The sequence below is a fragment of the Arthrobacter sp. MMS18-M83 genome, from assembly GCF_026683955.1.
GTDB lineage: Bacteria > Actinomycetota > Actinomycetes > Actinomycetales > Micrococcaceae > Arthrobacter.
The window spans coordinates 3,327,954-3,384,991 of record NZ_CP113343.1; the positions used below are offsets into that span (position 1 = coordinate 3,327,954).

Annotated in this window: 52 protein-coding genes, 5 pseudogenes and 1 riboswitch (2 of these 58 cut by a window edge); of the genes and pseudogenes, 32 read left to right on the forward strand and 25 right to left on the reverse strand. The window is 60.3% G+C overall.

Translation table 11 applies throughout. The annotated features are described in order from the left end of the window. The 5 genes from OW521_RS15790 to OW521_RS15810 all read right to left on the reverse strand — a co-directional run. Positions 1 to 132 carry the beginning of a magnesium transporter MgtE N-terminal domain-containing protein gene (locus tag OW521_RS15790; protein ID WP_268020566.1) on the reverse strand. The gene continues 1,170 nt to the left of window position 1, outside the view, so the window shows 132 of its 1,302 coding nt (coding positions 1–132); the start codon lies at positions 130 to 132; its stop codon lies beyond the left edge, outside the window. 64 nt (positions 133 to 196) lie between these two features. Further along, positions 197 to 1,852, reverse strand: a complete 1,656-nt coding sequence (locus OW521_RS15795; RefSeq protein ID WP_268020567.1) for an NRAMP family divalent metal transporter — start codon at positions 1,850 to 1,852, stop codon at positions 197 to 199. 250 nt (positions 1,853 to 2,102) lie between these two features. Then, a riboswitch (M-box (ykoK) riboswitch) is annotated at positions 2,103 to 2,273 on the reverse strand. 97 nt (positions 2,274 to 2,370) lie between these two features. Then, positions 2,371 to 2,886, reverse strand: a complete 516-nt coding sequence (locus OW521_RS15800; protein ID WP_268020568.1) for a DUF2127 domain-containing protein — start codon at positions 2,884 to 2,886, stop codon at positions 2,371 to 2,373. Positions 2,887 to 2,974: 88 nt separating this feature from the next. After that, a complete protein-coding gene (locus tag OW521_RS15805; protein ID WP_268020569.1) occupies positions 2,975 to 3,442 on the reverse strand; it encodes a peptidase in 468 nt (155 codons plus the stop codon). Continuing rightward, entirely contained in the window at positions 3,439 to 3,804 is a 366-nt protein-coding gene (locus OW521_RS15810; protein WP_268020570.1) for an ArsR/SmtB family transcription factor, read from the reverse strand. Before OW521_RS15810 ends, OW521_RS15805 begins: the two co-directional genes overlap by 4 nt. 67 nt (positions 3,805 to 3,871) lie before the next feature. Between OW521_RS15810 and OW521_RS15815 the strand changes: the two genes are divergently transcribed. From OW521_RS15815 to galU, 3 genes are all read left to right on the forward strand, one after another. Continuing rightward, entirely contained in the window at positions 3,872 to 5,254 is a 1,383-nt protein-coding gene (locus OW521_RS15815; protein ID WP_268020571.1) for an LCP family protein, read from the forward strand. Positions 5,255 to 5,303: 49 nt separating this feature from the next. Continuing rightward, positions 5,304 to 5,780, forward strand: coding sequence for a carboxymuconolactone decarboxylase family protein (locus OW521_RS15820; RefSeq protein ID WP_268020572.1), 477 nt, complete (start codon positions 5,304 to 5,306; stop codon positions 5,778 to 5,780). Between the two features lie 75 nt (positions 5,781 to 5,855). Continuing rightward, positions 5,856 to 6,746, forward strand: coding sequence for a UTP--glucose-1-phosphate uridylyltransferase GalU (galU, locus tag OW521_RS15825; protein WP_268020573.1), 891 nt, complete (start codon positions 5,856 to 5,858; stop codon positions 6,744 to 6,746). Here the strand turns inward: galU and OW521_RS15830 are convergent. The 5 genes from OW521_RS15830 to OW521_RS15850 all read right to left on the reverse strand — a co-directional run bounded on the left by OW521_RS15830 (position 6,743) and on the right by OW521_RS15850 (position 13,658). After that, positions 6,743 to 7,345 (reverse strand): arsenate reductase/protein-tyrosine-phosphatase family protein, encoded by a 603-nt coding sequence (locus OW521_RS15830; RefSeq protein ID WP_268020574.1) that lies wholly within the window; start codon positions 7,343 to 7,345, stop codon positions 6,743 to 6,745. The two genes, galU and OW521_RS15830, sit on opposite strands and share 4 nt — an antisense overlap. 301 nt (positions 7,346 to 7,646) lie before the next feature. After that, a complete protein-coding gene (locus OW521_RS15835; RefSeq protein WP_268020575.1) occupies positions 7,647 to 8,255 on the reverse strand; it encodes an LPXTG cell wall anchor domain-containing protein in 609 nt (202 codons plus the stop codon). A 185-nt stretch (positions 8,256 to 8,440) separates the two neighbouring features. Further along, positions 8,441 to 10,324, reverse strand: coding sequence for a DUF4012 domain-containing protein (locus OW521_RS15840; RefSeq protein WP_268020576.1), 1,884 nt, complete (start codon positions 10,322 to 10,324; stop codon positions 8,441 to 8,443). A 111-nt stretch (positions 10,325 to 10,435) separates the two neighbouring features. After that, on the reverse strand, positions 10,436 to 11,857 hold the full coding sequence (locus OW521_RS15845) for a sugar transferase (RefSeq protein WP_268020577.1): 1,422 nt from the start codon (positions 11,855 to 11,857) through the stop codon (positions 10,436 to 10,438). Between the two features lie 334 nt (positions 11,858 to 12,191). Next, entirely contained in the window at positions 12,192 to 13,658 is a 1,467-nt protein-coding gene (locus tag OW521_RS15850; RefSeq protein ID WP_268020578.1) for a polysaccharide biosynthesis tyrosine autokinase, read from the reverse strand. Positions 13,659 to 14,534: 876 nt separating this feature from the next. On the opposite strand from OW521_RS15850, the gene OW521_RS15855 reads away from it, so the two are divergent. The 8 genes from OW521_RS15855 (at position 14,535) to OW521_RS15890 (ending at position 21,711) form a co-directional block, all read left to right on the forward strand. Next, positions 14,535 to 15,722 (forward strand): glycosyltransferase family 4 protein, encoded by a 1,188-nt coding sequence (locus tag OW521_RS15855; RefSeq protein ID WP_268020579.1) that lies wholly within the window; start codon positions 14,535 to 14,537, stop codon positions 15,720 to 15,722. A 460-nt stretch (positions 15,723 to 16,182) separates the two neighbouring features. Next, positions 16,183 to 17,214, forward strand: a complete 1,032-nt coding sequence (locus tag OW521_RS15860) for a glycosyltransferase (protein WP_268025918.1) — start codon at positions 16,183 to 16,185, stop codon at positions 17,212 to 17,214. Between the two features lie 83 nt (positions 17,215 to 17,297). Then, complete coding sequence (locus OW521_RS15865) at positions 17,298 to 17,546, forward strand: glycosyltransferase family 2 protein (RefSeq protein ID WP_268020580.1); 249 nt, start codon at positions 17,298 to 17,300, stop codon at positions 17,544 to 17,546. A gap of 61 nt (positions 17,547 to 17,607) precedes the next feature. Beyond that, a protein-coding gene (locus OW521_RS15870) for an IS3 family transposase (RefSeq protein WP_268020581.1) occupies positions 17,608 to 18,755 on the forward strand; the annotation gives its coding sequence in 2 pieces (ribosomal slippage) (positions 17,608 to 17,881 and positions 17,881 to 18,755; 1,149 coding nt in all). A gap of 373 nt (positions 18,756 to 19,128) precedes the next feature. Next, the gene (locus OW521_RS15875) at positions 19,129 to 19,557 is read left to right on the forward strand and encodes a glycosyltransferase family 2 protein (RefSeq protein ID WP_268020582.1); all 429 of its coding nucleotides are present in this window, start codon (positions 19,129 to 19,131) and stop codon (positions 19,555 to 19,557) included. Between the two features lie 85 nt (positions 19,558 to 19,642). Beyond that, the gene (locus tag OW521_RS24195) at positions 19,643 to 20,125 is read left to right on the forward strand and encodes an acyltransferase (protein WP_326494039.1); all 483 of its coding nucleotides are present in this window, start codon (positions 19,643 to 19,645) and stop codon (positions 20,123 to 20,125) included. Between the two features lie 21 nt (positions 20,126 to 20,146). Beyond that, positions 20,147 to 20,842: a hypothetical protein gene (locus OW521_RS15885; protein WP_268020583.1), complete on the forward strand. Its 696-nt coding sequence runs from the start codon at positions 20,147 to 20,149 to the stop codon at positions 20,840 to 20,842. 53 nt (positions 20,843 to 20,895) lie between these two features. Further along, positions 20,896 to 21,711: a hypothetical protein gene (locus OW521_RS15890; protein WP_268020584.1), complete on the forward strand. Its 816-nt coding sequence runs from the start codon at positions 20,896 to 20,898 to the stop codon at positions 21,709 to 21,711. A 277-nt stretch (positions 21,712 to 21,988) separates the two neighbouring features. On the opposite strand, the gene OW521_RS15895 is transcribed toward OW521_RS15890, so the two are convergent. Next, entirely contained in the window at positions 21,989 to 22,168 is a 180-nt protein-coding gene (locus OW521_RS15895; RefSeq protein WP_268026122.1) for a hypothetical protein, read from the reverse strand. 5 nt (positions 22,169 to 22,173) lie between these two features. Here OW521_RS15895 and OW521_RS15900 point away from each other — a divergent pair. Further along, positions 22,174 to 22,353: pseudogene (locus OW521_RS15900) on the forward strand (transposase); the annotation flags it as partial. Here OW521_RS15900 and OW521_RS15905 read toward each other — a convergent pair. The 3 genes and pseudogenes from OW521_RS15905 to OW521_RS15915 all read right to left on the reverse strand — a co-directional run bounded on the left by OW521_RS15905 (position 22,297) and on the right by OW521_RS15915 (position 26,075). Beyond that, positions 22,297 to 23,618, reverse strand: a pseudogene (locus OW521_RS15905) (ISL3 family transposase). The pseudogenes OW521_RS15900 and OW521_RS15905 sit on opposite strands and share 57 nt — an antisense overlap. A 248-nt stretch (positions 23,619 to 23,866) precedes the next feature. Then, the gene (locus OW521_RS15910) at positions 23,867 to 24,931 is read right to left on the reverse strand and encodes an NAD-dependent epimerase/dehydratase family protein (RefSeq protein ID WP_268020586.1); all 1,065 of its coding nucleotides are present in this window, start codon (positions 24,929 to 24,931) and stop codon (positions 23,867 to 23,869) included. Between the two features lie 679 nt (positions 24,932 to 25,610). Next, complete coding sequence (locus tag OW521_RS15915) at positions 25,611 to 26,075, reverse strand: Lrp/AsnC family transcriptional regulator (RefSeq protein ID WP_234748882.1); 465 nt, start codon at positions 26,073 to 26,075, stop codon at positions 25,611 to 25,613. A gap of 171 nt (positions 26,076 to 26,246) precedes the next feature. Between OW521_RS15915 and OW521_RS15920 the strand changes: the two genes are divergently transcribed. From OW521_RS15920 to OW521_RS15955, 8 genes are all read left to right on the forward strand, one after another. Beyond that, positions 26,247 to 27,479, forward strand: coding sequence for a thiamine pyrophosphate-dependent enzyme (locus OW521_RS15920; RefSeq protein ID WP_268020587.1), 1,233 nt, complete (start codon positions 26,247 to 26,249; stop codon positions 27,477 to 27,479). Next, positions 27,476 to 28,603 carry an alpha-ketoacid dehydrogenase subunit beta gene (locus OW521_RS15925; RefSeq protein ID WP_268020588.1) on the forward strand — a complete coding sequence of 376 codons (1,128 nt, stop codon included), beginning with the start codon at positions 27,476 to 27,478 and terminating at the stop codon, positions 28,601 to 28,603. The genes OW521_RS15920 and OW521_RS15925 overlap by 4 nt, the downstream gene beginning before the upstream one ends. A gap of 2 nt (positions 28,604 to 28,605) precedes the next feature. Beyond that, on the forward strand, positions 28,606 to 30,057 hold the full coding sequence (locus OW521_RS15930) for a dihydrolipoamide acetyltransferase family protein (RefSeq protein ID WP_268020589.1): 1,452 nt from the start codon (positions 28,606 to 28,608) through the stop codon (positions 30,055 to 30,057). A gap of 907 nt (positions 30,058 to 30,964) precedes the next feature. Then, on the forward strand, positions 30,965 to 31,168 hold the full coding sequence (locus tag OW521_RS15935; RefSeq protein ID WP_268020590.1) for a hypothetical protein: 204 nt from the start codon (positions 30,965 to 30,967) through the stop codon (positions 31,166 to 31,168). Positions 31,169 to 31,325: 157 nt separating this feature from the next. After that, positions 31,326 to 31,688 carry a reverse transcriptase domain-containing protein gene (locus tag OW521_RS15940; protein ID WP_268020591.1) on the forward strand — a complete coding sequence of 121 codons (363 nt, stop codon included), beginning with the start codon at positions 31,326 to 31,328 and terminating at the stop codon, positions 31,686 to 31,688. Positions 31,689 to 31,927: 239 nt separating this feature from the next. Continuing rightward, a complete protein-coding gene (locus OW521_RS15945; RefSeq protein WP_268020592.1) occupies positions 31,928 to 32,527 on the forward strand; it encodes a group II intron maturase-specific domain-containing protein in 600 nt (199 codons plus the stop codon). Between the two features lie 325 nt (positions 32,528 to 32,852). After that, positions 32,853 to 33,923: an acyltransferase family protein gene (locus tag OW521_RS15950; protein WP_268020593.1), complete on the forward strand. Its 1,071-nt coding sequence runs from the start codon at positions 32,853 to 32,855 to the stop codon at positions 33,921 to 33,923. A gap of 31 nt (positions 33,924 to 33,954) precedes the next feature. Then, positions 33,955 to 35,343 (forward strand): hypothetical protein, encoded by a 1,389-nt coding sequence (locus tag OW521_RS15955; protein WP_268020594.1) that lies wholly within the window; start codon positions 33,955 to 33,957, stop codon positions 35,341 to 35,343. 182 nt (positions 35,344 to 35,525) lie between these two features. On the opposite strand, the pseudogene OW521_RS15960 reads toward OW521_RS15955, so the two are convergent. The 7 genes and pseudogenes from OW521_RS15960 to OW521_RS15990 all read right to left on the reverse strand — a co-directional run. Next, a pseudogene (locus OW521_RS15960) lies at positions 35,526 to 36,847 on the reverse strand (ISL3 family transposase). 448 nt (positions 36,848 to 37,295) lie between these two features. After that, positions 37,296 to 38,732: an IS1380 family transposase gene (locus OW521_RS15965; protein WP_268020240.1), complete on the reverse strand. Its 1,437-nt coding sequence runs from the start codon at positions 38,730 to 38,732 to the stop codon at positions 37,296 to 37,298. A gap of 315 nt (positions 38,733 to 39,047) precedes the next feature. Continuing rightward, positions 39,048 to 39,653 carry a YdcF family protein gene (locus OW521_RS15970; protein ID WP_268020595.1) on the reverse strand — a complete coding sequence of 202 codons (606 nt, stop codon included), beginning with the start codon at positions 39,651 to 39,653 and terminating at the stop codon, positions 39,048 to 39,050. Between the two features lie 98 nt (positions 39,654 to 39,751). Further along, positions 39,752 to 40,183: a hypothetical protein gene (locus OW521_RS15975; RefSeq protein ID WP_268020596.1), complete on the reverse strand. Its 432-nt coding sequence runs from the start codon at positions 40,181 to 40,183 to the stop codon at positions 39,752 to 39,754. A 3-nt stretch (positions 40,184 to 40,186) separates the two neighbouring features. Next, positions 40,187 to 40,648 (reverse strand): FAD-dependent oxidoreductase, encoded by a 462-nt coding sequence (locus OW521_RS15980; RefSeq protein ID WP_268020597.1) that lies wholly within the window; start codon positions 40,646 to 40,648, stop codon positions 40,187 to 40,189. Between the two features lie 20 nt (positions 40,649 to 40,668). Then, a pseudogene (locus OW521_RS15985) lies at positions 40,669 to 41,706 on the reverse strand (sugar nucleotide-binding protein); the annotation flags it as partial. Beyond that, a pseudogene (locus OW521_RS15990) lies at positions 41,702 to 41,884 on the reverse strand (dTDP-glucose 4,6-dehydratase); the annotation flags it as partial. The pseudogenes OW521_RS15985 and OW521_RS15990, both read right to left, overlap by 5 nt. Before the next feature lie 77 nt (positions 41,885 to 41,961). Between OW521_RS15990 and rfbA the strand changes: the two are divergent. Continuing rightward, the gene (gene rfbA, locus OW521_RS15995; RefSeq protein ID WP_268020598.1) at positions 41,962 to 42,858 is read left to right on the forward strand and encodes a glucose-1-phosphate thymidylyltransferase RfbA; all 897 of its coding nucleotides are present in this window, start codon (positions 41,962 to 41,964) and stop codon (positions 42,856 to 42,858) included. Between the two features lie 211 nt (positions 42,859 to 43,069). Here the strand turns inward: rfbA and OW521_RS16000 are convergent, their stop codons facing one another. Together OW521_RS16000 and OW521_RS16005 are read right to left on the reverse strand one after the other, a co-directional pair. Continuing rightward, positions 43,070 to 44,590: an FAD-dependent oxidoreductase gene (locus OW521_RS16000; protein WP_268020599.1), complete on the reverse strand. Its 1,521-nt coding sequence runs from the start codon at positions 44,588 to 44,590 to the stop codon at positions 43,070 to 43,072. Between the two features lie 179 nt (positions 44,591 to 44,769). After that, entirely contained in the window at positions 44,770 to 45,861 is a 1,092-nt protein-coding gene (locus OW521_RS16005; protein ID WP_268020600.1) for an EAL domain-containing protein, read from the reverse strand. A 219-nt stretch (positions 45,862 to 46,080) separates the two neighbouring features. Between OW521_RS16005 and OW521_RS16010 the strand changes: the two genes are divergently transcribed. Continuing rightward, positions 46,081 to 46,896 (forward strand): MBL fold metallo-hydrolase, encoded by an 816-nt coding sequence (locus tag OW521_RS16010; protein ID WP_268020602.1) that lies wholly within the window; start codon positions 46,081 to 46,083, stop codon positions 46,894 to 46,896. Here OW521_RS16010 and OW521_RS16015 read toward each other — a convergent pair. Together OW521_RS16015 and OW521_RS16020 are read right to left on the reverse strand one after the other, a co-directional pair. Continuing rightward, complete coding sequence (locus tag OW521_RS16015; RefSeq protein ID WP_268020603.1) at positions 46,893 to 47,510, reverse strand: cation transporter; 618 nt, start codon at positions 47,508 to 47,510, stop codon at positions 46,893 to 46,895. The two genes, OW521_RS16010 and OW521_RS16015, sit on opposite strands and share 4 nt — an antisense overlap. Before the next feature lie 25 nt (positions 47,511 to 47,535). Beyond that, a complete protein-coding gene (locus tag OW521_RS16020) occupies positions 47,536 to 48,348 on the reverse strand; it encodes a DeoR/GlpR family DNA-binding transcription regulator (protein ID WP_268020604.1) in 813 nt (270 codons plus the stop codon). A gap of 140 nt (positions 48,349 to 48,488) precedes the next feature. On the opposite strand from OW521_RS16020, the gene OW521_RS16025 reads away from it, so the two are divergent. From OW521_RS16025 to OW521_RS16070, 10 genes are all read left to right on the forward strand, one after another. Further along, on the forward strand, positions 48,489 to 48,839 hold the full coding sequence (locus tag OW521_RS16025; protein ID WP_265977712.1) for an ArsR/SmtB family transcription factor: 351 nt from the start codon (positions 48,489 to 48,491) through the stop codon (positions 48,837 to 48,839). After that, positions 48,836 to 49,576, forward strand: a complete 741-nt coding sequence (locus OW521_RS16030) for an aquaporin (protein ID WP_268020605.1) — start codon at positions 48,836 to 48,838, stop codon at positions 49,574 to 49,576. Before OW521_RS16025 ends, OW521_RS16030 begins: the two co-directional genes overlap by 4 nt. Beyond that, positions 49,573 to 49,995, forward strand: coding sequence for an arsenate reductase ArsC (locus OW521_RS16035; RefSeq protein ID WP_268020606.1), 423 nt, complete (start codon positions 49,573 to 49,575; stop codon positions 49,993 to 49,995). Before OW521_RS16030 ends, OW521_RS16035 begins: the two co-directional genes overlap by 4 nt. 404 nt (positions 49,996 to 50,399) lie before the next feature. Beyond that, the gene (locus OW521_RS16040; protein ID WP_268020607.1) at positions 50,400 to 50,933 is read left to right on the forward strand and encodes a DinB family protein; all 534 of its coding nucleotides are present in this window, start codon (positions 50,400 to 50,402) and stop codon (positions 50,931 to 50,933) included. A 54-nt stretch (positions 50,934 to 50,987) separates the two neighbouring features. Further along, positions 50,988 to 51,635 (forward strand): bifunctional 4-hydroxy-2-oxoglutarate aldolase/2-dehydro-3-deoxy-phosphogluconate aldolase, encoded by a 648-nt coding sequence (locus OW521_RS16045; RefSeq protein WP_268020608.1) that lies wholly within the window; start codon positions 50,988 to 50,990, stop codon positions 51,633 to 51,635. A 129-nt stretch (positions 51,636 to 51,764) separates the two neighbouring features. Then, positions 51,765 to 53,060: an MFS transporter gene (locus OW521_RS16050; protein ID WP_268020609.1), complete on the forward strand. Its 1,296-nt coding sequence runs from the start codon at positions 51,765 to 51,767 to the stop codon at positions 53,058 to 53,060. Between the two features lie 104 nt (positions 53,061 to 53,164). Further along, positions 53,165 to 53,758: an AAA family ATPase gene (locus tag OW521_RS16055; RefSeq protein ID WP_268020610.1), complete on the forward strand. Its 594-nt coding sequence runs from the start codon at positions 53,165 to 53,167 to the stop codon at positions 53,756 to 53,758. A gap of 140 nt (positions 53,759 to 53,898) precedes the next feature. After that, positions 53,899 to 55,185 carry a MinD/ParA family ATP-binding protein gene (locus OW521_RS16060; protein WP_268020611.1) on the forward strand — a complete coding sequence of 429 codons (1,287 nt, stop codon included), beginning with the start codon at positions 53,899 to 53,901 and terminating at the stop codon, positions 55,183 to 55,185. 370 nt (positions 55,186 to 55,555) lie between these two features. Further along, positions 55,556 to 56,437, forward strand: coding sequence for a hypothetical protein (locus OW521_RS16065; RefSeq protein ID WP_268020612.1), 882 nt, complete (start codon positions 55,556 to 55,558; stop codon positions 56,435 to 56,437). Between the two features lie 496 nt (positions 56,438 to 56,933). Further along, on the forward strand, positions 56,934 to 57,038 hold the start of the coding sequence (locus OW521_RS16070; protein WP_326493967.1) for a hypothetical protein. 567 nt of this gene lie beyond the right edge of the window; 105 of the gene's 672 nt are visible here — the first part of the coding sequence; it begins with the start codon at positions 56,934 to 56,936; the stop codon falls past the right edge of the window.

The following is a 57,038-nucleotide window of genomic DNA, read 5'->3' on the forward strand; positions in this document are numbered from 1 at the left end:
GCCGTCGCGGAGCCGGACGATGACGTCGGCCAGGACGCCGATCTGGTTGCCCTTGGGGTCGAGGACGGGCTGGCGCACAAGTGTTGAAAGAAGGAAGTGTGGTGCGCCGGTGAGGTCTTGGGTGTTGCTCATCGCTTGGAGCCTTTCGGGTGAAGGGGGCTTGATGGGCCTGTTGTGGAATCTACGCCACCGGGGTTCAGCCGCCAATAGCGAGCTGGACCACGCGTACGATGACCAGGATCATCGCGATCAGGAGGTAGACGCGCAGAACTGTGAGCCCTGCCCTGCGCGCGGTGGAGAGTTTCGGTGCTTCCAGGAGTGTCAGCGGGGGCATTCTCCATTCGCGGCGCTCGGCGTGGCTGACGGCTTCCCGGGCGGGGCCGGGCCGGAAGGCGCGGTAGATCACATAGCCGATGCAGCCGAGCAGGCAGGCGCCGGCACCGATGAAGATGATCGCGACGATGGTTTCCCCGGTCATGTCCGGGAACAGGACGCTTGAGGTCAGGACCAGGGACAGGATCACGAGGATGCCGATGATGAACACGGTGAAGATGTTCAGGAACTTGCCGTTGACCCAAGGTCCGAGCACTTGCTTGTCGTTGCACAGCAGCAGCAGGAACACGGTGGCGGACGGCAGCAGGACGCCGGCAAGGACCTGAACCCCGACGGTCATCAGGCCAAGGGGCGCTCCGGGGATCAGAACGACGATGGCCGAGATCAGCAGGATGCCGGCAAAGACGGCGTAGAAGCCCTTGGCGTCGGTGAACTTGCGGTGCAGGGAGTGCTTCAGGCCAAGAACGTCACCGAGTGCGTAGGACGTGGACAGGCCAACTGCTGCGGCGCCGATGATCGAAGCGTCAATCAGGGCGACGGCGAACAGCACGCCTGCGGTCTTTCCGACGTACTTCTCCAGTCCGTCGGCAACGCCTCCGGCGTCGGTGAAGTTTCCGAATTCGGGCTGGCCGCCGAACGTCGCGGCCGTGAATCCCATGATCGCCGCCGCGCCCACAATGACGATGGCGATGCCGATCCAGAGGTCGGCCTTTTCGTAGTTGATGAAGCGCGGGGTGATGCGCTTGTCGATCAGGTAGGACTGCTGGAAGAACAGCTGCCAGGGCGCAATGGTGGTGCCGACGATTCCGATGATGAGCATTGTCACTGTTGACAGATCCGAACCAGCAGGAACACTGGGGACCACGAAGTCGTGGGCTATCTGGCCCATGTCCGGGTGCACCATCACGATGATCGGAACCAGCAACAGGGATCCTGCCACGAGGGTCATGCAGACACGTTCGAAACGCTTGAGGGATCCCGTGGAGGCCGCCCCGATGATGATCGCGGCTGCCACAAGGACTCCGATGACCTTCGGGATGCCGAGGTAGTCAAGGCCGAGGCTGATGCCGATGAACTCGGTCACGATCGTGAGGGCGTTCAGGATGAACAGGTCGATCACGCTGAACGCACCCCAGAACTTGCCGAACCTTTCCAGGATGAGCCGTGCGTGGCCCACACCGGTGACGACGCCGAGCCTGAGCACCATTTCCTGGTTGACGTAGAGCACGGGAACCAGCAACAGGAGGGTCCAGAGCAGCGACGTGCCGTAGTTCTGGCCGGCCTGCGTGTACGTGCCGAACGCTCCGGCGTCGTTGTCACCGACCATCACAATCAGGCCGGGCCCGACGACGGCCAGGAGAGTCTTCAGCTTGGCTTTCCAGCCGCTGCTGGGAGCCTCCTGATCCATCTTGATGGTGCCGAAGGCACCCTTGATGTCGCCGACGTGTGCGCTGTCGAGCGATGCGGTTGCTTTGTGTGCCGCAGGGATTGTGGGCTGCGTGGGGATGTTCGTGGGCATGGGGTGTCCTTCCCGGGACATGAAGACATTCACCCGTGACATGCCGAAAGGCGCCGCCGTCATGGCAGCCGGGTAGAGTCGCGGGCGACTAGTTGGGGGAACAGGCGCAGGCTAAACCTGCGTGAGAAGCTGGATTCAGGGCCGCGTCGAGGCGGCACCACTGGATCGACTATGATCACCACTCATTTGGTGACCACCTCCAATCGGCGCTCTGCACAGCCAGGGAGGAGGCCGGGCATCCCACCCGGCGGTTGCCCCTCCTCGTAAGACCTTTGGCACTTCACGGCGTGAACCCGGAATTCCGGGAGCCAATCGGGGCAACCCCTTAATCCGGGGGAGCCTGTCCTGACCCGGGGCGTCTCTCGACGTTGGGGGTCGCTGGCATGTATCCGCGAAGGAGCCTCAGCTAACGAATGGCACCTTACGTTCCGATGATAGGGCACGGACTTACACCTGACAAACCGGCTTTTCACAATTGTTCACGCGGCAAAAGCACGCCCGATCACCACACGCGTGCCTCAGCCGGCTGAGTGGGATGTGGGGGAGGACTGTTGGTTTCGCGCCCGGTGGAGGCGGTACTCGCGAGCGGTGATCCAGACGATGAAGATGTCGAAGGCCGTCAGGAGGACAAGGCCCCAGGAGAAGGCCACTACAATCCGATAGCCCTGGTAGACGATGAAGACCAGAAGGAATGCGATCATCCACGGGTAGGCCCAGAGCTTGTCCTTGAGGACGGCCCAGACCAGGACGATTTTGACCACTCCGTGGAGCAGCAGGTAGATCGCGCCGAACAGCGACGCCGATACTGAGAGGTTGGAGCTGAAGTGGACCAGGCTATTCGCCACGAAGTCGTGCGGGTCCTGGGCTAGCTCGTGCTGGGTGAGGAACCGGACCAGATCTCCGATCTGCTCGGGTGTAATCACTAGGAGGAGTATGCCGCCCACCAGCTCAAGAACACCGTCCAGGCCCTTCAGGATGAGGCTGACGCGAAATGTTCTGTCGAGCAGTGTTGTTCCGGGTTGATTCGTTCTCATGACACACTTCCCTTCGGTACCTCAAGATACATTCAAAGGCGCAGTGGATGCGCCGGCGGAAAGAACTTCGGTAAAGCGTCCGATGAATTCAGATATCGCTGAGCCCGACGCCTGAGTCATCGAGGCAGGGCGAACGTTTTCCGGCCGGGGCGCCGATGGATCTGCGGCAGACGCAAGGGTGTCCCGGGACCGCCGGCATCGACAACCAGACGAACCGTTCCATTTTGTTGTAATTGCCGAAGTGCAGCACCGCCCCGTCCAGCTTCGGTGCGAGGTCACGGCTGACACTGACGGCTAGTTCCTGTGTGTCGTTTCGGCCGGTGGTGGATTCGTGGCCGGGCAGTTCGGTGACAAGGCACTTGAGGTATTTTTTGGGCTCCGTCCGGGAAAAGTAGAGCCCTTGTTTGCGGCAGCCGCCAGAGCCCTGATAACAGTGCAGGGTCCCGCCGAAGATCTTGATCATCATCGCCGCTTCCGTGGTCACGGTGAAGCTGCCGTGGTCCGGGATCTGAACCATGACGCTGGTGAGGCCCACCATTGCGGGCTGCCGGCTCACACCTCGTCCATGATGTCGGCGTGGTGGTGGCGGGGTGTTCCGTCAAGGGAGTGTTCGGCTTGGAAGATGGCATCGGTGACGAGTTGGCGGACGTGCTGGTTCGCGAGGCGGTAGTACACACGGGTTCCGGCTTGTCTCGTGGTAACAACGCGCCCGAGGCGCAATTTGGCCAGATGCTGGGAAACCGCTGCCTGGGATTTGTGGACAAGTTCCGCCAGTTGGGTGACCGGTAATTCGCCGTCGCGCAACGCAAGAATAATACGGACCCGGGTGGCATCGGCGAGTATCGTAAAGACTTCGACCGCAAGTTCCACGTACTGGCTGTCTGGCTCACGCCCGCATAAAGCGTTATCTGCATCCATGCTTATATTGTTTCATACGAATACAACGAGGTATGCAAGGTGCCGTTCGTTAGCTGAGGAGATCTTCATGAATGATGGGCACCACCGCCGCGGCAGACGACGCAAGGGGGAGGCATTTGCCGCCAAGGAGGCAACTCCCAGCGCCCCCCGGCACATGCGCCGCAAATCTCGGCGCAAATCCATCATCCTGGTCTCCGCTGCCGCCGTGGTGGCACTGGCCGCCACGACTGCCCTCACCTACGTGGGCGGGACGGCGTTTTCAGTCAACAACAACCTCCACAGGTCCGATGTCCTCAGGGATATGAAGGCGTTGCCCCAAGCGGTGCCGAAGTTGAGCCAGGACACGAACATCTTGGTTATGGGTCTGGATACAAGAGTTGACGAGAAGGGCAAGCCCCTTCCCCCGGAGACGTATGACGCCTTGCATGCGGGGGATGAGAACATCGGCGGTTACAACTCCAACGTTCTGATGCTCATCCATATCCCTGCAGACGGTTCCAAGGCGGCGGGTATCTCGATTCCCCGGGATGACTACGTCCAGGTCAGCGGCATACCGGGAAGCGGCCCGTTCAAAGCCAAAATCAAAGAGGCGTACGGTTACGGGTTCGCGGCGGAGAAGACCTCCTTGATTAATGCAGGCAAGCCCGACGACGACGCCACTTATCAGGCAGCGCGCGACGCCGGGCGCAAGGCCGAGATCGCGACCGTCACCCAGTTCCTGGGCGGCGTGCACGTGGACCACTTCATCGAAGTCACCATGGCCGCGTTCTACCAGACGGCCCAGGCAATCGCCCCGATCACCGTGTGCGTCAACCGGGCCACTCAGGACACCTTCTCCGGTGCCGACTTCAAAGCCGGCATGCAGCAGATCGACGCCAAACAGGCCATGGCCTTCGTCCGGCAGCGCCGGGACACCACCGACCCGAACTACCAGTTCTCGGACCTGGACCGGGCGCGCCGCCAACAAGCATTCATAGCTGCTGTCTCCCATCAGCTCAAAGACGCCGGAACTTTCACCGACCTCGGGAAAATGCAGGGTGTCCTGGATGCCGTGAGCAAAAACGTCGTGGTGGACTCCGAGCTGAACCTGATCCAGCTGGCCCAGCAGGCAACCTCCCTGACGGGCGGCAACATTTCCTTCAGCACGCTGCCGATCACCGGTTTCGGCTGGTCCCCTGAAGGCGCCTCCATCAACACGGTGGACCTCAACGAAGTGCAGGCCACCGTCAAAGAGCTTCTCAGTCCGGCCCCGCCGGCCCCTGCAACTACACCGACGACGACGGCGACAGCCGCTCCCGCACCCGTCTCACCCGGGACGGCTACACCCGCAGCTCCACCCGCTCCGGGAGGCGCAAGCCAACCACAAGCCACCCCGTCGGCACCTGCAAGCAACATCTACGCGGATTCCACCGGGGCCCTCCAAGGCGGTGCCACCCCCTGCGTCAAATAGGGGCACGGGTCTCCGGTGGCCTGGAAGTTCTCTCCGATAGGCTCTGTTGATGAGTGAAAATACTCAGCGGCTTGCGGGCTATCTGGACAAGACGCTGCCCGGACTTTATCAAGCGCTGTCCGGCTACGCGGAGCAGGTCACTTCGGAAGCTGACCGGACTGGGATCCCTCGCCGCACGTTGGAGTTGGTGAACTACCGGGCTTCGCAGATCAACGGATGCGCGTTCTGCCTGGACCTGCACCATCGCCGTGCTATTGGCTATGGCGAGACGGAGCAGCGGCTTGCCCTGCTGTCTGTGTATGGCGAGGTGGACCTCTTTAGCGAGGCCGAGAAGGTGGCGCTAGAACTGGCCGAACAGATCACGCGCATGAGCACAGCCCGTCCCACGGCCGAGTTGTTTTCCCGTGCACGTCAGGTCTATACCGAGGAGCAGATCGGTGTGCTGTGCATGGCGTGCATCGGCATCAACGCCTTCAATCGCCTATCCATCCTGAGCGAGCACCCGGTGCGGAAGGCGCGGAACTAGGACTTCCTGACCAGACACGCCGAAAACTTGTATCCGGGATTCGCCCTTTAGAAAATCAATTCGTACGATTTGCCTATGACTATGGGGAAATCAGTTCGTAAAGCAGTTATTCCGGCCGCTGGATTGGGCACGCGCTTCTTGCCTGCCACCAAAGCGATGCCGAAGGAAATGTTGCCGGTAGTAGATGAGCCAGCCATCCAGTACGTGGTTGAGGAGGCTGTGAAGGCTGGCCTGAGCGACTTGCTGATGATCACAGGCCGCAACAAGCGCGCCCTTGAGGACCATTTCGATCGTGCACCTGATCTCGAACGCACTTTGGAACTCAAGGGAGACCGGGTCCGCCTGGACGCCGTGCAGCACGCTTCCGGACTTGGTCCCATCCATTACGTACGCCAGGGCGAACCGAGGGGCTTGGGCCACGCAGTGTTGTGCGCCCGGCAGCATGTGGGTGACGAACCCTTTGCCGTGCTTTTGGGGGACGACCTGATTGACGAGCGCGATCAGCTCCTGTCCACCATGATCGACGTCCAAGCGAAGACCGGCGGCTCGGTCATTGCTCTCATCGAAGTGGAACCTTCACAGATCAGTGCCTATGGCTGTGCTGACATCACGCCCATTGCAGGGGAGGCCTATGTCCGGGTCAACAGCCTTGTGGAGAAGCCTTCGGTTGAAGAAGCGCCGTCAAACTTGGCCGTCATTGGACGCTACGTTCTTCACCCGGCTGTCTTCGATGTCCTGGAAGAAACCGGGCCCGGGCGCGGCGGCGAGATCCAGCTGACCGACGCACTTCAGACCCTCGCCAAAGGAGACGGTGAGGGCGCTGGTGTTTTCGGGGTGGTCTTCCGCGGACGCCGCTACGATACCGGGGACAAGCTCAGCTACTTGAAGGCCGTCATCACCTTGGCGTCCGAGCGGGCCGAGTTCGGTGAAGATCTGAAATCCTGGATGAAGGAATTCCTCGGCTAGGAGGCCTGCATGCTTAGCCGGGCGTAGCGGAGAATCCTGCGGATGGCCGGGGCCAGCTGGTCTTCCATCCGCAGGTAGGCGTCGGCCCCTTGTTTGTAGGGGTCCGCGACGTCGTTGTTTGAGGCCTCTGCCGCCAAAACGAGGTGGCGGACAGACGATGCCCGTGCGGGCAGTTCTCGCCACTGTTGGGTGTAGTCCGAGCCCGACGGCGATGCGTCGCCGCGTTCCTCGAGGGCCGTCACCATTCGCGCGAATTCCCGGATGGTGAAAGTGCGTTTGAGTAGGGAGGCATCCAGCTGCAGAACTTCCCCGCGGTGGTGTGATGCCATGGTGAGCACCAGATCTGATTCCTTCAGAATTTTCGACGTGAGCTGGCGTGCGGCAAAGTTATCGGGTGAGCCGCCGTAGGTGCGGATGATGTCCGCAGACAAAGGTTGGATGGGGCTGCCCACCATGGCCCTCGTGCCGGCGCTACGTACCTCGAAGGCCCCGGGGAGAACTTGGTCCAGGCCCGCTTGAAGCAACCGTTCGGCGACGGGGGAGCGGCAAATGTTGCCGGTGCAAACGGTCAGGATCCGAACGGGTTGGAGCGATTCCAAAGGTAGAGCTCTTTCACTAGCTGGCTGAACTTAGCTTGGACTTGGACGCCTTTGATCTACGAGTGTCTCAGCATGGCAAAAGCGGCCACGCTGAAGGAAACCACGGCCAAGAGGAATAGCAATATTATCGGCCAGATTGGCCTTGAAATGGCCGGAAATCTCGGAATAGCCGGCAAATCGATTCGGAAACTCAGTCTCCCGCGCCTCCGCCAATGTCTCCCCATGTTCATAAGTTACCGTACGCGCAAACAAAGAGGGGTCGTTTCCGAATTACCGGAAACAACCCCTCTTCGTTTTGCATCTAGGCTGCGGCTACTGCTTCGCCCTTTGCGCGACGGCGAACCACCACTACGGAGGCCGTGCCGGCTACAAGTGCACCAGCGCCAACCAAGCCCCACAGAATGAGGCTGGAGTCCACACCGGTGTTGGCCAGGCCTGCACCGGTGTTGGCCAGGCCGGCCCCGCCAGTGTTTGCCAGACCCGCAGTGCTTGCTGAGGAAGCAACTACGGTTGCCGTGACCGTGTGGCCGGAAGTTGCGCCAACGGCAGTCAGCACGTAGGTACCAGCCGAGTTCAGTTGGACGGTGACGGAATAGGCGCCGGCGCTGTTAGCGACGGCGGTCAAGGTAAGCGGTGCTAGCGGAAGTGCACCAGCAACTGCCATGGTGACAGATCCGGTGCCGGGAGCGGCTGCGCCCTGAGCCGTGGTGGTCTGGTTGACCGTAATGTTGACCGTTTCGCCGGCTGCGAAGCCGTTACCGGAGAATACAACGGTTCCGCCGACCCCGACAGTTGCGTTGGAAACGGTGCCCTGCTGAGCCGGAGCCGGGTAATCGACAGCCATTGCTGGAGCCGAAGCGGCAAGAGCGATTGTGCCCGCAAGCGCGAGCACTGCAAGTGATTTCTTCAATTTTTGTCCCCCTGAGACCTTGATACCTGTTTGAGTTCTGATACGTAATTCATTGTGATGACCTGATTTCATCCACCACGATCACGTGAACTGAAATCTGAGACCTACCCCAGAGAGAAGCTACCATCATAAGGCTGCTTACTGCAAAGTAAATCCAAAGCTGTTACAAAGGTTTTACCTGCCGTCTATCCCGCGCCCCCGCAGTTTACCGACTCTATGGGAAGGACTACCTTGTCCAAGGATTGAATTGTTGGAGTCACCACCACCGCCGGTTGGCTTTGCTGCACGATCTTTCCGAAGGTGAATTCGACCGTGGTGCTCTGTCCCGGGGCCAGCTTCATTGTGAGGGTGCCGACAGGTCTGTTGTCATGCTGCTGTGCGCCGAAGGGGACTTTGTTCCCGTCTTGGGTGGCTGTTTCTACTTGGGCCTGAGCCGGCCCATAAACAATGACGTTGCTTTGGGCCTCGCCAGGAGGAATCCCATAGATGCCGCCGCCTGTCACGTAGCTCGGCAACGAGCTGGCTGCGTCGGCCGGGGCAGTGTTTGTGCTGGTGATCCGTACTTTTATCGTCCCGTAACCGTTAGCGGGGCATTGCCTTATGAGCTGAACGGTCCGTTTGACGTAATAATCCATCTTCGCGCCGGTGCCGTCATTGAAGTAGGCGCCAAACTGCGCGGCAGGCACGCTGGGCCCGGATATGGAACCGCTGAGCGGGTACTTGTTGAGCACAGATTGTTCGCTACCTTCGGCAGACCAGAGGAGGATCCTGTGTTCTTCGACCCCCTTCCCGACGCCCGTAAGTAGACCCTTGGCGTCGCCCTTGCCTGATGAGAGGGCGCCAAAGACCTCCTTGGCTACACCCGCGAAGTAGACGTCCTGCAGTTGAGCATTGTTGAACTGGGCGTAGACGTCGGAAAGCAGCGTCTTAACAATGTTATTTCCGGACAGTTGGTTTGGAAGCTTGCCGCCAGTCAGTGCCAGTAATTGCGGGTCCTGAAGACTGACCGGGCCTGTGGCGTCCAAGATGTAGCCGAGCGCGACTGGATCGATCGAGATGGCCCCGTCCAGTCGCTCGTTCTTCTTCTGCTCCCACATCTTCAATGCTGTGGTCGCTGCTGTCGGGAAGTCGGGGGTGAAATTGACATCCTGCATGAACGTTCCCATACGAGTGCTGTAGATGCTCTCCTGCTGAGGGTCAACCGGCACTGGAGGATTGAATTCGCCGAGATCGTGGCCGCTGGTCTGGGAAGACAAACTGATTCTTCCTTTATCCGCCGTGAGAACGGCCAGTGCGCCGGGAATGCCGCCAGTGGCCCGGCTCTCTGCGTTGTTTTGGATAAGGAGCAGGTAGTGCCGCGGTTTCTCAGATCCCAGCATCCCGGGGGCCAACCCGGCAGCGTTGGAGGCTGTGTCCAGGGTGCTCACTATAGTGCTGAGTTGATCCCTAGCCTGCGTCAGCGGTTTTGCGACCTGGGGGAGGAGGCTGCCTGCGTCGATCCCGTTGAGGCGGTCCACAGAGGCGCGCACCGCGTTTGCTGCCGACGCCATTACAGGGGCTGCTTTCCGGATAGGTTCGAGGTCCGTGCCGTGGTTGCTCGGCACGAGTTTGTTCCAGTCGAGGGAGTCGTAGACCTTTACCAAGGGTGCAGCGCCGAGCGTGGCTACGTCGTCGGCCGAGCGGGTAATTTCAACGGTAGCGGAGAAATTCGCGCCCAGCCAGGGAATTGTGGTGGCCAGTGACCAAATTGGATCGGCCGCCGCGTCGCGCGCAGCGGCAGTATGCCGCTTGAGCTCGTCAACGGCGGAGGACGCCTCGGCTTGCCGATTATTGAGAATGCTCTCCTTGAGTTTGGGCACCAGGTGTGTTGACGCCTCAAGTTCGGTTTTAATAGTGGATGCCTTCGCACTTAGCCATGCAGCGCAAGCCCCTGCGAGCACCAGGAAGGCGGCAACGCAAATACTAGTGGTGAGCAGCCGACGGCGGACCCTCTTCCCGGCGTCACCCGGTGCGTTTCGGTTTCCGCCTTGCCTGCTCCCGTTTTCCTTGGAATCTTGGATATTAGCCATTGCTACCGGTGCCAAGATAGTCGCTATAGATGACTGAATTTTGCATAGTGTTGCCTTCCTCGGCACAGAGATAGAGAGCCTTCGGCCGCCGAAAGCTGAACCGGATTCCGCTCAGACCGCGCCGGTACTTGCAAATACTGCTTTGAATGTCTTGAAGAGTATTACCACGTCATTCATGAGCGACCAATTTTCGACATAGTAGAGGTCGAGCCTGATGCTCTGTTCCCAGGTGAGGTTTGACCGTCCACTCACCTGCCAGAGACCGCTCATTCCTGGGCTAACGTAAAGCCTGCGGTGCGCGTCGTCGTCGTAGAGTGCGACCTCCCCCTCGCGTTGGGGGCGAGGCCCTACTAGACTCATACTGCCGCCCAATACGTTCAATAATTGGGGGAGTTCGTCGAGTGAGTATTTACGGAGAAACTGTCCAACACGCGTTATCCGTGGGTCGTTCTGTACCTTAAAGAGCGGCCTGTCGCCAGATCCCTGTTGCTCGAGGAGTACTTGCAGCTCCGCATCGGCGTTTATTTTCATGGACCTGAATTTCAGCATCCTGAAAGTTGTTCCTCGCAGGCCGACGCGTTCCTGAGAATAGAATGTTGGACCGTAGCTGGTCGACTTAACCAAGGCCGCCAGCAGCACGAATAACGGAGAAAGCATGAGCAGGACGACACTGGCGATTAATATGTCGAACGTGCGCTTAGCAACTTTCCTACCACCCGTGAGCTTCGGGGTGGACACATGGATCAGCGGAAGGCCAGCGACGGGCTGCGTGTGAATGCGCGGCCCGGCAATATCAGTAAGTGCTGGCGCCAAGATCATGCCGATGTCCCGGGCCGCAAGCTCCCAACCCAACCGGCGGAGGTCCGCCGGACTCAGAGGAGCCCCAGAGGAGATAGCCACTGCATCAACCCCCGTTGCTTCAATGACTTGCAAGATGGCCTCGACGCTGGCGTCCCCCGCGCTAACTGGGATATCAAGTTCGTTTGCCTGGCCTGTGGTTGCAACGCTGCCCGGAAGATGGACTGCGGCCGGTAAATATCCTGCGGCGGGCTGGCTACGAAGTGATCGAACCAGATGGACAGCAGAGTGGGGGCTGCCAATGATCAGGACTCTGGATGTGCTGCGACCATTCTTTCGGTCCAGACTTAGGTGCTGGCGCAGCAGCCAACGCGCTACGAGTAGGCCGATGACGCCGGCAGGAAACGCGAGCCCCACGAATCCGCGAGCAACGTCGATGCGTACTGCATAAGAGATAACGGCGACGAATCCGAATAACCATCCCGACGCTGCAAACACGCGTTTGTACTCTTCGGGCCCTGCTCCAAGGATTCTAGGCTCGCGTGTACCCCAGAAGCCCAACATCAGCCACCAAGCGACAGCCAATGCGACTGCAAGCGCGACGTACAGGTTGTCGTTTATTACGATGTCGGCGAAACCGAATCGAACCCCGAAAGCGCCAGCGACTGACCAGACGACCACTCCTGCATCAGTTATTTGAAGTTTGCGCAAGTATTTGCGCTCCCACGAGTCCATTTGACCTAGCTCCCCCACTTCTAACCCTGTTCCCATCGACGATAACGGACTGATTTATTTAAATAATGAGCGAGTCACGGCAGATGCCTTGCTGTTCCCCATTGCAACTGTACTGGCCACGCTCGCACTGCCTCGTCGGATCGGGATGTATTTCGCGAGGAATATCGGTGAAAAATGGACCGAATAGGCAACATGGCCTACGCAAAGTAGCCTTCGGTCCTACGGTCCCTATCCACAAGTGCAGTCGGACATGAGTTGTGCTCTTCTAACAGACCTGTCAGGCGCCACCTCGTCCATAACTTCAGCGATGAAGCGCTCGAACCGACAGAGCCCTTCATCTGGAGGCAGGCCGTTCGTTGAATATTGAGTCAAAGTCACCATCGGTTGAAGTACTGGACCTACGAATCCGAGGGGGGTTGCCGGAAGTCTTTCTGGACTTCTTCGACACAGTGTCGTGGCTGTAGTAGCTGTAGGAGTACGCGTCTGGACCCTTCGGGGGTAACAAATTCAGGACAACTCCCAGCAGATCAGCTTGCACCATCTCTAGGGCTGCGATCGACTTTTGCAAATCGGGAGACTTCACCTTGGTAGATCCTATGACCAGGACGACTCCCCCAACTTGCTGTGCCAAGACTGCGGCATCGGTTACGGGAAGTAGTGGCGGTGCATCAATAATTACTGCGTCGAATGCATGTTCGAGTCGGGTTATGAGGGTTTTCATAGCATCCGAGCCCAGCAATTCGCTCGGGTTCGGCGGAATTTGACCGGAAGTCAATACGTAGAGATTGTCCTCCCCCCAGGGTTGCAGCAGATCGTCGACATCAGCTTGTCCGATAAGAGCCGTGGTCAAACCTGCGTTCCTCTCTAAGCCCAGGTACTCGTCCACACGAGGTCGTCTGAGATCGGCATCAATCAGAACGACGGACTGACCACTCTGTGCGATTGCGATCGCGAGGTTCGTAGCGGTGGTCGTTTTTCCCTCTCCGGGGAGGGACGAGGTGAAGAGAACTGCCTTGGAAGCGTGGCTCACATGGGCGAACTGTAGATTCGTCCGTATCTGGCGGAATGACTCCGCTCTGGGGCTTTGAGCAGCAGCCTGGGTGAGAAGCGGCTTTTTCGTGGCGTCGCCATCGTATGAAATGCCCCCGAGAATGGCGGCTTGGGTAATTCGGCGCAGATCATTTTCGCCGCGAACTTTTGTGTCGAGGGTCGCCCTAAGAACCGCAACGCCTGCCCCCAGCGCGAGTCCACAGACGGCTCCCAGCACAAGATACAAGCGAGTGTCTGGCGCGGAAGGCTCAGTTGGAGCGGCTGCTGGCGTTACAACTGAAAGCCTGACGGGAGAAGTTGCACCTTTTGTGGCTGGGCTCTCGATCTTGTCAATGGCGGAGATGAGACTATCGCTTACAGCTTGAGCGATAGCTGCAGCCTGTGCGGGTGATGTGTCGGCCGCAGTGATTGTAATAATCACCGTATTTAGATCAGAACTGGCCTTTATCCGCTTGCTTAGCTCGACGGGAGTAATCTGCAATCCAAGTGAATCAATCGCGGGCTGAAGCACCGCTGGCGTACTCACCGTTTCAACATAAGATTGGACACGCGCTTGACTGAAAGTATTTCCTTGCTGGAGCTCCGATACAGAGCCGGAGCTTTGGATGGCCACGAAAAGCTTGGTCTGCGAGGTGTAGGTCGGCTTTACAACCAAGGATGCGACTGCTGCAACCATCAAGCCGAGTAGCAAGCATGCGACCATCGTGACCCAGTTACGTCGCAACACACGCAAGTAGTCGCTTAACTCCAAAATTGAGACCTTTCTAACCGCTATAAGTCGCCGATTCGCGGCAATTTTCGTTCAGTCTAACCCGAACAGACAGCACGGCTGACACGACCCTTCGAGACTTTGAAAGAAATGTGATCGTGTCATATGCGGGGAGTCCCTTGGGGTTCTGCAGGACGTCCAGGCAACTCGCAGCCTGCGCAGGTGAACTTTTCGCGAACTTGCCGAGGCGAATCTGTGACACCCGCTAGTTCGGACTCATAAGGTGGCCGTACTGAGGAAGTACGGCGGCGAGCCCTCGCGACCGACCGCCCGCGAAAAGCCCTGAGCGTTGACCGGGTAGTCCGTGCTCAAGCTCGGCACGATGTGAAGACCAAAGAAGCATCCTGAGGGACTTAGCTGACGCTAGGCCCTCGACTCCAAATTGCACGTCGCGAACAAACTTCCTTGTATGGAACCGCGGCCAAAACCATTGCCAGATCGGCGTCGGAACTCGGATGAGCAATCGAAACCTTCCCGGAAAGGCCACCACGACGGGAGACGGTCGCCTCATCGGACCGCGAAAACGACAAAATTGCGAGGCTTCGGGCCGAAGATAGGCGCCCAAAGGGAACGTGTGCCTACGGTGGTGGCCGCGAATTGACTCCGCAGCCCTGGAGCCAGTTGCCGAATGGAGAGTGCGGCATGTCGCGAAGCCCCACAAGTTGGAGGCTAACGCGCGCACGACGATATCGTGGTGGTTGCCCGGAGCGTATCAACTATGTGGCTATCATTGCATAGTCGATCCGAGTCGTTGGTCTCCGATACAAGTTCGGAAGGCTCCGGAATGAAGAAGCTTATTGTGGTCGAGACATGTGCCATGCCGCGCGAAGCAGAAGATGAGGGACGATGCACATAGTTATGATCACGAACGTGGTGGCCCCAGACAAACTCGGTGGCCTCGAACGATATGTGCGGGAACTCTCCGCGGAACTCGTTCGTCAAAAACATCGCGTGACAGTCATATCCAAACGTACGAATGATAGCCAATTGGCAACTGAGAATTTTTCAGACGGCGTCTCGGTAGTGCGGTATGACATGCCAAAGAAGACGGATCCTTTCTTTGCGTTGAAGTATCCCTTAGCCACGGCATTTGGTGTAAGTAGATCCCTCAAGAAAATAAAAGTGCAATCACAAGACTCCGTCGTTTTGCACGGGCACTTTCCACTTCCGATGCTAACTATGGCCCTTCTGGGGACACGGTACTTGTATACATGTCACGCGCCTGTTTACAAAGAAATCTTGGATGAACGACAGGCCAGCTATGCATTGCCAAAGGTTCTTCATCAAATTGTCGTGAAGAGTTTCAAACGCGTCGAGCGATTCGTGATGAAGCGAGCAGTTACGGTGATCACTTTGAGTGACTTTGTTGCCGGTGAGGTTGTTGAGATCGGAGCGAAAAAGTATGACGAAGTGCGAAGAATTTCTGGAGGACTAGATACGGAATGGTTCACTCCAGGGCCGAGAACCGCTCTCGATGGGCCAGAGCAGGAGAGGGGCGGTCCCCGTATTTTCACCGCGCGTCGCTTAGTTAAACGCACGGGCGTCGAGTCGCTCATTCGTTCCATGCCGGGTGTACTGGAGCTTGAACCGGGCGCTACCCTGGAAATCGCGGGAGATGGCTCCTTGAAGAAACAGCTCGAAGAAACGGTCGCTGAACTGGACTTGACGAATGCTGTCAAGTTCCTGGGTCGTATCAGTGAGGAAGAGTTGTTGGAATGCTATCGTTCGGCGGACATCGCGGTTACACCGACAAGGAATCTCGAAGGATTCGGACTTGCGACTGCAGAAGCGATGGCCACTGGCGTCGTCCCGTTGGTGACGCCGGTTGGTGCCAACCCGGAGCTCGTTTCGAAATTGTCACCTAACCTGGTCACTTCCGGCACGGAGCCTGAGCAATTAGCATCGGGCATAGTATCTCTGTGGCGGTCTCCTGAGTTGGCAAGTCTGAGAAGTCGAGTACGAGCAGCCGTACATCCAGAAATGGGTTGGCCAGTAGTGGCCGAGAAATATCGTCGTATCTATGAAGCGAGCCGGCCGTCGCTGTGAGGTGGTACACCGCTACCGAGATGCTCGCAATGACCTTGCCCTGTTTGTGACTTTCCCGTGAGCCCGACAATTCTGGTGCTGGTTGAAAGCTGGTTCGTTAGCGTTCGACTGGGCAGCAATCGAGCATGGAGCCTACTGACGCTATTGCTCCCCAATATGGGCAGCCCGCGCTTCATTGATGGAATGGTCCGGCACGACGTTAGGGCCGCTCGGTCGGGTGGCCCGAGAAGACCAGCGGTGCGGGCTTTGGGAGCCATGCTTGTGTCATGCATCGTCATTATTGCCGATCCGATAACCTCATTATTGTGGCTAGTGGCGGGTCTGGCCCGAGCTGTGATGGCAATCGTCTTGATTTCTAGAACCTCCCAGCCGACTGTCGCGAATTCGACACAGATACCAAGGGATAGGAAATTCGTTGCTGCGTATACTTCACGTTACTGAGTCGATGGGAAGCGGAGTGATGATCTCCCTCGCAGGCCTTGCTCGTGCGCAAGCAAAAGCTGGCCACGAGGTCTTTGTCTTACATACAAGGCGTCCAGATACACCGGCTGAGGAGACGCTTGCCGAGTTGTTCCCCGAACCTATTCGACGCAGCGAGATCTCCAGGGATGGTCGTCGAGCAAGTGGCTTTTTCGCCTTGACAATTGGTATATTCAAGGCCTTAACTCAACTGCGTCCCGATGCAATACACCTTCATTCATCTTACGCTGGTGTCTCCGGCCGACTCGTGGCTGGGGTTCTGGGAATGATCTCGCGTACAGTTTACAGTCCTCACGGATTTGCTTTCCTTAATTCGCGCTCGAGGCGGATAAGTGGGTTTGCATTATTGGTGGAAAAATTGCTCAATCGTCTTGGTGGCAAGCTGGCCCTTGTTTCAAACTCGGAAATGACTGCCGCTCGCTCGACATTTGATGCGCGGCGAACTTACGTATTGCAGAATCGAGTGGACATTAGCAAGCTGCCGAAACATCGACACAGAGTGGATGGCAGGTTAAGAGTCGGGACTGTTGGGCGAATCAGTCACTCAAAGGGTCCTTGGAAGTTTGCCGAGGTTGCACGCGAACTCGCTTACGATGCATCGTTCGTTTGGATTGGGGACGGCCCCCAAACTGACAAAGCAAACTGGCTTAGGGATTCGGGTGTCGAGGTGTCGGGCTGGCAAACGCCGGAAAATGCGATCAAGCTGGCGGCGGAACTCGACATATATGTTTCGACGGCGCTGTGGGAAGGTATGCCCCTGGCCGTCATGGAGGCACAGGCGCTCGGAATACCGTGTGTAGTTTCAAATATTGTTGGGAACGTTGACGTAGTTGAGCACGGAATAACGGGATACGTGTGCTCCGACCACCAAACGATTGTGATGGCCATCAAACGCCTGGTAGAAGACGAAGTTCTTCGGAAGTTCATGGGACGTGCTGCAGCAGAACGGGCGAAGATCGTTTTTGCACATGATTCACTTAGCGCAGACTCCATTGAGATATATCGCGCTTAGAGGGTTCCGAGAAAACCATGAATTTACGGATTGGACCGGGATCGTTGATATGTATTCAGTCAATCGAAATAGTTGAGGAATGAATGGGCATTTATCTAACAAAACGAATTGGTGTTGTCACCGTTACTTTCAACAGTGAAGATGTTATTCGAGATTTCCTTGAGAGCCTATGCGCCAATTTGAGTGGTATCGAATTGATCCTTTATGTCGTCGACAATAACTCCAAAGACGAAACAATGCGCATTATTAGTGACTACTCGGATCGAATCGAGATCCGGATTCAAGAAAATGCCGAAAATAGGGGTGTGGCGGCTGGTTGGGTCCCCGGGTAGGAGTCCAGTGTTTGTGTGAGTTTCGTGTCCGAGAATGGACGCAGGAGGAATTTCACGCATCATGGCACGCAGACACACCCCCGAGCAGGTCATCGCGAAGGTCCGGCAGGGGCAGAAAATGCTCAACGACGGACGCCCGATGGTCGAAGTCATCAAGGAACTCCAGATCACCGAGGCGACCTGGTACCGGTGGCTGAACCAGTACGGTTCCGAGAAGAACGCCGAGGCATCCAGGCGGACCAGGGAACTGGAGAAGGAGAACGCCCGGCTCAAGCGGCTGCTGGCTGAGAAGGAACTGGCCATCGACATCCTGAACGAGGTCGCGAAGGGAAAATTCTGAGCCCCGAACCGCGCCGCCGTGCCGTGCGCATGGCAGTGGAGAAGTTCGGGGCGTCCGAGCGCCTTGCCTGCAGAATTCTGGGCCAGAACCGGTCCGTGTTCCGCAAGAAGAAACCCGACATGGGATTCCAGGAGGCCCAGTTGCGGGCGGACCTGAGGGCCGTGGCCGTGAAGCATCCCGCGTGGGGCTGGCGGAAGGCCCGCTGGCACCTCCTGGCCCAGCCTGCATGGGACGGGGTGGCGCTGAACAGGAAGCGGGTCCGCCGACTCTGGCGTGACGAAGGCCTGGCCTGTAAACCCAGGGCACGGAAGAGGCGCAGGACCGGGCCCGGCGCCGGGGAACAGAAGCGCCTCACCGCCCAGTATCCGATGCACGTGGTCAGCTTCGACTTCCAGTCCGACGTGACCTCCTGCGGCCGGCACATACGGTTCTTCAATGTCATCGACGAATACACCCGCACCGCCCTGGCAGTCATTCCGCGCCGGTCCTTCAAGGCCTCCGACGTGGTCGCCGTGCTGGAGGACATCATCGCCGAGACCGGCACCGCACCGACCTACGTCCGCTGCGACAACGGACCTGAATTCACCGCCGCGGCACTGATTGACTGGTGCAACACCGCCGGGGTCGATACCGCGTTCATCGACCCCGGATCACCCTGGCAGAACGGCTTCATCGAATCCTTCAACGCCCAATTCAGAAGGGAACAACTCACAGGAGAAATCATGGACACCATGGCCGAGGCAAGGTATTTGGCCGAGGAATGGAAAGCTATCTACAATCATGAACGGCCCCACGGATCCCTGGACGGCATGACGCCGAAACGCTACTGGGAGAACTGGACGCAGAAAAATCAACTAGCTATCGCATAGACGCTGGACTGCCAACGGGGGCCCAACCACGGCCGGTAACAACCAAGGAACCTCGGCAGCTTTGGCTGATGGTGTGGATTGGATCTTGTTTCTCAATAATGACACAATAATTCCTGAGGACACTATAAGGCGATTGGTTCTTCTTGCGGAAACTGACTCTCTCTCTATCCTGACTCCATCGATAGAAGCGACTGAGCCTCCGAGAACGATCTGGTTTGATGGGGGTTCTATATACCCGAATCGTGGAATGAAGGTAGTGCATGATCGTATGGGCGATAGTTGCTCGACAATCGCGCCTGGCCTACGGACGACCGATTACGCATCGACTTGCTGTTTGTTAGTGAATCCACTTGTATTCGACCGCATTGGCGGCATGGATACTGACTTTTTTGTTTACTTTGACGATGTGGACTTTTCTATTCGCGCACGCGCGGCTGGTTTCCAGTATTGGTTGACCGGAGATCTAACCATCATCCATAAAGCAAGTAGCCTTACAGGTGGCTTTCTCGGATCCTTTACGCTCAGGTGGTTGACGCGGAACTGGGTTCTCACAAGTCGAAAGCACTTATCTCTTTTCGGAAAGCTCAAGGCCTTCACTTATATGCAAGCGTGGATGTTGGCTCGTCTCTTAGTCGGCCGTGACAAGGCAAGCCATTATGTCAAGCGACAGAAGGCTTTCTTTGAGGGCATGGTAGCCCCCGTCTCAGATGATGGTTCGTGGCTATCCAACTCAGAGCTGATCTCTGAAAGTAGTCCGATTGGAAGAATAGTGCGGAAGGAAGCGGCCAGAAATGTCACTTAGCGACTGGGCCTGGAAGGTCATTTCGGTAGCCTATTATCGTAATGTCTTTGGCTCCTTGGGGAGACGGAGCTGGATTAGGAAGCCGATGGCCTTGATTAATCCCAGGCAAGTAGAGATAGGGAATAACTGTTTCATACGTGATGGAGCGCGGTTCGAAGTAGTAAACCGCCCGAATCAGAAGCCGGGGTCTCTTCGAATAGGGAACAATGTAACGATAGAGCAGAACGTCCACATTATAGCCTGCGACTCAGTCGTCATCGAAGACGAGGTTTGCATCACGCCCAGATGCACAATTGTAGACGCCACTCACCCGGTTGGAACCTCGAATAGTGGAAATCGCGGCCGTATTTTGTCGGACGAACCGACGTTCGTAAAAATCTCCAGGAGAGTATTTCTGGGGGCTAATGTTGTGATCTTGCCCAATGTGACAATTGGTGAGAACAGCATAATTGGTGCTGGGTCGGTGGTTTCTCATGACATTCCACCTAACTGCGTTGCCGCGGGATCGCCAGCGAAGGTTATTCGAGTATTTGATGGTGACGGTCTTTCGTTGAGGAATTCGATTTAGTTGGGTTCCGAAGCCGGTCCCGTGATTTCAGGCCAGGAGCATCGCGTTGCCACACTAGCGTCCAATTCCGGCGCGAATGTCCTACGTTCAGTTGCTAGTAGCCTCCTTACGGTTGCTTTGCCGTTTTTGTTGGCGCGTTTGCTCTCGGCGCAGGCATACTCGGCTTGGGTACTGCTATTTGGTATGGCCGCATACGTCATTTACTTTGACTTGGGACTTCAGCCGGTCGTGCAATCCATGGTTGCTCGCTTTGTCGGTACGAATGACCGGGAGTCCACGCGCGATGTGGTCGGAGCAGCACTTCGACTGATGGGACTCGTCGTGATCTGCTGCCTGCCGGTGGCCTGTATTGTGTCGGCAGCCATAAAGTCTTTCTTTCCAGGATTGCCGGACGGTGTTCTCGTTGATTTTCAGATTGCTTTCGTTGTTACGGTTTGCGGTCAGCTCGCGATCCTTATTTCCAACGTTGTTATGGCCTATCACGCCGGAAAGCAGCAGCTGGTTAAACCGTCTTTTCTAGTTGGAGCGTCACGACTGGGGGCGCTTTTGGGAGCCGCCGCCGCAGCTGCTTTTACGAATAATCTAACGGTCACCTCGATCGCTTTGACCCTCCCGCTGCTCATAGGCTTGGGAATTTTGATTTGGCGCCTCCGGGGGAACTTGGCAGAATATCGCGGGAGTCTTCGGGAACCGATGATCGTTCGATATCTCGGATAGGCATCCGAGTCCTACTTGCTTACTCCGGGCCCCTTGTCCTGTGGAATATCTGCATGCTTTTTGTTAACGGTGCTGGCGTTGTGCTTGTGGCGAGACTCGACTACGGTTCTGTTTCCGCGTATGGCGTGGCGAGCATGTTTGTTGCGGTCGTCATTGGACTCGAGAATGCATTTGTTGGGCCGCTTCTTTCCGAGTTTGGAAGGCGTAGCGCCGCTGGAATTGCGGACCCTCGTGACCTGCATGTGTCTTCAACAATCAACGGCGTATTTCTTGTAGCTGTTGGCACGCTGGTTTTGATTGCATTTCCCGCGATCAAGTTGATTTTTCCGGAGCATGTTCGTGAAAGTCTTGGATTCGGTGTGCTTGCTGCAATGATTTTAGGAAATCAGCTTAGGCTGAGCATGACTCCTTTGGCCATGTACTTTATCGCTACCCAGAAGCATAGACGGATAATCCTTCCTCCGATTGTAGAAGCTGCTTCTACGGTTGTGTTTGGAATTCTTCTTGGGCTATTGTTTGGCTTACCTGGCGTCGTGGGCGGAGCCGTTCTTGGTTCCATCGTTGGTGTTGGCCTGAGCCTTACTTGGTCCGTGAGCCTGGCTCGTTTGGAGAACATTGATAGGCGGGATCTAGTACTGAGTGCCATTGTTAAGCCTCTTCTTTGCTTCAGCCCGACGATTGTCGCATCCACACTTGTAGGCTATGACCTTGTGCACCCGGTTTGGTTGTCAGCACTCGTGACCTTGGGTTCTGTACCGATGAGCCTCTTCTTGGTCTGGTTCGTGGCATTCGGAGAACCCGAGAAACGGCTGTTTTCGTCGTTGCTTTGGCATTTGTTTAGACAACGTGGGCCGACCCGAATCAGGTAGTTTCATTTTGGGCGGAGTAGAGCGACGCAAATACCCACCTCGGACCTGACTTGGCTCATTTGCTTAGACCTGACTTGGCTCACGCGTCGTTAATTCGGCTCATCGCATTTGAGGGTGTAATCGGGGTAGGCGCGTCGGTGGCCGGTTAGACCTGACTTCGGTCATTCGGTTTAGTGGCTTCGTGGTTGACGGTGAATCGGGTTCCGTGTCTTGAAAGCTGAAGGGCTCGTAGCCCTGCTGTGATGGATGTTCTCTACGCATTCATCGAAGCCAGGAGCTACGAGCCTTGATCGAGCCTACTGCCCAGCGCCCGGACGCTTTCACCGTCATTTTCAATCTGCCCGACTACCGTGTCATCGGGACCGAAGTCCTTGCCTTCGGGCAGCGGCGGGTCCGCGTCGAAGCCACCGCCGAGGCCGGCTGTCCGTCCTGCGGCGTCATCAGCACCCGCGTGCATTCACGTACTTCGACCGGCCCGGCACCAGCAACGGACCCACAGAAGCACTCAATGGCCGGCTCGAACACCTCCGCGGCTCAGCCCTCGGCTTTCGGAACCTTGCCAACTACATTGCCGGCTCTTCGCATTTAGGCATGGTTGGGTTGCTTGATTCGGTAGGGGCAGTGACCGTCGGCAGCGAGTAGGCATCTGAGTCTGTAGTTGGTGAAGTTGCGGAAGCCGCGGGCTATTCTGCGGGTGGTTTCGATGACGCCGTTGATCGCTTCGGTGGGTCCGTTGGAAGCGCCGCGGGTGTCGAAGTAGGCCAGGATCGCGGCCTTCCATTGTTTGAGTGTCCGGCCCAGTCGTGAGACCTCGGGGATCGGGCAGGACGGGAACGAGGAGATCACCTCGTTGACGAGTTCCCTGCCCCGCTCCGGCCTGGCGTGGTAGATGTTTCGGAGCTTCTGGTAGCACTGCCAGGCCAAGGTGACTTCGTGGTCCGGGTCCCCGAGGGTGAATCTCGCGTCGAGCCGGGCGGATTGCTTATCGGTGAGGTGTTCGGCCCCGATCTGCAGGGTCCGGCGGATCCCGTAGAGCGGGTCGCCCTTGCGGCCGCGGTGCCCGAGGGTCTCCCGCTGCACGCGGCGGCGGACCTCATCGACCATGGCTGATCCCAGTTTCACGACATGGAACCCGTCCAGCATCGTGATGGCCTCGGGCAGTACGTCTCGGATCGCGTTCGCGTAGCCGCGGAACGGATCCAGCGCTGCCGTCTTGATCCCGGCGGTGAATTCCTCGCCGCGGGCTTTGAGCCAGTCCGCGTAGGCCTTCCCGGACCGGCCCGGGACGAGGTCCAGCAACCTGGCGTGCACCACGCCGTTCCCGTCGCGGGTGTGGTCCACGATTCCCGTGACCATCCCGGATCCGGGCGGGCCGGTATGGGACCAGACATGCTCATCGACTCCGAGCGCGTTCACCCCGGCCAGCCTGCCGGTCGCTGCGATCCGCCGGGCAGCCTCTGCGTTGATGGCGTCCCAAGGCGTGTGCCAGGAGACGCCGAGCTGGTGGGCCAGGGCGGAGACGGAGGTGTCGAAACGCTGCAGGCCGTCGGTCGCCCACGCAACGGCCCTGCCAGTGAGTTTTGCCCGGGGCCCGGCCAACTCATGCTCTTCGGTGAAGGTGGTCCTGGGGAGTCAGGGCCCGGGCATCGCCAGACACGTTTGGCCCACAGCAGCCGCACCGGCCGCCCGAAACACGGGGTGTCATGGAGCCGGACCTGCCGGCGGCCGTGCCCGACCGCGACGACACCGCAGTCCGGACAACCGCTAACGGTTTCGGCTGTCTCGACGTGCAGAACCAGGCCGGTCCCGGCCGCGGTGACAGAGCAGACGTGGATGCCGTCGACACCAAGAAGCGCGTCGGCCCGCTCGCACCAGCGACCACCCGGGCAGGAAGTAGCATTGGGCATATCAGGGTCTCTTTTTTATTTGGAAGCTTGGTCGCTACCAATTCAAAGAGGCCCTGACCCCTCTTCTCCCGCACCACGCCGCAGCGGCATCCGGACACGCTCCTGCCCTCGGCGTCAGACGGCCCTAACCACGCTCATCTGCGAAGGGCCACATTGCCGGATCACCCCTTGAGACCGGCGGATTCAGACGAAAGGCTACACCCTCAAATGCGATGAGCCATTTTTACCGCTTTCTTCAGCGAGAGAGACTATTCAACCAGACCCTTATTGGCGAGTTCCTTCAGTGCTTGATCCCATGCTGAGGAATCGGCCCCGTTAGAACTCCAGGAAGTTTTGATGAATTGCGTAATGGCCTCTTTAGTTGACCAAGCTGGCAGCGGCGCCCCGATTTCCTTCAACCGTCGCAAGTCAGCGCAAGCGTGATCGATGTCGCCGGCACGCTTGATGGGTGTGTGCACAATCCCCACGTCAGTTCCGGGCGCTGCGTCGATGGCATACTGTGCCAGTTGGTCCAAACTTGTCCGGACTCCTGTTCCGCAGTTTAACACTCGGGCGGGCTCCCCGACGGCCGAAGGGTTCTCCAGGCACCACGCCACCAGCGCCGCCAGATCCTCGACGTGAACGAAATCACGCGTTTGGGACCCATCTCCGTAAATGGACAGTTCGCGGCCTTCTTTCAGCCGGGCAAGAAATGCCGCAAGTACACCGGTGTACGGATTGTGGAGCGCTTGGCCTTGGCCAATTACGTTCTGCGGTCGAATAATTGTGGCGCTTACTCGGCCGTAAACGATTCTTTCCAGAGCCGTTTCGCCTGCCGATTTGGTCTCTCCGTAAACGGACACCGGTCCGTGAGGGTCCTCCTCGTTGGACGGTAGCAGACGTCCGGATGGTCCGCCATCTAGACCCCTTGGTAGCACCTCACCAGCTTCCAAGAGACGCCCTTCACCATACACAGCCCGTGAGCTCATTGTGACAATGGGAACCATCCAGTTTGCCGCAGTGGTTGCCGCAAGCTGAGTGCCGCCTACGTTGACCCGACGGTAGTGATCCTGCTCGTACATAGACTGCGAAGTACCGGTTTCAGCCGCCAGGTGAACGATAGCCTCGTGCGGGGGTACGGACTCCCAAGCGTCCGACTCAGAGACGTCCCTGTTTAATACGACGCCCGGAAAACGTTCAGCCGAGTGTTCCGGATTTTGATGCACCTGAGTGTCCAGCGAATCCATCGCCGTCACTTCGTGCCCCTTTGTGACGAGCAGCCTAGCCAGATGCTGACCAATAAAGCCAGCCCCGCCGGTAATCAGAATTTTCATTTGTTCCCCCAATATCACTGGTCGTTGGGCACCAAAGCCCCTTGTTGGACTCGTGCTGTTGCCACCCAAACGAGCGATCCGCGAGGCGAGGCGTGTCTGTCTGAGGGCCAAAAGAACGCCCATTTGTCACCCACTCTAGCGGGATCTGAATGTAGGCACGGTACGGTGGATCGGGGAGAAATCACTTGGTCACCTAGGATCTGAGGGCTCGGGGGGCTGTTGAGGTGATGCGCATTCGACGTTCCCTGTGTAAACCTAGGTTTGTGCAGCCGGATGTCGCCATTTTGATCCCAAATCTGTGAGAATACGGTGTCGGATACGCAACAGGAGCCCAGATGTCATCGCGCGACGGTTTGTCAATAGAGGCAATGCGGCCCCTCCCGCGGCAGCTCCCACGCGACATGGAGCACTAAATGACCTTAACAGTTGAGAGTTTCTCGTTGGCTCCCCACAAGACAATTGCGATTTGACATCGATTCCGCGCTATCGAAGACCTGTTCATGAATCCCAGTACCTGAGCGCGCGGCTTCTATAAGGTCTGTTTTGGCCCGTGAGCGGTCAGAGTTTGTCTCCGAAAGTGTATCGAGGCTGATAGGAGCTGAGAAGTTGCTGCCGATGACGCCCGCATACGGGTGAAGACAATGGTTTTTAGTAGTCAAATCGCGCCGCATGAACTTCCCTACCGTGTATCCAAATCCTCGAACACCAGGAACGTCTGCGTGTCCTGCACGCCCGGCATTGACTGCAACTGGTCGAAGATGACCCGGCGCAGATGGATATTGTCGGTGGCGCGGACCAGGAGGATCACGTCGAAGTCGCCGCCCACCAGCGCAATGTGCTGCACCTCCGGAATGAGCCGAAGCTCTTCCCGAAGCTCGCGCCACGAGTGCTGCTGCACCTTGAGCGTGACGTAGGCGGATGACTTCAAACCGGCCTTGATGGGGTCCACCAGCGCAGTGAACTTGGTGAGCACACCCTCGCCCGTCAGCCGGGAAATTCTCGAGTACGCGTGCGCCCTGCTGATGTGGACGTTCTCCGCCACTTGGGTGACTGACATCCTTCCGTCCCGGGTCAGCTCGGCAATGATGTCCCTGTCCACCTGGTCCAGGGGGACTTCTGCCTGATCTGCTTCGACCTCGGCCATCGCATCTCCAATTCGTCCACAAGGTGAGCCCGTTACCCAGCTCACATTTGCAATTTGTCTTCCAGACTAGACGTTTCCAGCAAGCTTTTCCATGATTCTGGCTAGAGCTGGATACGAAACTTCTCTAGGGAACATACTGGTGACAAATAGTGGATACAGAAGGACGGACCAATGACGATCTCCGCGGACCATGAGGCCCAGGGTCTGGCTGACGCTCGGCCGGACGACTCCGAAGTAAACGATCAAGCTTCCGAAGTGCGGCGCAAGTTCGGAATCAGTGTGGAAGACTACATGCTGCCTGCCCGCCATCAGATCCAGATGGTGGACCCGTCCGGCAAGCTCAAGCCCGAAGCTGAGCAGGGCACCGAGCCCGGCCACGAATATCCCATCCCCGGCGACGCCGAACTCATGGCGGCGTACGAACAACTCGTCGTCGGGCGCCGTGTCAATGACCAGAACTCCGCCCTCGTCCGGCAAGGCCGCATGGCCGTGTACCCGTCTAGCCACGGCCAGGAAGCATGCCAGGTGGCTGCCGCGCTGTGCCTTCGCGAAGGCGACTGGCTGTTCCCCACCTACCGTGACGCCGTCGCCGTCATGTCCCGGGGTGTAGACCCCGTGGAGACCATGACCATCTTCCGTGGTGACTGGCACAGCGGCTACGATCCCGCCAAGCACAAGGTAGGCATCCAGTGCACCCCGCTGACTACTCAGCTGCTGCATGGCGTCGGGGTTGCCCATGCCGCCAAACTTCGCGGCGAGGACACCGTGGTATTGGCAATGTGCGGCGATGGTGCCACCAGCGAAGGAGACTTCCACGAAGCACTCAACTTCGCAGCTGTTTTCCACCTGCCGGTGATCTTCTTCGTGCAGAACAACAAGTACGCCATCTCGGTGCCCCTGAGCCACCAGTCAGTGGCGCCCTCACTGGCCCACAAGGCCGTCGGCTATGGAATGGCCGGTGAACGCGTGGACGGCAACGACCTCGTCGCGCTGCTCGCCGTCCTGGACCGCGCAGTGAAGCTTGCTCGCGAAGGCTCCGGCCCACTCCTGATCGAGGCCCACACCTACCGCATGCAGGCCCACACGAACGCTGACGACGCCACCCGCTACCGGAAGGACAGCGAAGTGGCCGAATGGACGGCCAAGGATCCCATCAGCCGCATGACGTCGTATCTCACCGGCCGTGGACTGCTCGATGACGACGGTTCCACCCGGATAGCAGCAAAGGCCGAGGCGGTTGCCGCGCAGCTTCGCGATGGCCTGGGGGAGGACGTCCCGGTAGATCCGCAGAACCTGTTCCGTTACGTCTTCTCCACCCCCACTCCGCAGTTGAGGGAGCAGTCCGCCCTGCTCGCCGATGAACTCGCCCGTGAGGCATCCAGCCAGAAGGAGGCAGGCAAATGAGCCCCGCCGTCACCACATCCTCTGAAGCCACCGAGCGCGCAGCCACGGGCGACGTTAGCTCCGCCACGGCCAGCGCGGCAGCCAGCGCAGCGGCAGTTGCCGAAGCTTCCGGTCCCCAGACCATCACCATGGCCAAGGCGCTCAACACCGCGATGGCGGACGCCATGGAGGCCGATTCTTCCGTTCTGGTGTTCGGTGAAGACGTGGGCCGCCTGGGCGGCGTCTTCCGGATCACCGATGGCCTCATGGCGACCTTCGGAGAACAGCGTTGCTTTGACACCCCGCTTGCTGAGTCCGGCATCGTCGGCATGGCCGTGGGTATGGCCATGAATGGAATGCGTCCCGTGATCGAGATGCAGTTTGATGCCTTCGCCTACCCGGCCTTCGAGCAGATCGTCAGCCACGTGGCCAAGATGCACAACCGCACCAAGGGCGCCGTGAAGCTGCCCATGGTTATCCGCGTCCCTTATGCCGGCGGGATCGGCGGCGTGGAGCACCACTGCGACTCGTCCGAGTCTTACTACGCGCACACTGCCGGCCTGAAGGTTTACACCCCGGCCACCGTAGCTGACGGCTACCGCATGCTCCGCGAGGCCATCGATTCCGACGATCCCGTGATGTTCATGGAACCCAAGAAGCTCTACTGGTCCAAAGACCAAGTTGATCTGGGCGCGCTGCGCGCCGAACACGCCGCGAACGCTTCGGTGGGATCCAGCAGCGAGGGACGGGCCGCCGTCGCGCGCCCCGGCACCGATGCGACGCTCATCGCCTACGGCCCCTCTGTCCCGACGGCGCTCGCCGCCGCGGCTGCGGCCGCTGAAGAGGGCCGTTCGCTTGAAGTGATCGATGTCCGCTCGATCGTGCCTTTCGACGACGAGACCGTGTGCGCTTCTGTGCGGAAGACCGGCCGCGCCGTCGTGATCGCTGAAGCCCACGGATTCGCCTCGGTGTCCTCCGAAATCGTGGCCCGCGTGCAGGAACGCTGCTTCCACTACTTGGCCGCGCCCATCCGCCGGGTGACCGGCTTCGACGTCCCGTACCCGGCTCCGAAGCTGGAGCACTACTACTTGCCGAGCGTCGACCGCATCCTCGACGCCGTTGACGATCTTCAATGGGAGAACTGACCATGAGCTCAGAAATGCAGGTGTTCCTGCTTCCGGACCTGGGGGAGGGCCTCACCGAGGCCGAACTCGTGAACTGGCTTGTTGCCGTGGGCGACGAGATCCGCGTGGACCAGCCGATCGCCGAGGTGGAGACCGCCAAGTCCATGGTGGAGGTGCCCTCGCCGTACGCGGGCATTGTCGCCGTGCTGCACGGTGAAGCCGGCCAAACGCTCGACGTCGGGAAGCCGCTGATCTCGGTGGCTCCCATTGGTGCTTCGGTTGCCGCTGAGCCCGCGGAAGAGGCCGCTCCCGCCGAGGTTGTTTCCGAGGCGCCCGCTGCGTCCGCAGCTGCCGAGGCGTACCGGACCGAGGAGAAGGCCGGATCCGGGAACGTGCTCATTGGCTATGGCACGTCCGGCGGTGGCGAGGCACGGCGTACGCGGCCACGGAAGGCCCCGGCCTCTGCGGTTGCTGGGACCCCGGCCCCCGAGTTCGGGGAACTCTCGTTGTCCCGTTCGCGGATTCCAGGGAAGCTCTCTGCCGTGATTTCCCCATTGGTGCGGAAGATGGCCCGGGACCATGGGGTCTCGCTGGACGCCGTTCCAGGCTCGGGAGAGAGCGGGCTCATCCTGCGCCGGGACGTCGAGGCACTCATTGGTTCGGTCCCGCGTGAGACCGCGCCCGCGGAGGTACCGGCTCTGAAGGTTCCGGCCGCGGCGGAGCCGTCCGCCGGGCTCCAGGATGCCCGCACGGGTTTGTCCATCGCCTCGCGTACGCCGGTTCGCGGAGTGAGGAAAGCTGTTGCTGCGAACATGACTCGCAGCCGCTCCGAGATTCCTGAAGCGACTGTCTGGGTGGATGTCGACGCTACTGCGCTGCTGGAGATGCGGGGAGAACTCAAGAAGCGTGATCCGCACGGCGCTCCCGGGCTGCTTGCGTTCATCGCCCGTTTTGTCACAGCCGGGCTAAAAAAATTCCCGCAGCTGAACACCCGGATCGTCACCGCTGAAGACGCGGCCGGCGGTGAGATGCAGGAGATCATCGCTTTCGACGGCATCAACCTTGGCTTCGCTGCCCAGACGGACCGCGGACTGGTGGTTCCCTCAGTGCGCAACGCCCACCTGCTGAGCGCCCGCGAGCTCGACACCGAGATCCGCAGACTCACCGCCGTGGCGCGCGACGGCAAGGCAACACCGACGGAGTTGGCCAGCGGCACTTTCACTCTGAACAACTACGGGGTATTCGGCGTCGACGGATCCGCGGCGATCATCAACTATCCCGAAGTAGCGATGCTTGGGGTGGGCCGCATCATCGACAAGCCCTGGGTGGTGGACGGCCAGCTGGCTGTCCGCAAAGTGACTGAGCTGACGTTGGCGTTCGATCATAGGGTTTGTGACGGGGAGACTGCTGCAGGGTTCCTTCGGTATGTTGCGGATGCGATCGAGAACCCGGGGGCGGTGCTGGCGGATCTCTGATAAATAGTTCCGGTTGTCAAGAGGCCTTGGAAGGGCGCGCAGCAGCTTCGAGGACGCCGCGACCACCCAATTGATGCCCGCGGCCCGCAGATAACGGGCCAGGACGAAGCCAGTGGGTCCAGATTCGTAGGCGGCCTTGACGTCCGGGGCGAACCGGCGGATCCACTCCAGCACCATGGCCGGATCAGCGCATATGGTGTGGGCGCTGACCTCTCCGGTGGCCGGGTTCAGGGCATGGCCCACGACGTTGACCGCGTGAATATCCAGACCAATGAAAGTATGCTCGAACATAGCGTGCACCACGAGGCGTTTGTCGTTCGAATCGGGGTGTGAGACCGCGATCTGCTGGCACTCGTGGGTGTTGGTTGAAGCTGACGGCAGCTGAGCCCATGAATCGGTGGGTGAGGTGGGAGCAGCCGTGACATAGCCGGAACGGTTCGATATTCCTTGGCGGACTGTCTCTGGTGAGCGAGGCGGGAAGGTATACGCAAGGAACCGGTGTTGTTACGCCTCTTTATTGAGCGCCTGCTCAAATCAAGGAAATATGGGCAGGTTGGCGGTGCGTAACCGCCAGCCCTTTTTTGGGCTGGTCGGGGAACCCCTTGGTCCGGTTTGCTGTGCTGGGGCCAGGAGATCACGGTGAAGGTCTACGGCGTAGCCGTGATGATTCCGCAGGGGTAGAGCTGGGCGCCTAACTCGCCGATCGAACGCAAGTGAACGTGGGAACCGGACACGTCCGCTCCCGCCCTTCTTCATTGTTGAAGGCAAGATAGGTGCATTGCCCGCCGAAAGGCGCGTCGGGGACAGAGCCGCGGTAGTAGTCCGAGGACGGGAAAGCCGGGCCACATGGCGAAGGGCGGCAGTGCGTTAGGTAGACGGAGTTGCTGCAATGGTTGGAGGTTCATTGGTGAATACCAGTGAGGACACCGGCGCCCGGATGGAATCGGCGCGGGTGGAAGTAGAACGGATGCAGACGAAACTACATCGGTGGGCCAAGGATGATCTTGGCAAGAGGCTCGATGATCTGTTCAACCTTGTCTGTGACCCCGATTTTTTGCTGGTGGCGTGGGAACACGTGGCTAGTAATCGTGGTGCGCCGACGCCCAAATAGATCAGGTAAAGAAAGAAGCCATCAATTTCTGGGTGGGGGCTGAGGAATTTGTGGTGTACATCCGGGTGCTGTTCCGGCCACAACCGGTGCGGCGGGTGGAAATCACGAAAGCCAGCGGAAGACCAGGCAACTGGGCATTCCCACGCTAGCTGACCGCGTGGTGCAGGCTTCGCTGAAGCTGGCTTTGGAACCGATCTTCGAAGCGGATTTTCATCGGTCGTCGTATGGGTTTCGGCCGAATCGGCGGGCTCAGGATGCTATCGCTGAGATTCACCACATGATCTCTCGGGGTTACACGACGGTGCCGGAGGCCGACATCAAGGCGTGTTTTGATCGTATCGATCACACCGCGCTGGCGGTCCAAGTGCGCCGGGGGGTCGGCGATAGGAAAGTGCTGGCTCTGGTCAAGGCATTCCTCAAAGCTGGGATCATGACTCGTGACGGGCAACTGATGGGGTCCAAGACCGGCAGACCTCAAGGCGGGATTCTCTCCCCCGCTGCTGGCCAACATTGCCCTTAACGTTCTGGATGAGTATGCCGCCAGGGCATGGAAGGAATGCATGGGTACCAGCCGCCAGCGGCAGCAACTGATTCGTGAAGGTGGCGCCCCATGAAAACCCTCCGGCTACGCAGACGACTTTGTTTGCGTCATCAGGGGGAACAAGGCCCTTGCGGTGCCTCTGAAAGCGGATGTCGGGGAAGTTCTGGCCCCGCTGGGAGGTGGAGTTCTCGGAAGAGAAACAGGGGTGGTGACGATCGATGAGGATTCGATTTCCTCGGATTCATATTCAACGCCGCCGCAACCGAGGGACGAACAAGTCCTTTGTCTATACGGTTTCGTCGAAGAAATCGGCCGCTTCGGTGCGGTCAAAGATCGCCCAAGCCTGCGACAGATCAACCCTGCACTGGGACTTTGGGGATCTGCTCAAAAGGCTCAACCAAATCTTGGCAGGGTGGGCAAACTATTTCCGGCACGGTGTCTCAAAAAGACAGGTTCTGCATTCACGGATGGCAATACGCGACGGCAACGATCCTCTACACCGAGGCCTCCACTGTCACGGTCAAACGATACCGCTACCGAGGCGCAAACATCCCGAACCCATTGAAACCAACAGCCCATCAACCTCAGTTTCGCCACCGGGCGATGATGCTTGGAGAGCCAGATGCGGTGAGAGTGGCACGTCCGGTTCGGAGGGCAGCCCACGTCGAAACCCAGCCCGGCAACGGGACAACGGGCGCGCCGTGGCTGACCTTATCGGGGCCTCCCAAACCTCACATGTGGCACCATCATTGCACTCCCGAGGAGCCGTCAGGCCAAGGGAGCCGCCAATGGCAACCCACGGCCCGCCCTGGCGATAATGGTCGCCCCTGCGGGAAGGATCCGACCTCGCTTCGTATCGTCTAAACCACGGATTTGTGTTGCCTGCCCCCGTGTGGCTAGTTGTCGATCGACGCGTTCGACTGAAACTGGATTCTTTCGGCGGAATCCGAGAAAGATGGGATAAAGCGTCTTAATCGTTTTTCGATGCCCCTAGAATAGGAATCGCAGGTGTCTGGCGCGGTCTTCTGGGACCATTGTCGCGAAACTGCAGCTACGCACTTAGGGGGAGCAAAGCACATGGGGACGCGTTTAGCAATTTCCGCAAGCCAAGGTCGATATATTGCATTGGACGGATTACGGGGTTTGGCGGCCGTAGTAGTGCTCGTCAACCACGCACTAGTTGTGTCTCCTGCGTTTGCAGGTTCGCTACGAGATGGAACTGGGTATGACGGTTCACCATGGGTGTGGTTGCTGACTTACACGCCCCTCCACGTCGTCTGGGGCGGAGCTGAGGCCGTCTATGTCTTCTTCCTCCTCTCCGGCTTCGTCCTTACACTTCCTCTCCTTCGACACGGCCAGCCGAGTTGGATATCTTACTATCCAAAACGTATTTTGCGTCTCTATTTGCCGGTGTGGGCATCCCTAATCTTCGCCTTCGGCACAACCCTTCTTGTGCCGCGCATCGCCAACGCCGATCAGAGCTGGTGGATCAACGAGCACGATCAACCACAAAAATTTTTACGCGAAGCAATTTTCCCAACGGGTGGTGGGTGGCTGAACTCGCCTCTTTGGTCGCTGGGCTGGGAGATACTCTTCTCCCTGCTTTTGCCTCTCTACCTATACTTGTTTTTTCGGATTCAGCGGTTCTGGCTCGGGGGTGTTGCAGGCCTGCTAGTCATTATCGGTGTGGGCTCAACGATGGGGATCGGGGCTCTGGAGTACCTGCCGATGTTCGCCATAGGTGTACTGATGGCGATTCGCAAGGAATCGTTGAAGACGTTTGTCCGTACGCTCGGGGGATGGTCGTGGAGTGGGCTGCTAACAATTGCCCTTCTGCTGTTGACTTCACACTGGACGTTCGCGCCGGTAGCAGGGTCCGCCGTTCTCGCTACGGCCGGCGGGGCGATTCTGATTTTCCTCTTTCTTCATAACGGGTCAGCCATTCGCTTGGGGTCCTGGGGGCCCGTCAAGTGGGCCGGGACCAGGTCCTTTAGCTTGTATCTTGTGCATGAACCGATAGTGGTGTCGGTGGCCATCGGGTGTCATCTGACGAACCCGGCGCTGGTTCTCGTTATTGCCCTCCCGGCGGCTCTCCTCGTCGCCGAGGTGTTTTTCCGCCTTGTGGAGGAGCCCAGCCGCAAGCTGGCAAGCAGAACAGCTCGGCTTTTCGACAAAAAACTCAGAGACCGGACGCAAATCAAGTCGATGGTTTAGGCCCGAACCCCCGGTGCCATAGGATCGTACAGTGACTGCACTGGGGATATTTTTTGCGCTGATCTACGTTTTCGGCATGATCAAGGGCCAACGCGCGTTACTCATTGGAGTGGCATGCGCCGTCCCGTTCAACGATTCGGCGATGATCGTAGCTGGGGATGTGACCGTGACACCGTTCTACGTTGGTCTTGTCCTATATCTGATAATCACAATTATCGGACAGCGCAAGGCCGCTTTTACCGGGCCGGGTCGCAATCCTTCACGACTGCTGATACCTCTCTTCGTCTATGGGCTTTTCATAACGATTTTCGGCCCAAGGCTGTTCGAGGGGATGGCTGTAATTGCTTCAGGGATGGGTTTGGATGAGCAAGTTGGCCACTTGTCTTCGCTCGCGCCGTCCCTGTCCAATTTCGCACAGATCGCATATTTGGGTCTGGCGCTAATTTTTGTCGGTTTCAACGAACGCCGATCATTCCTAGGACCCGCGTTTCTGCTCACCGCTTTTACGGTCGGAACGTTGGTCGCCTTCGCCGCGTTTGTGGTTCAAAAAGTAGGGATAGTCTGGCCCCAACTATTTTTTGACAACTCGCCGCGCGGGTTTTATGCCATCGAACCCTTGCGCCTTCGTGGCCAGTTTTCCGAACCGTCGCATCTGGGAGCATTCGCCCTTGCAGCATGCATTTACTTTATCATTTGCCTGTTCCGCGCCCGGCTGTCAATCCCCTGGCTGGGCTACCTGCTTATGACAGGAGTCAGCATCGTTGTTTTCACGGCGTCCAGTTCGGGAACTGGAATTGTTGGGGGAATCATTGCAGCTGCTGTAATGGCAGTTATGGGGATGGTTCGAATTGCAAAACCAGGCACGAAGCTGAGGCCCTCAGTAGTGATTGCGTCGCTATTCCTCCTATCGGGAGGTGTTTTCGCGATTCCGGGGCTCGCGTCCGCCTTGTGGGCAGTGATCATAGATAAGCAGGGCGGCGGGTCTTTCGTCAACCGTGGCCTGGCGGATGAAATCGCCTACGGCATCCTCTGGACCTCGGATAGTTTGGGCATCGGTCTAGGTAGTAATCGATCTTCTTCATTATGGACCATGCTGCTGAGCACCATCGGGATTGTTGGTACGTCGTTGTTTGTGGCCGTGGTCTTGGTCTGTTTCCGGCGCAGCTTCGGCCTCCCGGAAAGGTTGCCCGCCGCACTGTCGCTGGTGGGTTTTGTGTCAGCCGCGTTTGTGTCTTTCGCCGACTTTGCCTCACCTATAATGTGGTCGTTGATTTGCTTTTGCTTCGCGGCAAGATCGCCGATACCGGAAACGGATCTCTCGAGTACAGCTCCGGGACCGCTGGCGTCCGCGAAGCTCGTCTTTCCCTCTGGTCGATCCGCCGAGCTAAACCGCGTTTCAGAGCCTTCTGTGGGGCCTTGACGATCAGATCATTTATCGCTGGCGCCCAGCGACGGGGTCTGCCGCGTGAGATTTCGGCTAATTGAGGCGAACAATAGCTCGCTTCAAGCCGTCGCATGAGCGGGGAGAATAATCCTAAAGTGTCTTCAGCTCGAGCGGCATAGGACAAAATAGGACAAGAGCGTTTAACCGGCTCTTCGCATTTAGGCATGGTTGGGTTGCTTGATTCGGTAGGGGCAGTGACCGTCGGCAGCGAGTAGGCATCTGAGTCTGTAGTTGGTGAAGTTGCGGAAGCCGCGGGCTATTCTGCGGGTGGTTTCGATGACGCCGTTGATCGCTTCGGTGGGTCCGTTGGAAGCGCCGCGGGTGTCGAAGTAGGCCAGGATCGCGGCCTTCCATTGTTTGAGTGTCCGGCCCAGTCGTGAGACCTCGGGGATCGGGCAGGACGGGAACGAGGAGATCACCTCGTTGACGAGTTCCCTGCCCCGCTCCGGCCTGGCGTGGTAGATGTTTCGGAGCTTCTGGTAGCACTGCCAGGCCAGGGTGACTTCGTGGTCCGGGTCCCCGAGGGTGAGTTTCGCGTCGAGCCGGGCGGATTGCTTATCGGTGAGGTGTTCGGCGCCGATCTGCAGGGTCCGGCGGATCCCGTAGAGCGGGTCGCCCTTGCGGCCGCGGTGCCCGAGGGTCTCCCGCTGCACGCGGCGGCGGACCTCATCGACCATGGCTGATCCCAGTTTCACGACATGGAACCCGTCCAGCATCGTGATGGCCTCGGGCAGTACGTCTCGGATCGCGTTCGCGTAGCCGCGGAACGGATCCAGCGCTGCCGTCTTGATCCCGGCGGTGAATTCCTCGCCGCGGGCTTTGAGCCAGTCCGCGTAGGCCTTCCCGGACCGGCCCGGGACGAGGTCCAGCAACCTGGCGTGCACCACGCCGTTCCCGTCGCGGGTGTGGTCCACGATTCCCGTGACCATCCCGGATCCGGGCGGGCCGGTATGGGACCAGACATGCTCATCGACTCCGAGCGCGTTCACCCCGGCCAGCCTGCCGGTCGCTGCGATCCGCCGGGCAGCCTCTGCGTTGATGGCGTCCCAAGGCGTGTGCCAGGAGACGCCGAGCTGGTGGGCCAGGGCGGAGACGGAGGTGTCGAAACGCTGCAGGCCGTCGGTCGCCCACGCAACGGCCCTGCCAGTGAGTTTTGCCCGGGGCCCGGCCAACTCATGCTCTTCGGTGAAGGTGGTCCTGGGGAGTCAGGGCCCGGGCATCGCCAGACACGTTTGGCCCACAGCAGCCGCACCGGCCGCCCGAAACACGGGGTGTCATGGAGCCGGACCTGCCGGCGGCCGTGCCCGACCGCGACGACACCGCAGTCCGGACAACCGCTAACGGTTTCGGCTGTCTCGACGTGCAGAACCAGGCCGGTCCCGGCCGCGGTGACAGAGCAGACGTGGATGCCGTCGACACCAAGAAGCGCGTCGGCCCGCTCGCACCAGCGACCACCCGGGCAGGAAGTAGCATTGGGCATATCAGGGTCTCTTTTTTATTTGGAAGCTTGGTCGCTACCAATTCAAAGAGGCCCTGACCCCTCTTCTCCCGCACCACGCCGCAGCGGCATCCGGACACGCTCCTGCCCTCGGCGTCAGACGGCCCTAACCACGCTCATCTGCGAAGGGCCCGTAAAGTTGCTCTCCCCGGTTAGTTGTGGGCCTCTTATAAAAGAGCGGCTACGGTGCTTACCTCCTCGGTCTATTGGAATCAAGGCAGTCCGCGACCCCAATCCGAGCGCTTTCGTCTAACCCAGATTTTTCATCTGCCGCTGGTGGGCCGGCCGGGGGCGGCGTTGATCGCTGATCGGCTGTGATCTGGATTTTGGCGGGGCTGGAGTGGCCCTGGTGCCGCCGGGATCGGCGCGGATTTCCACTTCTCCGTTGGGTGTTTGTTCTGTGTCGTGGCGGTTGGAACCTTGGACCTGGCTACGTAGGCTTTGCCGGGGCGCTTTTCAGTCGCGCTGGGAGGTCTTTGATCCGGTCCAGCAGGACGGTGATGAGCTGTTTCTCCGGTGCCCTGTCTGGCAGGAGCAAGGTCCTCCGGCGGGCGCGGGTGATGATTTTCCCGGCGGTCGCGAAGAGCCGGTAGCGCCAGCGTTTGATGTCCCAGGACCTGGCGTGGTGGCCTTCCGGGAGGGCGGTGAGCTGCAGCCAGGAGGTGAGGTTCAATGCCAGGGCGGCGATGTTGGCCCAGGCCTGGTTCGCGGCGAAATCGTAGAACGGCAGCTTGCCCAGGCCGGTGTTCTTCAGGGTCTTGATCCGGTTCTCGCACCGGCCCCGGGCCCGGTGCCGGGCATCCAGGAACGGTCCGTGCCAGCGCGGTGCGTTCGTCAGGAACGCGGTGATGCGGTGCCCGTCCAGATCCAGCAGGGTCGGGGCCGCGCCGGGGTGCAGCGGCTCGGCCCGCAGGTAGATGTTCGTGCCCGGCGGGTAGTCCTTCAGCGGGATCACTTCGGTGGCGTTGATGACCCACGCGTTCGTGCGGTCGGTCCCGTGCTGGTCCAGGGCCGGTTGCCAGTACTGTTTGTCGTTGATCCAGTCGATCATGTGGGCTTTGGCTGCCGGGACCGGATACGAGACGGAGAACTGCACGCCCAAGGAGTGCAGGTGCCAGAGGAACTTCCGCGAGGCGCCGGCACTGTCGGTGCGGACCAGGATCCTCTGCCCGTCCAGCTTCCCATCGGGGAAGAAGCTCTCGGGCAACTGGGCCGTGGCGGTCTCGAAGACACGGATATGGTCATCGGCGCTGTTCGCCCCCGCGCTGCCGGGCCGCAACACGCAGGCGAGGATTTCCCCGGTGCCGTTGCCCGTGCCGTAATCGATGCTGGCGATGAACGGGGAGAAACCGTACCCGCCTTTGTACGTGCCCGCGGCCAGTTCCTTGTCACTGTGCGAGGTCACCAACGTGGCATCCAAGTCAACGATCAAGGGATCGGCGGCGGTTGCCTGGCCGCCGGGTTCGAAGTTCCCTGCAGCGTCCCAGGCCCTGGACCGCAGTTCCCGGGTCAGGGTCTCGAAGCCGTAGCTGAACAGTTCGGGGTTGGCGACGGTGCGTTCGAAAAACCGGGACACGGTCGCGTTCGAGGGCACCGGCCCGAAGATCCCGGGCGAGGAACGCAGCATGTCCAGGTCGCTGACGTGCTCGCCGCCGCCAGCGAGCATCAGGGCCAGGGAAGCGATGAGCCGGCCGGGCCGGTGTCGGGCGCCGGAAGGAGCGAACTGGCCAAGCCGGTCCTCGCAGAGTCCGCGGAAACCCAGCGCGTCGATCAATTCCGTCAGAATCTTCGTTCCGGCGTGGGACACCAGTGACTGGCCGGTGAAGCCAACCGCTGCAGCAGGGAAAAGCCGGGTAAAATGATGCATCGAAAGGGTGCTCCTCACGATCAGGAAAATATGGCGTCGAATACCACTATTTTCCCAGCTCAGAGCACCCTTTCACTGCTTTAACGCGCCACTCGCGCCAGCTGGCCACGAAAACCCCGGGCTAATCCCTTGGCAGCTCATGGGCCGCCGCGCCGTGTGCGACGCAAAAACGGTCGTGGTACGTTGCGGAATGCGGAATGCGGAATGCGGAATGCGGAATGCGGAACGCGGAACGCGGAACGCGGAACGCGGAACGCGGAACGCGGAATGCGGACATGCGCTACAAGGCCAAGCTCGTGGCCGGATAGTTCACCGTTAGCAGTCCGGGTGGATCGCAACCTTGACGAAGGCGGCTGTTTGGTAGACGTACTCGTACGCCCATGAAGATTTGGGGTTGGACAAGGAGAGCAGCGGCAGACCCGTCCGGTAGGCGACCATGCGCAGGTCTCCTCCGTAACAACGGCCCATGATCACCCGGGCACGGGTCACATGGAACTGGGCCGTGAGGACGTTGGCGTTTTTCCATCCGTATTGGCTTGACAGATCGCGGAGTGCCCGTGCTTCGCCTTGCGTCGTGAACGGATCAGGGTTGAAGCAAATAATCCGATACGAGCGGTGAGCAGCACATATGTCCGCCTCGAATTTGCCGTCTTTTCCAACTGGACTTGAGACCGCGAGCGCGGGTGCATACCCCTGTTGCATCAGCTGTTCCGCGTAACTGATGCGATTGTCAGGCGGCCCGAGGACGAACACCACATCGGCGTGTTCGGGTTCGTCAGAAGGCGGGGCCACATACAGGAAGATCCCAGCTACTCCCCATGCGATCGCCAAGGCTGCGATCACCGCAAATGCCATAACGATCGGCCGCTTCTTTCGCCTGGGCGGGGCGGTCTCCGTTTCGGGATCGCAGATAAGGGTCATACCGTCCTCTAACCAATGCGGGATTTGGGCGGCAACGCTGCACTGTCTCCAAGACTACTACCTGCACGCACGGGGCAGCTCGAAGCGTGGAGAAAGACCTACTGCAGCTTGAACAGATTGTGTTGCCGGCCCTTCCAGCAGCTTCGGCCGAATAGCGGGAGCCGTGCAGTGGGCCAGTCCCAGGACTTCTCGGCGTCGTTCCAATGCAGGATGCCGCCCAGGTGCGCGCATTCCGCGGACACCCGGCACACCACACCATCCACGGTGCAGATCGCCGCCGGTTTCCCATGGAAAAGTCCCGTGATGCCGGTGCCTTCGGCGGGATGGGTTTCCTCCGTGATGGCCGGCTTCTTCTTCAGGGCTGCCTTGTCCCGGAAGTTCTGCTGCTGTGTCTCTAGGTTGAACGAAATCGTGGACGCGGCGCCGCGCGGACCCGTGACCCGGTGGTGGATGGTCCGTGCCCAAGGGAGCTGACCGCTGCCGGTGATGTCGGAAACGACGTCCAGCGCCGCCGCAACACCATTGGTCATGCCTCACTTGTTGTAGCCGGTGCCGAACAGGATCTTGCCCCGGCCCCGGGGGAACCTGCCAAAGAACGGCATGAGGTTGGTGGCCTGGTAGTCCTGGGCCGACCACGTGTGCGTCACCTCGGCGCCCGGATAGTACCGTTGGGCCCAGCCGAGCAGCTCGTCCACGTGAACCTGCGTGGACGGCGCCCGGCCACCCGCGTGCCCGAACCCGCCCACCAAAAGCAACCTCCCGCCGTCGGGCACTGGATAGTCCCGCAGAGAGCGTGTGGGAGGTTCGGCTGAAAGGTACATCCCCGGTGGCGGGCTCATGCCCTCTGGCAGGCGCAGTGCGGCGGCATAGGAGCGATTGGGCCGCAGCTTGGCGAAGTAGAGCCCGCGGTTCAGCATGGGTGTCGCGGTGGCGAGCACCACGTTGCGGGCGGTGACCTCACCCTTCCTGCTCGTGGACTTGTAGGTTTGGCCCATCAAGAGGGAAGGCCGACGGCCTAGATACGGAGTCGAGTCACCGTCTGGCTAGTTTTGCAGTGCCGAGACATAGTGCTGCAGGCGAATACCTGCAAAACAGGCTCGAATCCCGCATCCGTGATCTTGCTCAGGTTCAGGACGCTTCCAAGCGGGCGTGGGGCGGCGGCTTTACCACGGAAGTACTCTTCTGTGGTGACGCCTGTGGCGGAGTCCCGCGTCGCGCCGCTTAGCTCGTAGGCGTCGGCGGCGATGTCCGTCCAGGATTGCGGTTTGCCGCCGTTGCTGCGGTTGTAGGTGCCGTAGCTGGCCTTGGAGTCCAGCAAATGTTCGATTCCCGCGGCGATATCCTCGGTGAAGCTAAGACGCCCGATTTGGTCGTTGACGACGCTCGGCCTGATTCCACGGCTCGCGAGCGAAGCCATGGTACGAACGAAGTTGTTTCCCTCGCCGATCACCCAACTGGTCCGCACAATGTAATGGCACGGAACAACGCTGACCACGGCGTCCCCGGCAGCTTTGGTCTGGCCATACACGCCAAGAGGGGTGAAAGGTTCATTTTCGTCATGCAATTCGCGTGTGCCGTCGAAGACATAATCCGACGAGATATGAACCAACGTCAGGTCCTGCTCGATCGCAGTCTTCGCCAAGCGCGCCACAGCTGAGACATTCACCTGCCATGCAGCTGCCCGCCCCTCGGGACTCTCGGCTGCGTCAACGGCGGTGTAAGCGGCCGCATTGATGAACGTCGAGTAGTTCTTCCAGTTCCGTCCCGCAAACGACGCTTCCTGGGACAAGTCAAAGTCCGACCGCCCGGCGAACTCAACGGAAGGATCGCCGTCGTATAGTTCGCGCAACGCCTTGCCGAGCTGGCCGTCGGCGCCCACCACGAGTACCTTCCGAGCCGGCATAGGCACCACCTCCGCCAGCCGAGGGTGTGCTTTGTCCTTGTCCGACAGCTCTGCCTGCTCCAACGGCACCGGCCAGTCAATTGCAGCGGTCTCGTCCGCGAGATTCAGGAAGGCGTATCGGCTCTGGGTGTCTGCAGACCAGTGGTCATCGTCTGTTGGCCTGTTCCTTGTAGCGAGCTTCCGTGGCCGCCTTCTTCGGTCGCCACCAGGATTCGTTGTCGCGGTACCACTTGATCGTGTCTTCGATACCGGCGTCAAAGTTTGAGAACTTAGGCTTCCAACCGAGTTCGTCACGCAGCTTGTTTGAGTCGATGGCGTAGCGGAGATCCGGTGACGAGAATGTTCCCGATGATGCATAACCATACTGGTTTGCATAAACGCATACGAACCGGAATGATGCGCAGTATGCGAGGAATCATCTTGGCTGGGGGAACTGGTTCGCGCCTGCATCCGATTACCCACGGCATTAGCAAGCAACTTGTCCCTGTCTACGACAAACCGATGATCTACTACCCACTGTCGACTTTGATCTTGGCCGGCATTCGGGACGTCCTGATTATCACAACTCCCCACGACGCAGAGCAGTTTCAGCGACTGTTGGGCGATGGCTCCCAGTTCGGCATCAATCTAAGCTACGTCCAGCAGCCTTCTCCCGATGGCTTGGCTCAGGCTTTCACGCTTGGGGCAGACCACATTGGAGATGACAACGTCGCGCTGGTTCTAGGAGACAACATCTTCTACGGCCAAGGCTTGGGCACGCAACTGCATCGATACTCCGAAATCGACGGCGGGGCAGTGTTTGGCTACTGGGTAAAGGATCCCAAAGCCTACGGTGTAGTGGAATTCGACCTGGATGGCAGCGCGATCTCCCTTGAGGAAAAGCCGGAGCAGCCCAAGAGCAATTACGCGGTGCCGGGCCTCTACTTTTATGACAACGAAGTGGTGGAGATTGCGCGGAATCTCAAGCCGTCGGCGCGCGGAGAACTTGAAATCACGGACGTCAACAGGACGTACCTTGACCGCGGAAAACTCCAGGTAGAGGTTTTGCCTCGGGGAACGGCTTGGTTGGACACTGGGACCTTTGACGACCTCAATGACGCGTCAAACTTCATTAGAACCGTAGAACACCGGCAAGGACTGAAAGTGGGGTCCCCGGAAGAGGTCGCTTGGCGCGCGGGCTTTCTTTCGGATGATGAGTTGCGGGTCCGTGCCGAGCTACTTGTAAAAAGCGGCTACGGCGCTTACCTCCTCGATCTATTGGAATCAAGACAGCCCGACCCAAACGCGGGAGTCCTTCTCTAGTCTTTAGTTGTGCGTTCCCCATCGGGTGTCCGGGCGGCCACGAACTGATATTCACGGCCATCAAACGCCAGATCAACATCAGTAAAGCTAAAGAACAGGATCGGCACCGGTCCTTACGGGGAGCTTAAAATTCGCGTAAATGGCACCGAGTGTGGGATGACCACAAAATGAGTGATCATTTTGGCAAATTGAGATGCCGCACCCATCCCTCCTACTGCAGCTTAAACAAATTGTGCGTCGCCGGCCCTTCCAGCAGCTTCCCCGCAGCCGAATAACGGGAACCATGCAGTGGGCAGTCCCAGGACTTCTCGGCGTCGTTCCAATGCAGGATACCGCCCAGGTGCGCGCATTCCGCGGACACCCGGCACACCACACCGTCCACGGTGCAGATCGCCGCCGGTTTCCCGTGGAAAAGTCCCGTGACGCCTGTGCCTTCGGCGGGGTGGGTTTCCTCCGTGATGGCCGGCTTCTTCTTCAGGGCTGCCTTGTCCCGGAAGTTCTGCTGCTGTGTCTCTAGGTTGAACGAAATCGTGGACGCGGCGCCGCGCGGACCCGTGACCCGGTGGTGGATGGTCCGTGCCCACGGGAGCTGACCGCTGCCGGTGATATCAGAAACGACGTCCAGCGCCGCTGCAACACCATTGGTCATGCCCCACTTGTTGTAGCCGGTGCCGAAGAGGATCTTGCCGCGGCCCCGGGGGAATCTGCCGAAGAACGGCATGAGGTTGGTGGCCTGGTAGTCCTGGGCCGACCACGTGTGCGTCACCTCGGCGTCCGGATAGTACCGTTGGGCCCAGCCAAGCAGCTCGTCCACGTGAACCTGCGTCGACGGCGCCCGGCCACCCGCGTGCCCGAACCCGCCCACCAAAAGCAACCTCCCGCCGTCGGGCACTGGATAGTCCCGCAGCGAGCGTGTGGGAGGTTCGGCTGAAAGGTACATCCCCGGTGGCGGGCTCATGCCCTCTGGCAGCCGCAGTGCGGCGGCATAGGAGCGATTGGGCCGCAGCTTGGCGAAGTAGAGCCCGCGGTTCAGCATGGGTGTCGCGGTGGCGAGCACCACGTTGCGGGCGGTGACCTCACCCTTCCTGGTGACCACTGCCAGGGGATCGCCGTTCCGGACGTCCATGACGCGCACGCCCTCCACGATGCTTCCACCGGCCGCCCGGACATCGGCGGCTAGCGCGTCCAACACATCCATCGGGTTGAACTGCGCCTGGTTCGCAAGCCGCAAGGCGTCGTCGACGTCGAACGGCAGCCCCGTCTCCCGGGTGGACTTGACGTTGAGTCCGGCAGCCCGGGCCACGAAGGCTTCCGCGCGGAGCCGATCCGCGCCTGCCGGGGTTGTGGCGAATGTGTAGGCATCCCGATACTGGAAAGGCACACCCCGCCCCTCGAGGTAGTCGAGCAACCACTTCTGGCCCGCCCTGTTCGCGTCAACGTAGGCCCGGACCACGTCCACCGGATACTGGTTACGCAGCGCAGACAGGGTGGTGCCCTGCAACAGGCTCAGCTTGGCGGTGGTGTTTCCGGTGTTGACCGCGCCGACATGCCGGGCTTCAAGGACCAGCACACTGCTTCCCGCCCGTGCCAGCATGAGCGCCGTGGCCAGGCCCGTGATGCCGGCGCCGACCACCACGCAGTCGTAACTGTTTCCAGGAGTGAATTCATCGGGGCTTGTTGCACCGGGGGAGTCCTTGTCCGGCCCGCGCGCGTCCAGCCACAGAGAAGTCATGACAGTCCCACTTCCCTTCAACCGGGGCACGGTCCACACCGGAGTTAGCGCGGCGGCGGCCCGGTAGTGCCAGAGAAGCAGAAGGCCGCGGGAGAAGCAAGAGGTTGCCGCCGCCGTCGTCGTGGGTTGCTCGTGCCAAATCGACGCGATGGACCACCAAAAGGGCACTGACAGACAGGTCAGGCCCGCCTGGCCCTGCCGGTACCACTTGGGAAGATGAGATGGCCTGCGCGCCCGCCCCAGGTGGCCCATTCGCTGGGTTGGACCGAGGGCCGCCCAAGGTGATAGCCCTGTCCGACCCTTATTCCCAACCCGGCAATCGTGGTGAGTTCGGCGCTGGTCTCGATGTGTTGAGCGGTCAGGACCGCCCCGATCTCCCGCGCGAACCCGACCTCCGCCTCGACGATTTCCTGGCGGAGGGGATCCTGGCTGAGACCCGTGGTCAGTCTCGGGTCCAGCTTGATCATCTCCGGCTTGAGCCGATGAATATGGCGGACCGAAGCGAAGTAGGAACCCGTATTTTCGATTGACAGGCGCACGCCGGCGCTGCGCAGCGGCCCCACCGCCGCGTCGAGCGAAGCGGCCTGTTCCGGGGGGAAGTGCCCGGAGATTTCCAGGATCACACGGTCCGGCGCCACCGGAGTTTGATCGAAAAGTGCAGGAAGGCGCGGATCCAGGCAGACAGCATCGGAAAGCTTCAACGCCACGAAAAGCTGGGATGGCAGATCCAACGCCGCCATAAGTGCCGACTCCAGCGCCGCGAATTCAAGATCTGTGCGGAGCCCGGTGTCCTCGGCTTCTGCGAACCAGTAGTTGGCAGGGTCTCCACCGTCGCTGACGAAGCGCGTCAAGGCCTCGACGCCCACCACGGTACCCGTAGTGAGGTCGAAAACGGGCTGGAAGGCGGTCATCAGCATGTGGTCCCTGAGTACCGCCTCGAGCCGCGTGGTGGCATGCTGCGACGAATCCTCGTCCACCTGCGAGGCCGGGGCAGTTGTGTCCGGAACATCCGTGCCGGGCTGTTGCGTCCGGAGCGAAGACAAGTGTTTCAGCAGCGCCTCTTCCGGATGCCCCGGATGGGCTGCAACATGCCGGCGAAGTTGTTCACGCACAGCATCCGTTGCCTGCGAAGAGTCCGCCAAGACTTCATCGATGATTTCCAGGACCTGGCTGCGTAGCCCACCGAGCTCGTCGCGGCGAGCCGCCACGAACCCCGGACTGGCGTGCATGGCGTTGGTCAAAGCAAGAAAAGACGGCTTCTGCGTCGACATGAAATTTTCCTTTGCCTCTAGCTCCGGCTGAGCCCGGGACCTGCAAACTAAGGGAATCGTACAGCCGGACAAACCGGTCAGCCTGCATTGGGATGAAATAGGCACGCCGTTACGTGGTTCCCCGCTGTGGACGCGCGGCAGATTCACGATCCTCCCGGCTCTCCGTGGGTAGAATCGAGGCCTGAACACTGCCGGAACGCATCTGAAGACGGAGAAACAATGTCAGCATGGCTCGAAGTCGGCCCGGACAACTACGTGCTGGAGACCGAGGGTTGCCTGCTCAACACGGGCCTCGTGATAGGCACGGAACGAGCCATGGTGATCGACACCGGCTGCGGCCCCCGTCAAGGCCGGCAGATCCTCGCCGCTGTCCGCGAAAAGACCCAGCTGCCGCTGGTAGTCGTAAACACCCACGCCCACTACGACCACTACTTCGGTAACGCCATTTTTGCCGACGACGGCGTCACGGAGTTCTGGGGGCACGTCAACTGTGCAGCCACAATCGACGACGACGGCGACCACCAGCGCCGCTTCGTCGCCGCCACGGAACCGGAGATGGCCTCGGGCAAGGGCGACGCCGTCGAGATCGTCATACCCAATGCGATCGTCAAGGACCAGCCCGTCCTGGTTGACCTGGGCGGCCTGACCGCCACCCTGTTCTACCTGGGCCGCGGCCACACCGACGGCGACCTCCTGGTAGGCACGCCCAGCACCCTCTTTGCCGGCGACCTCGTGGAACAAGGGGCCCACCCATCGTTCGAGGACTCCTACCCGGAGGACTGGGCGGACGTCCTGCGGCACATCTCGGCCCTGCGCCACCGCTACGAATTCCTGATCCCCGGCCACGGAAAGCCCTGCAGTGACCAGTTCGTGAAGACCATGGCCGACACAATGTCCACAGCGGTACGGCAAGCGAGGCAGTCGATCCGGGACACGCCGTCGGACGCTACTAAAGCGATCCCGGTGCTTCCCTACGGACCCGAACAATCACGCTGGTTCATCAAGCGGCTCCAGGAAACGCAGGCGCACCACTAAGGGGTGGCGTGGTTGAAGGCGTGGCCGGCCTCAAGGAGAGCGTAGTAAATGATCACGACGCCGGCCAGGGGATCGGCCCACCACCAGCCGAACAGGGCGTTAAGGGCGAGCCCGGCCAGGACCGCGCCGGCCAGATAGGCATCCACAAGGGTCACTTTCCCTTCCGCGCGGAGCACCGGATTGCCCAAGCTGCGCCCGGTGCGGATCTTGCCCCACGCAAGGGCGAGCATGACCACGAAGGTCAGGGCCGTCCATGCGATGCCCGGAGCTGAGGTGCCAGGGCGGACGCCTGTGGCAAACACAATGGCCAACTGGATGAGCAGGTAGGCGCCCAAAACGGCGAAAGCCGTCCCTATCAGTCTCATCGCGGGAGCTTCGCGCTCCTTGTGGGCGCCCTTGAGCTGCCACACCACTACCACCGACGCGAAGATCTCGATCAGGGAATCCAAGCCGAAACCGGCCAGCGCAGGGGAACCGGCCTGAATGGCGGCGGCGGCCAGTACTCCGAGGCCGATCACGTTCCAGGCCAGGGTCGCGTATTCCAGACGAAGGCCGCGGCGCAACAATATCCCGGAGTCTGCGGTTGGGGTTGTGTTGACGTCCGGACTGGTCATGGGGTCTGCTTCTTTCTCGGGAGCGCTAGCGTCCGGAGGCGTTCGCTGCCGCGACGTGCACCGTGACGCCCAATTCCTGGATGTTCTCCTGGGTGTCTTGCGCCAGTTCGTCGTCGGTGACAACGGCATCTAGTTGCTCGATCGGCGCCACCCGGAACTTCGCAAAGGTTCCGAACTTGGTGCTGTCCGCCAGCAGGAAGCAGCGCGACGCTGACTCGAGCGCGGCCAGTTTCATTTCCACCTTGTCCATGGACGGCGTGGTGACGCCGCGGGACAGGCTCCACGCGCCCGTACTCATGAAGAACAGATCGATGTTGATGTGCTTGATGGCGTCGGCTGCCATGCGGCCCGAGCTTGAGGCGCTGGAAACATCCACCACGCCGCCGGTGTGGATGGTCTCAACGTTCGGGTACGCGAACAAAGACGTGACGACGTAAAAATCGTTGGTGACCACCGTGATGTTCTTCCGGGCGCCGAGATAGGGGACCACGGATTGGCAAGTTGTACCGGCGTCGAGGAACAGAACCATGTCGTCCTCGACGAACTGGGACGCAAGCTCGGCGATTGCTTTTTTCCGCGGCAGCTCCAGCTGCGCCCGGGATTCCCTCTCCCGGGGAGGTTCCTGGCTGGTCCCCTCCGCCAAACGCACGCCTCCTTGGACCGACAACACATGCCCGGCATCCTCGAGGGCTGTGATGTCGCGCCGGATAGTCATGTGGGAGACGTTCATGGATTCCGTGAGGCTGCGGATGCTCAGCACCCCCTCGCGGCGAAGCAAGCGAAGGATTTCCTGATGGCGCTGCTCCGGGATCAGGGGAGGTGATGTTGACGAACTCAAAGTTGCTCCTTCGCGGTGGACAACCCCATCTTAACAAGTTTTCACACACTGTTCCGATTTGTGCTTGCCGGAGCCGGCTTTCCTGATAGGTGCGCGGCCTTGCCTTAAACATCGACAGATGTAAATATTTACGTGTGTCTATGTCTTTGGAGTTAACGCCCGTCCAGGCGGTGGCGTGTTGTTCGCCGCTATCCAGGGAACCGCTCTCGGAATCGGAAGCCGAGGGGATTGTGCCGCTGCTGAAGGCGCTAGGCGATCCGGTGCGGCTGCGGCTGATGTCCTTGGTGGCGTCTCACGAGGGCGGCGAAGCCTGCGTGTGCGATCTGAACGACGCCTTTGAGTTGTCCCAGCCGACCATCAGCCACCACCTGAAGGTCCTGCACGAAGCCGGGCTGTTGGAGCGGGAAAAGCGAGGCGTCTGGGTCTACTACCGTGCACGCACCGACGCCCTGGAAAACCTTGCCGCCCTCATCGGGGGAAAGAGCCGGTGAGCGTGCTGAGACGGAAGATAGTGGCGGAGTTCGTAGGCACCGCCTTCCTGGTCATGGCCGTGGTCGGGTCCGGCGTCATGGCCTCGCGACTGTCCCCGAACGACGTCGGACTGCAGCTTCTGGAGAACAGCATCGCCACCGGCGCCGCGCTGGTGGCGTTGATCCTGGCCCTGCAACCGGTCTCGGCATCCTTCAATCCCGTGGTCACGCTGGTGGAACGGGCGCTCGGGATCCTGGACACGCCCACCACACTGGCACTGATCGCCGCCCAGTTCGCCGGCGGCCTGGCCGGGACCGTGATCGCCAATCTGATGTTCGGTCTCGACGCCGTGACGCTCTCCACGCATGAACGTGCGGGGACAGGGTTGTGGCTTGGCGAGATCATCGCCACCGTCGGGCTGTTCCTGGTGATCTTTGGCACCGTTCGTTCCGGTCGCGCCGAAAGGGTGGCTTTCGCCGTCGGCGGCTACATCACGGCCGCCTACTGGTTCACCAGTTCCACCAGTTTCGCCAACCCCGCAGTGACCGTGGCCCGGACCATCACTGACACCTTCGCCGGCATCGCTCCGGCCTCCGCCCCGGCGTTCATCCTCGCCCAGCTGCTGGGCGGCGCCGCAGGATTCTTCCTGATCCGTGCTCTGTACCCAGCCATACCCGTCTTGGCCGCGGCCGCCTTGGCCGCGCCCGCAGCGCCCGCGCCCGCCGTGGCGACGGCCGATCGAAAGGTCCTCTCATGAGCACTGAAACCATCAAGAAACCGTCCGTTCTCTTCGTCTGTGTCCACAACGCTGGCCGTTCCCAGATGGCCGCGGCGTTCCTCACCACGCTGGCCGAGGGGCGGATCGAGGTCCGTTCCGCCGGGTCCGAGCCTGCAGACAAGGTCAACCCCGCCGCCGTCGAAGCCATGGCCGAGCTGGGCATCGATATGTCCGCCGAGATCCCCAAAGTCCTCACCACCGAGGCCGTGAAGGAATCCGACGTCGTGATCACTATGGGCTGCGGAGACGAGTGCCCGTACTTCCCTGGCAAGCGCTACGAGGACTGGGTCCTTGAAGACCCGGCCGGCCAGGGCATCGAGGCCGTCCGTCCGATCCGCGACGAGATCAAGGCGCGCATCGAGGACCTCATCGAGTCCCTCACTCCCGCAGCCAAGTAGCCGACGTCCCGGGTCAAGGAACCGGACTCGCCTGAGCCGAAAGACGGAAAGGGGGGGCGAACTGGATGGATACCGGATGCTGCACCGACACGGGTTGCTGCGACGACGATCTGGACTGCTGCTAAAGCAGGAACCGCCCACGGCCTGCCGGACCCACAAAGCCCGGCAGGCACCCTCCCTTGAACCGCACAATCAACAGATGAACGTCGGGGCCGGAAGGATCGAACTGTATATCGGATTCGGCATCAGCTCGCTGAAATCCGTGGACTTGGCATTGAAGGAATGGAACGCATGCGCCTGGTTCGGGACGACATCAAGTCCCGGGTCCACAAGCTGTACGCCGAACTCGTGGAAAACTAAGCCGCCGGCGTTTCTTCCGCGGTCGATTGCGGGACACTGGAGCCATGGATCCGGGCCGGGAAGCAACCGTCGCCGGATACAGGCGTGCCCGCCGGGAGCTGGCCAGTTGGCTGGAGACCGCGACGGCAGCCGATCTGCAACGCAAGAGTAACGGAACCCGCTGGACCAATGAGGAACTGCTCTTCCACATGGTCTTCGGATACATGATCATCCGGGCGCTTCTGCCATTGGTCCGGTTCATCAGCCGTTTGCCCCGCTCCTGGAGCAGGGGCTTCGCTGCCGCTTTGAACGCCGCCACAGGTCCGTTCGACGTCGTGAACTATTGGGGATCCGTTGCCGCCGCCACGGTCTATAACCGGCACCGGATGGGCCGGAAACTCGAAAAGACGATCACCGCGCTGGCCCGCCGACTCGAACGCGAAACGCCGGAATCCCTGGCCCGGTCCGCGCCCTTTCCCACCCGGTGGGATCCCTTCTTCACAGCTGACATGACGCTGACCGACACCTACGCCTATGCCACACAGCATTTCGACTTCCACGCCAAGCAGCTGAGCCTCCGGTCGCCGCACCCCTCTTAACAAGTTTTCACAGACTGTTCCGATTTGTGAATATTTGGGGTAATCTCTTAATCAATGTTAACCAAATTCGAAGTACTAGAGACCATCGTCCGCACCGGCGCCTTGCTGATTGCCCGCCTGGACAGTGCCGACGAGGCCTACCGCGTATCTGAAGCTGCCATCGAGGGCGGCATCCGTGCAGTGGAGGTCCCGTTGACTGTTCCCGGAGCCCTGGGAGTCATCGAGCGGCTTGCCGACAAATACGGGGACCAAGGCATCGTGATCGGTGCCGGGACCGTGCTCGACGCAGAGGCCGCCTTCGCAGCCATCTCAGCGGGTGCGCGGTTGCTGGTCAGCCCGCAATTCAACCCCAAGATGATCGCTGCAGGAAACCGCTACCAAGCCGTCACTGCCAGCGGAGCGTTCACCCCCACGGAGGTCGTCAACACCCTGGAAGCCGGGGCGGACATCATCAAGCTGTTCCCCGCTGAACTGGGCGGGCCTTCATACGTCAAGACCATCCTTGCGCCACTGCCGCAGGCACCCATCATGCCTTCCGGCGGAGTGACCCCCGCGAACGTCGGCGCCTGGTTCGACGCCGGTGTGACCGCCGTCGGCGTGGGAAGTTTTGTGACAAAGGCGGCCCGGAACGACGGCGACTACGGACTCGTTGCCCGCGCTGCACAGACCTTCCTCGCAGCGATCGAGGAAGCCCGGCGCTAGCCGAAACCGCGCGATCCACAACCCGGCGCAGCCGGAGTCCGGCACCGGCCGGCAAACAAAACCCGGCAGGAGCCGGCGAAAGCACAACCCGACAAAGACTGTCGGTCAGAACACAAAGGAGTGAGCTGCATGAGCCAAGCATCAGCAGATATTGATACCACGGACACCAAGCCCCTACATCGCGTGAGAATCAGGTGGTACCTGGTAGCTCTGCTGGTCATCGGCGGGATCGTGAACTACCTCGACCGAAACAACCTCAGCATCGCGAACACCACGATTGCCAAGGAATTCGGCCTCAATGCGCTCCAAATGGGGCTGTTGCTCTCGGCATTCTCATGGCCGTACGCCATCGCCAACCTGCCGGCCGGCTACCTCGTGGACAAATACGGTCCCAAGCGCATGTTCGCCTGGGCGGCCGGGCTCTGGTCGATCATCTCGATGCTCTCCGCCCTCGCCAACTCCTTCGGCTTCCTGTATGCCGCCCGCGTGGCGCTGGGTATCTCCGAATCCCCGTTCTTCACCTCCGGGCTGAAGGTCGCCGACCGCTGGTTCAACAAGACAGAGCGCGCCCTGCCGGTCTCGATCGTCAACACCGGCTCGCAGATTGCCAACGCGATTGCCCCGCCGCTGCTGACCTTCCTCTTGCTGACCATGACCTGGCGTGGCATGTTCATCGTCATCGGCGCACTCGGCGTGATCGTCGCCCTCGTATGGCTCCGCGTCTACCGTGACCCCACGCTCAAGGAACAGTTCCTCATCAAGGGTGCCGAGTTCGAAGAGCAGTCCAAGCCCAAGGAAAAGCAAGCCGGCTGGGGCGAACTGCTCAAGCAGAAGAACACCTGGTTCATGGTGCTCGGCGCGTTCGGCATCTTCTACACGGTGTGGGTCTACCTCACTTGGCTCCCGAGCTACCTGCAGACCGCCCGTGGCTTCAGCCTCAGCCAGAGTGGATGGCTCGCAGCCCTTCCGTTCCTCTGCGGAATCATCGGTGTGCTGACCGGCGGCGTGATCTCCAGCAGGGCCATCCGCCGCGGCATTCCTACCATCACCGCCCGCAAGCTCCCGATCGTCGGAGGCGCACTCCTCGCAGCCGCAGCCGTCCTGCCCGTTGCCTACGTTGACAACTCCGCTCTGGCCATCGTCCTGCTCTCTGTCGGTTACTTCGCCGCCCAGGTTCCGATCGGTGTCCTCTGGACGCTGGCGGCGGACATCGCAGAACCCACGCAGGTTGCATCCTTGGGCGCCATCCAGAACTTCGGCGGCTTCCTCGGTGCGGCACTCGCCCCGATCGTCACGGGCTTCATCCTTACCGAGACCGGCGGCAACTACACCTTCGTCTTCCTGATCGGCGGAGTCCTGCTGGTGGTGGGTGCACTCTCCTACGGTTTCTTCGTCAAGGACCGCAGGGCCACAGTCACGGCCTAGCCTCGGCGCTGTGGCGGGGACGGCAACAAAGCCCACCCGCCACAGCCCTTTGTTGAAAGAATTTGATCCAGAGTTCAATGCAGAACAGACAGTTGAAGACAACCATGCCGCAGGTATTTTTTGTGATCGGGCCGGCGGGCTCCGGCAAGTCGAGCGTCAGCAAGCTCCTCGCCGAACACTACGGTGCCGCTTACATCGACAAGGACACCGCCACCAAGCGATTCACGGAGCTGCTGCTGACAATCAACGGCTCCGATCCGAACGAGCGGGACAACAACGAGTTCTACCAGCAGGCCATCCTTCCCCTGGAGTACGCGTCAATCCTGGACCTCACCAGTGACAACCTGAGCATCGGCCGCTCCGTGGTCCTGGACGCGCCCTTCGGCAAGTTCTTCGCCGATCCGGACTACCTCATCAACGCCCGGCGGGAGCACCATTGGCCCGAGGCCGAGCTGATCGTGGTGCATGTTCGAACCGATGGCGAGGCCGTCAGGGAGCGCCTTGTTGCCCGCGGCTACGAGCGCGACGAGTGGAAACTCAACAACTGGGAGCAATTCTGGACGGCATCCCAGGCCAATGCCTGCGAATGGAAAGGTGCCCGCCACGTCGACCTCGACAACAGCGGCGACGCGGTCGACGTCGAGCTTCCCGACATTGCCTTCGGCGCCGACGTTCCGCCCTCCGACCAGCCGGCTTGAGTCCAGGCCAAAGGGCCTTCCAGCATGGGCGGCACGCCTGCCATGACAGATTTGTGACGGTCTCCACCTAGAATTGCTGGTTGAAGCAATTTAAACGAGAGCGGCGGCGCATAACGCCGCGAGTCTTAGGGGACAAGACCATGCCGGATTCCGTGGATAACGAAACCAGCGCCGCTGCTGCATCTGACGAAGGGCAGCCCGAACTTTGGCGACGCCGCGATCGCCGCCGTGCAGAGGGCGACGCCTGGACAGGAACTATGCCGATCATTACGCCGAACGATTCCGATGCACCCGCAGCAACCGCTGCCCCGCTTCAAAGCAGATCCTGGGCTGAAGCGGCCGCTGCCGCCGACGCGTCCCTCGAGGCGGAACCGGTCCGTGAAGACTCCCGCCGTAGGGAACCCGGCTTCGAGAGCCCGACGGCGGCAGCACCGGCGTCGGGGGCTCCGGCTCCTACCGCAGCGCGGACCGGGCGGGCCGCTGCCGCGAACGCTCCGATTTCCGACTTCATCTCGTCCCCAGGTTCCTTCGTGAAGGAACAGAAGCCGCGTCCCATCGGCGGCTTCCGCGGCATGCTCTACAAGCTCACCGGTGGCGCTTGGAACCTCGGCCCGAGCGCCAAACAGCGTGAGGAAGACGAACTGGCGCGGCGCATTTCCCGGCAGCTCCAAGGCAGCTACAACACCGCCGTCCTGAGCCTCAAGGGCGGAATCGGCAAGACCTCCACCACGGTAGGCGTCGGCCTTACCCTCGCGGAGTTCCGCGGCGACCCGCCCTGCGCCATCGACGCCAACCCCGATTCCGGCGACCTCGTGGAGCGCGCCCTGGGTGAAGGCATCTACCAAAAGGCCACTCCGCGCACCATCACGGACCTGCTCAAGAACGTCGACAACGTCGATTCGCTCACGGCACTCGCCCGGTACATGCACCACGCGGGTCGATTGCACCTGATCGCCGGCGAACAGGACCCGGAAGTCTCGGATTCACTCACCGCCGAGGAGTACCTGCGCATCCGACAGCTGATCTCCGCCTACTACTCCGTAGCCCTGACCGACTGCGGCACCGGCGTCACGCACAACGCGATGAGCGGCATCCTGCAATCGGCCGACAACCTGATCATCGCCGCCGGCTATGCCGTGAGCGGTGCCAAGCGTGCCCGCAGCACCCTCCAGTGGCTTGCGAGCCACGGGTACGAGGACCTGGCCCGCAACGCGATCGTGGTCATCACGGACAAGGACGAAGTCTCATCCCGGGTGGACAAGGACGCCATCGAGGAACACCTCTCCGGCATCTGCCGACAGTTGATTGCCGTTCCGCACGACAGGGGAGTGGCCGACGGCGACCTGGTCACCCTTGACGTACTCCGCCCCGAGACCCGTCGCGCGTACAAAGAGATCGCGGCCGCGATCGTGGACGGGTACGTGTAGCGCCTCCTTTTTCGCGGGTTCCCCCCAACTAGCTCGCAGTAGATGTCGTTTACAGGGCTCAAAACGACATTAACTGCGAGTCAGTTGGGTGGAACTACTTAGTAATTCGTCGTTTTTGCGCTCGCGACACTCTATTAACTACTTGGATTGCTCCCTCCCGGCCGGTTTCATACTCGACTGCTACCTGGATTGCAAATTGTCGCTTCTGCCCAGACTTTCCTAAAGTTGGTGGCGGACGTCTTCCGTATTGCGGGGCGTCCTCGCCATGACCGGGAACTGGGCCCGGGCATGGTGCACCCCCATCTTTCACTTTTGTGACAATTCGCTGCGCCCGTTTCTGGACCCGAGGCCAGCACCCAGGAGCCTCATTTTGATTCCAAAAAACCTTGCTTTCGCGTTCGCTGCATTGCTCCTCGTCGGACTGACCAGTGCCTCGGCCATCCCTACCGGTTCCAGTGCTGGCCCTTCCACCAAACCAGCGCCCGACGCCGGACCCGCACCCATCGCGAACGCCGCGCCCGCCGCCCAGGTCGCCCCTGCCGCCACTCCGGCTGCGGCCGCTCCCGCTCCGGCAGCAGCTCCAGCACCCCCCGCCGTTCCGCAGCCTGCCGCCGCAGCGGCGCCCGCCGTCGTCGTGCCCCAAGCTGCCCCGAACGGCTCCGTGAAGGTGCTCGACACCACCGCGGCCATCACTGATCCCGCCTGGTTCCGTCAGGCATACGCCGAGGGCTTCCGTCTCTACGTGATGCACTCAACCGTTTGGGGCACGTGCACCCCGTGGCAACAGACCCAGGCCCAATTGAAGATGGCGCTCGACGCCGGGCTCAAGATCGCGGTCTACACGCGTGACGCATCGTGCTGGGAAGGCGGCATCAAAGCCGCAGGCCCGTACATGTCCCAGCTGCAGTTCTTCGCCCTGGACGTCGAGCCCGGGAGTTCGCCCGTGACGGGTGCCATGGTGGATGGCGTGCGCAGCCTGGGCGTTCGCCCCGTGATCTACAGCGGAAGCGGCATGTGGCCCGGGTTGATGAACAACAGCGCCGCGTTCTCGGACGTACCCCTGTGGGATACCAACGCGGGCAACATCAACTACGCCAGCTGGACCGCGAATTACCTGGCTCCGGCCCCGGTGCAGTACGGCGGCTGGAACACGGCCCGGACCATGCGCGTGGGGATCCAGCAGAAGTTCGAGCACAACCTGAACGGGATCAACGTAGACCTGAACTCCTTCAGCGCCAGCTTCCTCAAGTAGGCGCGGCGCTTCTTGCCGTGCGCGGCGCTTCTTGCCCTGCGCGGCGCTAAATTCCTGGCGCGGCGGGAATTCCGGGGGCGTCAGGAAAACGCGGTGTCGGAGGGCACGGGGCGCATCGGAGGGCGCGGGGCGCGTCGGGATTATTTCCGCGGAGTTGTCCACATGGAGTAAATCGGTGCTGCCAAGGCCGCAGTCCGCGTGGCAGTTTCGTATCCATGACCCACTTGCCCCGCCTGATCCTCAGCCGGGATCACCTTTTTCACGGAACTACTCTCAAGGAACTCGCCCGGAGTGCCAAGGCGGGTACCCTCTATCGCATTCGCCAAGGGGTGTACGTGGACGGCGCTGTGTGGGCCGCGCTGAAACCGTGGGAACAATACCGTGTCCGGGTCAGCGCCGCAGCCGAAACTTCCAGCGCACGGACCATATTCGCCAGGCACTCGGCAGCGTCGGTCTGGGGATCCCGACCATAGGCGTGCATCATCCGGTGCAAGCTGTGACCCTGAAGAACGACGGCGGCCGCTCGCGTGCCGGGATATCCCGCCACTACGCGGACCCCGCCAGCCTTATGGTGCGTCGTCGCGAAGGGCTATTGGTGACG

What these genes read in the sequence shown, in the direction of transcription:
- OW521_RS16060 (WP_268020611.1), top strand. Translation starts at nt 53,899, where the DNA reads ATGCCGGATTCCGTGGATAACGAAACCAGCGCCGCTGCTGCATCTGAC.
- OW521_RS16040 (WP_268020607.1), top strand. Translation starts at nt 50,400, where the DNA reads ATGGATCCGGGCCGGGAAGCAACCGTCGCCGGATACAGGCGTGCCCGC.
- OW521_RS16010 (WP_268020602.1), top strand. Translation starts at nt 46,081, where the DNA reads ATGTCAGCATGGCTCGAAGTCGGCCCGGACAACTACGTGCTGGAGACC.
- OW521_RS15890 (WP_268020584.1), top strand. Translation starts at nt 20,896, where the DNA reads ATGCTTTTTGTTAACGGTGCTGGCGTTGTGCTTGTGGCGAGACTCGAC.
- OW521_RS15810 (WP_268020570.1), bottom strand. Translation starts at nt 3,804, where the DNA reads ATGGATGCAGATAACGCTTTATGCGGGCGTGAGCCAGACAGCCAGTAC.
- OW521_RS16045 (WP_268020608.1), top strand. Translation starts at nt 50,988, where the DNA reads ATGTTAACCAAATTCGAAGTACTAGAGACCATCGTCCGCACCGGCGCC.
- OW521_RS15965 (WP_268020240.1), bottom strand. Translation starts at nt 38,732, where the DNA reads ATGCATCATTTTACCCGGCTTTTCCCTGCTGCAGCGGTTGGCTTCACC.
- OW521_RS15820 (WP_268020572.1), top strand. Translation starts at nt 5,304, where the DNA reads ATGAGTGAAAATACTCAGCGGCTTGCGGGCTATCTGGACAAGACGCTG.
- OW521_RS15815 (WP_268020571.1), top strand. Translation starts at nt 3,872, where the DNA reads ATGAATGATGGGCACCACCGCCGCGGCAGACGACGCAAGGGGGAGGCA.
- OW521_RS15795 (WP_268020567.1), bottom strand. Translation starts at nt 1,852, where the DNA reads ATGCCCACGAACATCCCCACGCAGCCCACAATCCCTGCGGCACACAAA.
- OW521_RS24195 (WP_326494039.1), top strand. Translation starts at nt 19,643, where the DNA reads ATGGCCTTGATTAATCCCAGGCAAGTAGAGATAGGGAATAACTGTTTC.
- OW521_RS15855 (WP_268020579.1), top strand. Translation starts at nt 14,535, where the DNA reads ATGATCACGAACGTGGTGGCCCCAGACAAACTCGGTGGCCTCGAACGA.
- OW521_RS15895 (WP_268026122.1), bottom strand. Translation starts at nt 22,168, where the DNA reads ATGCACGCGGGTGCTGATGACGCCGCAGGACGGACAGCCGGCCTCGGC.
- OW521_RS16055 (WP_268020610.1), top strand. Translation starts at nt 53,165, where the DNA reads ATGCCGCAGGTATTTTTTGTGATCGGGCCGGCGGGCTCCGGCAAGTCG.
- OW521_RS15945 (WP_268020592.1), top strand. Translation starts at nt 31,928, where the DNA reads ATGAGGATTCGATTTCCTCGGATTCATATTCAACGCCGCCGCAACCGA.
- OW521_RS15860 (WP_268025918.1), top strand. Translation starts at nt 16,183, where the DNA reads ATGATCTCCCTCGCAGGCCTTGCTCGTGCGCAAGCAAAAGCTGGCCAC.
- OW521_RS16035 (WP_268020606.1), top strand. Translation starts at nt 49,573, where the DNA reads ATGAGCACTGAAACCATCAAGAAACCGTCCGTTCTCTTCGTCTGTGTC.
- OW521_RS15875 (WP_268020582.1), top strand. Translation starts at nt 19,129, where the DNA reads ATGGATACTGACTTTTTTGTTTACTTTGACGATGTGGACTTTTCTATT.
- OW521_RS15930 (WP_268020589.1), top strand. Translation starts at nt 28,606, where the DNA reads ATGAGCTCAGAAATGCAGGTGTTCCTGCTTCCGGACCTGGGGGAGGGC.
- OW521_RS15975 (WP_268020596.1), bottom strand. Translation starts at nt 40,183, where the DNA reads ATGACCAATGGTGTTGCGGCGGCGCTGGACGTCGTTTCCGACATCACC.
- OW521_RS16005 (WP_268020600.1), bottom strand. Translation starts at nt 45,861, where the DNA reads ATGTCGACGCAGAAGCCGTCTTTTCTTGCTTTGACCAACGCCATGCAC.
- OW521_RS15980 (WP_268020597.1), bottom strand. Translation starts at nt 40,648, where the DNA reads ATGGGCCAAACCTACAAGTCCACGAGCAGGAAGGGTGAGGTCACCGCC.
- OW521_RS15840 (WP_268020576.1), bottom strand. Translation starts at nt 10,324, where the DNA reads ATGGCTAATATCCAAGATTCCAAGGAAAACGGGAGCAGGCAAGGCGGA.
- OW521_RS15920 (WP_268020587.1), top strand. Translation starts at nt 26,247, where the DNA reads ATGACGATCTCCGCGGACCATGAGGCCCAGGGTCTGGCTGACGCTCGG.
- rfbA (WP_268020598.1), top strand. Translation starts at nt 41,962, where the DNA reads ATGCGAGGAATCATCTTGGCTGGGGGAACTGGTTCGCGCCTGCATCCG.
- OW521_RS16000 (WP_268020599.1), bottom strand. Translation starts at nt 44,590, where the DNA reads ATGACTTCTCTGTGGCTGGACGCGCGCGGGCCGGACAAGGACTCCCCC.
- galU (WP_268020573.1), top strand. Translation starts at nt 5,856, where the DNA reads ATGACTATGGGGAAATCAGTTCGTAAAGCAGTTATTCCGGCCGCTGGA.
- OW521_RS15915 (WP_234748882.1), bottom strand. Translation starts at nt 26,075, where the DNA reads ATGGCCGAGGTCGAAGCAGATCAGGCAGAAGTCCCCCTGGACCAGGTG.
- OW521_RS16015 (WP_268020603.1), bottom strand. Translation starts at nt 47,510, where the DNA reads ATGACCAGTCCGGACGTCAACACAACCCCAACCGCAGACTCCGGGATA.
- OW521_RS15925 (WP_268020588.1), top strand. Translation starts at nt 27,476, where the DNA reads ATGAGCCCCGCCGTCACCACATCCTCTGAAGCCACCGAGCGCGCAGCC.
- OW521_RS15800 (WP_268020568.1), bottom strand. Translation starts at nt 2,886, where the DNA reads ATGAGAACGAATCAACCCGGAACAACACTGCTCGACAGAACATTTCGC.
- OW521_RS16025 (WP_265977712.1), top strand. Translation starts at nt 48,489, where the DNA reads ATGTCTTTGGAGTTAACGCCCGTCCAGGCGGTGGCGTGTTGTTCGCCG.
- OW521_RS16050 (WP_268020609.1), top strand. Translation starts at nt 51,765, where the DNA reads ATGAGCCAAGCATCAGCAGATATTGATACCACGGACACCAAGCCCCTA.
- OW521_RS15845 (WP_268020577.1), bottom strand. Translation starts at nt 11,857, where the DNA reads ATGGACTCGTGGGAGCGCAAATACTTGCGCAAACTTCAAATAACTGAT.
- OW521_RS15865 (WP_268020580.1), top strand. Translation starts at nt 17,298, where the DNA reads ATGGGCATTTATCTAACAAAACGAATTGGTGTTGTCACCGTTACTTTC.
- OW521_RS15910 (WP_268020586.1), bottom strand. Translation starts at nt 24,931, where the DNA reads ATGAAAATTCTGATTACCGGCGGGGCTGGCTTTATTGGTCAGCATCTG.
- OW521_RS15970 (WP_268020595.1), bottom strand. Translation starts at nt 39,653, where the DNA reads ATGACCCTTATCTGCGATCCCGAAACGGAGACCGCCCCGCCCAGGCGA.